General features: G+C 57.7%; 54 protein-coding genes, 1 pseudogene, 1 riboswitch and 1 other annotated feature. Of the genes and pseudogenes, 44 read left to right on the plus strand and 11 right to left on the minus strand.

Annotated elements, in window-relative coordinates:
• The first annotated feature begins 44 nt into the window (after window positions 1-44).
• The 12 genes from Q0K43_RS01100 (at window position 45) to hisE (ending at window position 11,636) form a co-directional block, all read left to right on the plus strand.
• Window positions 45-4,205: a PolC-type DNA polymerase III gene (locus Q0K43_RS01100; protein WP_297288724.1), complete on the plus strand. Its 4,161-nt coding sequence runs from the start codon at window positions 45-47 to the stop codon at window positions 4,203-4,205.
• A 125-nt stretch (window positions 4,206-4,330) separates the two neighbouring features.
• Entirely contained in the window at window positions 4,331-4,843 is a 513-nt protein-coding gene (locus Q0K43_RS01105) for a ferritin (protein ID WP_297288725.1), read from the plus strand.
• A gap of 119 nt (window positions 4,844-4,962) precedes the next feature.
• The gene (gene hisZ / locus Q0K43_RS01110) at window positions 4,963-6,132 is read left to right on the plus strand and encodes an ATP phosphoribosyltransferase regulatory subunit (protein WP_297288726.1); all 1,170 of its coding nucleotides are present in this window, start codon (window positions 4,963-4,965) and stop codon (window positions 6,130-6,132) included.
• A complete protein-coding gene (hisG, locus tag Q0K43_RS01115) occupies window positions 6,129-6,770 on the plus strand; it encodes an ATP phosphoribosyltransferase (RefSeq protein WP_297288727.1) in 642 nt (213 codons plus the stop codon). The genes hisZ and hisG overlap by 4 nt, the downstream gene beginning before the upstream one ends.
• Complete coding sequence (gene hisD / locus Q0K43_RS01120) at window positions 6,767-8,041, plus strand: histidinol dehydrogenase (RefSeq protein ID WP_297288728.1); 1,275 nt, start codon at window positions 6,767-6,769, stop codon at window positions 8,039-8,041. Before hisG ends, hisD begins: the two co-directional genes overlap by 4 nt.
• A gap of 12 nt (window positions 8,042-8,053) precedes the next feature.
• Window positions 8,054-8,629 carry an imidazoleglycerol-phosphate dehydratase HisB gene (hisB, locus tag Q0K43_RS01125; RefSeq protein ID WP_297288729.1) on the plus strand — a complete coding sequence of 192 codons (576 nt, stop codon included), beginning with the start codon at window positions 8,054-8,056 and terminating at the stop codon, window positions 8,627-8,629.
• Window positions 8,629-9,237 (plus strand): imidazole glycerol phosphate synthase subunit HisH, encoded by a 609-nt coding sequence (gene hisH / locus Q0K43_RS01130; RefSeq protein WP_297288730.1) that lies wholly within the window; start codon window positions 8,629-8,631, stop codon window positions 9,235-9,237. Before hisB ends, hisH begins: the two co-directional genes overlap by 1 nt.
• Entirely contained in the window at window positions 9,234-9,956 is a 723-nt protein-coding gene (hisA, locus tag Q0K43_RS01135; RefSeq protein ID WP_297288731.1) for a 1-(5-phosphoribosyl)-5-[(5-phosphoribosylamino)methylideneamino]imidazole-4-carboxamide isomerase, read from the plus strand. The genes hisH and hisA overlap by 4 nt, the downstream gene beginning before the upstream one ends.
• Window positions 9,950-10,705 (plus strand): imidazole glycerol phosphate synthase subunit HisF, encoded by a 756-nt coding sequence (gene hisF, locus Q0K43_RS01140; RefSeq protein ID WP_297288732.1) that lies wholly within the window; start codon window positions 9,950-9,952, stop codon window positions 10,703-10,705. Before hisA ends, hisF begins: the two co-directional genes overlap by 7 nt.
• 22 nt (window positions 10,706-10,727) lie before the next feature.
• Window positions 10,728-10,970, plus strand: coding sequence for a hypothetical protein (locus Q0K43_RS01145; RefSeq protein ID WP_297288733.1), 243 nt, complete (start codon window positions 10,728-10,730; stop codon window positions 10,968-10,970).
• A gap of 10 nt (window positions 10,971-10,980) precedes the next feature.
• Entirely contained in the window at window positions 10,981-11,310 is a 330-nt protein-coding gene (gene hisI, locus Q0K43_RS01150; protein ID WP_297288734.1) for a phosphoribosyl-AMP cyclohydrolase, read from the plus strand.
• Window positions 11,307-11,636: a phosphoribosyl-ATP diphosphatase gene (gene hisE, locus Q0K43_RS01155; protein WP_297288735.1), complete on the plus strand. Its 330-nt coding sequence runs from the start codon at window positions 11,307-11,309 to the stop codon at window positions 11,634-11,636. The genes hisI and hisE overlap by 4 nt, the downstream gene beginning before the upstream one ends.
• A gap of 66 nt (window positions 11,637-11,702) precedes the next feature.
• Here hisE and Q0K43_RS01160 read toward each other — a convergent pair whose 3' ends face one another.
• Window positions 11,703-11,927, minus strand: a complete 225-nt coding sequence (locus tag Q0K43_RS01160) for a helix-turn-helix domain-containing protein (RefSeq protein ID WP_297288736.1) — start codon at window positions 11,925-11,927, stop codon at window positions 11,703-11,705.
• A gap of 105 nt (window positions 11,928-12,032) precedes the next feature.
• On the opposite strand from Q0K43_RS01160, the gene Q0K43_RS01165 reads away from it, so the two are divergent.
• On the plus strand, window positions 12,033-12,281 hold the full coding sequence (locus Q0K43_RS01165; protein WP_297288737.1) for a hypothetical protein: 249 nt from the start codon (window positions 12,033-12,035) through the stop codon (window positions 12,279-12,281).
• 49 nt (window positions 12,282-12,330) lie between these two features.
• Here the strand turns inward: Q0K43_RS01165 and Q0K43_RS01170 are convergent, their stop codons facing one another.
• Genes Q0K43_RS01170 through Q0K43_RS01180 form a run of 3 tightly spaced genes read right to left on the minus strand, consistent with a single transcriptional unit; the run spans window position 12,331 to window position 14,483 of the window.
• The gene (locus Q0K43_RS01170) at window positions 12,331-12,864 is read right to left on the minus strand and encodes a peptidoglycan-binding domain-containing protein (RefSeq protein WP_297288738.1); all 534 of its coding nucleotides are present in this window, start codon (window positions 12,862-12,864) and stop codon (window positions 12,331-12,333) included.
• A 14-nt stretch (window positions 12,865-12,878) separates the two neighbouring features.
• Complete coding sequence (locus tag Q0K43_RS01175; RefSeq protein WP_297288739.1) at window positions 12,879-14,081, minus strand: peptidoglycan-binding protein; 1,203 nt, start codon at window positions 14,079-14,081, stop codon at window positions 12,879-12,881.
• A 12-nt stretch (window positions 14,082-14,093) separates the two neighbouring features.
• On the minus strand, window positions 14,094-14,483 hold the full coding sequence (locus Q0K43_RS01180) for a spore cortex-lytic protein (RefSeq protein ID WP_297288740.1): 390 nt from the start codon (window positions 14,481-14,483) through the stop codon (window positions 14,094-14,096).
• A 128-nt stretch (window positions 14,484-14,611) separates the two neighbouring features.
• Here Q0K43_RS01180 and Q0K43_RS01185 point away from each other — a divergent pair, with 128 nt between their 5' ends.
• Complete coding sequence (locus Q0K43_RS01185; RefSeq protein ID WP_297288741.1) at window positions 14,612-15,244, plus strand: redox-sensing transcriptional repressor Rex; 633 nt, start codon at window positions 14,612-14,614, stop codon at window positions 15,242-15,244.
• The gene (locus tag Q0K43_RS01190; protein WP_297288742.1) at window positions 15,241-16,353 is read left to right on the plus strand and encodes a hypothetical protein; all 1,113 of its coding nucleotides are present in this window, start codon (window positions 15,241-15,243) and stop codon (window positions 16,351-16,353) included. The genes Q0K43_RS01185 and Q0K43_RS01190 overlap by 4 nt, the downstream gene beginning before the upstream one ends.
• A gap of 43 nt (window positions 16,354-16,396) precedes the next feature.
• Here the strand turns inward: Q0K43_RS01190 and Q0K43_RS01195 are convergent, their stop codons facing one another.
• Window positions 16,397-18,250 (minus strand): heavy metal translocating P-type ATPase, encoded by a 1,854-nt coding sequence (locus tag Q0K43_RS01195; RefSeq protein ID WP_297288743.1) that lies wholly within the window; start codon window positions 18,248-18,250, stop codon window positions 16,397-16,399.
• Window positions 18,251-18,263: 13 nt separating this feature from the next.
• Window positions 18,264-18,626: an ArsR/SmtB family transcription factor gene (locus Q0K43_RS01200; protein WP_297288744.1), complete on the minus strand. Its 363-nt coding sequence runs from the start codon at window positions 18,624-18,626 to the stop codon at window positions 18,264-18,266.
• A 151-nt stretch (window positions 18,627-18,777) separates the two neighbouring features.
• On the opposite strand from Q0K43_RS01200, the gene Q0K43_RS01205 reads away from it, so the two are divergent.
• From Q0K43_RS01205 to Q0K43_RS01320, 24 genes are all read left to right on the plus strand, one after another.
• On the plus strand, window positions 18,778-19,239 hold the full coding sequence (locus tag Q0K43_RS01205; protein WP_297288745.1) for a pyridoxamine 5'-phosphate oxidase family protein: 462 nt from the start codon (window positions 18,778-18,780) through the stop codon (window positions 19,237-19,239).
• A 154-nt stretch (window positions 19,240-19,393) separates the two neighbouring features.
• Window positions 19,394-20,305, plus strand: coding sequence for a stage III sporulation protein AA (spoIIIAA, locus tag Q0K43_RS01210; RefSeq protein ID WP_297288746.1), 912 nt, complete (start codon window positions 19,394-19,396; stop codon window positions 20,303-20,305).
• Complete coding sequence (locus Q0K43_RS01215; RefSeq protein WP_297288747.1) at window positions 20,302-20,814, plus strand: stage III sporulation protein AB; 513 nt, start codon at window positions 20,302-20,304, stop codon at window positions 20,812-20,814. Before spoIIIAA ends, Q0K43_RS01215 begins: the two co-directional genes overlap by 4 nt.
• Window positions 20,815-20,827: 13 nt before the next feature.
• On the plus strand, window positions 20,828-21,022 hold the full coding sequence (gene spoIIIAC / locus Q0K43_RS01220; protein ID WP_297288748.1) for a stage III sporulation protein AC: 195 nt from the start codon (window positions 20,828-20,830) through the stop codon (window positions 21,020-21,022).
• A gap of 11 nt (window positions 21,023-21,033) precedes the next feature.
• Window positions 21,034-21,411 (plus strand): SpoIIIAC/SpoIIIAD family protein, encoded by a 378-nt coding sequence (locus Q0K43_RS01225; protein WP_297288749.1) that lies wholly within the window; start codon window positions 21,034-21,036, stop codon window positions 21,409-21,411.
• A 22-nt stretch (window positions 21,412-21,433) separates the two neighbouring features.
• Window positions 21,434-22,531 carry a stage III sporulation protein AE gene (locus Q0K43_RS01230; protein WP_297288750.1) on the plus strand — a complete coding sequence of 366 codons (1,098 nt, stop codon included), beginning with the start codon at window positions 21,434-21,436 and terminating at the stop codon, window positions 22,529-22,531.
• A gap of 4 nt (window positions 22,532-22,535) precedes the next feature.
• On the plus strand, window positions 22,536-23,027 hold the full coding sequence (locus tag Q0K43_RS01235; protein WP_297288751.1) for a stage III sporulation protein AF: 492 nt from the start codon (window positions 22,536-22,538) through the stop codon (window positions 23,025-23,027).
• Entirely contained in the window at window positions 23,024-23,566 is a 543-nt protein-coding gene (locus tag Q0K43_RS01240) for a stage III sporulation protein AG (protein WP_297288752.1), read from the plus strand. Before Q0K43_RS01235 ends, Q0K43_RS01240 begins: the two co-directional genes overlap by 4 nt.
• 12 nt (window positions 23,567-23,578) lie before the next feature.
• The gene (locus Q0K43_RS01245) at window positions 23,579-24,163 is read left to right on the plus strand and encodes a SpoIIIAH-like family protein (protein WP_297288753.1); all 585 of its coding nucleotides are present in this window, start codon (window positions 23,579-23,581) and stop codon (window positions 24,161-24,163) included.
• Window positions 24,164-24,250: 87 nt separating this feature from the next.
• Entirely contained in the window at window positions 24,251-24,631 is a 381-nt protein-coding gene (locus tag Q0K43_RS01250) for an Asp23/Gls24 family envelope stress response protein (RefSeq protein ID WP_297288754.1), read from the plus strand.
• 189 nt (window positions 24,632-24,820) lie between these two features.
• Window positions 24,821-25,309, plus strand: a complete 489-nt coding sequence (gene nusB / locus Q0K43_RS01255) for a transcription antitermination factor NusB (protein WP_297288755.1) — start codon at window positions 24,821-24,823, stop codon at window positions 25,307-25,309.
• Window positions 25,309-26,241, plus strand: coding sequence for a DNA-binding protein (locus tag Q0K43_RS01260; RefSeq protein ID WP_297288774.1), 933 nt, complete (start codon window positions 25,309-25,311; stop codon window positions 26,239-26,241). Before nusB ends, Q0K43_RS01260 begins: the two co-directional genes overlap by 1 nt.
• The gene (gene xseA, locus Q0K43_RS01265; protein WP_297288756.1) at window positions 26,238-27,425 is read left to right on the plus strand and encodes an exodeoxyribonuclease VII large subunit; all 1,188 of its coding nucleotides are present in this window, start codon (window positions 26,238-26,240) and stop codon (window positions 27,423-27,425) included. The genes Q0K43_RS01260 and xseA overlap by 4 nt, the downstream gene beginning before the upstream one ends.
• A gap of 31 nt (window positions 27,426-27,456) precedes the next feature.
• Window positions 27,457-27,693: an exodeoxyribonuclease VII small subunit gene (xseB, locus tag Q0K43_RS01270; RefSeq protein ID WP_297288757.1), complete on the plus strand. Its 237-nt coding sequence runs from the start codon at window positions 27,457-27,459 to the stop codon at window positions 27,691-27,693.
• Window positions 27,690-28,571 carry a polyprenyl synthetase family protein gene (locus tag Q0K43_RS01275; protein ID WP_297288758.1) on the plus strand — a complete coding sequence of 294 codons (882 nt, stop codon included), beginning with the start codon at window positions 27,690-27,692 and terminating at the stop codon, window positions 28,569-28,571. The genes xseB and Q0K43_RS01275 overlap by 4 nt, the downstream gene beginning before the upstream one ends.
• A 7-nt stretch (window positions 28,572-28,578) precedes the next feature.
• Complete coding sequence (locus tag Q0K43_RS01280; RefSeq protein WP_297288759.1) at window positions 28,579-29,040, plus strand: divergent PAP2 family protein; 462 nt, start codon at window positions 28,579-28,581, stop codon at window positions 29,038-29,040.
• Window positions 29,041-29,085: 45 nt separating this feature from the next.
• Window positions 29,086-30,930 carry a 1-deoxy-D-xylulose-5-phosphate synthase gene (gene dxs, locus Q0K43_RS01285; RefSeq protein WP_297288775.1) on the plus strand — a complete coding sequence of 615 codons (1,845 nt, stop codon included), beginning with the start codon at window positions 29,086-29,088 and terminating at the stop codon, window positions 30,928-30,930.
• Window positions 30,917-31,738, plus strand: coding sequence for a TlyA family RNA methyltransferase (locus tag Q0K43_RS01290; RefSeq protein WP_297288760.1), 822 nt, complete (start codon window positions 30,917-30,919; stop codon window positions 31,736-31,738). The genes dxs and Q0K43_RS01290 overlap by 14 nt, the downstream gene beginning before the upstream one ends.
• Complete coding sequence (locus tag Q0K43_RS01295; protein WP_297288761.1) at window positions 31,735-32,598, plus strand: NAD(+)/NADH kinase; 864 nt, start codon at window positions 31,735-31,737, stop codon at window positions 32,596-32,598. Before Q0K43_RS01290 ends, Q0K43_RS01295 begins: the two co-directional genes overlap by 4 nt.
• Window positions 32,599-32,601: 3 nt before the next feature.
• A complete protein-coding gene (locus tag Q0K43_RS01300; RefSeq protein WP_297288762.1) occupies window positions 32,602-33,054 on the plus strand; it encodes an arginine repressor in 453 nt (150 codons plus the stop codon).
• Between the two features lie 39 nt (window positions 33,055-33,093).
• Window positions 33,094-34,806 carry a DNA repair protein RecN gene (gene recN, locus Q0K43_RS01305; protein ID WP_297288763.1) on the plus strand — a complete coding sequence of 571 codons (1,713 nt, stop codon included), beginning with the start codon at window positions 33,094-33,096 and terminating at the stop codon, window positions 34,804-34,806.
• A 66-nt stretch (window positions 34,807-34,872) separates the two neighbouring features.
• Window positions 34,873-35,118: a binding site (T-box leader), on the plus strand.
• A gap of 50 nt (window positions 35,119-35,168) precedes the next feature.
• The gene (gene tyrS, locus Q0K43_RS01310) at window positions 35,169-36,398 is read left to right on the plus strand and encodes a tyrosine--tRNA ligase (RefSeq protein WP_297288764.1); all 1,230 of its coding nucleotides are present in this window, start codon (window positions 35,169-35,171) and stop codon (window positions 36,396-36,398) included.
• A gap of 151 nt (window positions 36,399-36,549) precedes the next feature.
• Window positions 36,550-37,737, plus strand: a complete 1,188-nt coding sequence (locus Q0K43_RS01315) for an AI-2E family transporter (RefSeq protein ID WP_297288765.1) — start codon at window positions 36,550-36,552, stop codon at window positions 37,735-37,737.
• A gap of 134 nt (window positions 37,738-37,871) precedes the next feature.
• Window positions 37,872-40,133 carry a DUF6273 domain-containing protein gene (locus Q0K43_RS01320; RefSeq protein WP_297288766.1) on the plus strand — a complete coding sequence of 754 codons (2,262 nt, stop codon included), beginning with the start codon at window positions 37,872-37,874 and terminating at the stop codon, window positions 40,131-40,133.
• A 43-nt stretch (window positions 40,134-40,176) separates the two neighbouring features.
• Here the strand turns inward: Q0K43_RS01320 and dapB are convergent, their stop codons facing one another.
• Genes dapB through asd form a run of 3 tightly spaced genes read right to left on the minus strand, consistent with a single transcriptional unit; the run spans window position 40,177 to window position 42,953 of the window.
• Window positions 40,177-40,944 (minus strand): 4-hydroxy-tetrahydrodipicolinate reductase, encoded by a 768-nt coding sequence (gene dapB / locus Q0K43_RS01325; protein ID WP_297288767.1) that lies wholly within the window; start codon window positions 40,942-40,944, stop codon window positions 40,177-40,179.
• Window positions 40,945-40,967: 23 nt separating this feature from the next.
• Window positions 40,968-41,861, minus strand: a complete 894-nt coding sequence (gene dapA, locus Q0K43_RS01330; protein ID WP_297288768.1) for a 4-hydroxy-tetrahydrodipicolinate synthase — start codon at window positions 41,859-41,861, stop codon at window positions 40,968-40,970.
• Window positions 41,862-41,867: 6 nt separating this feature from the next.
• Window positions 41,868-42,953, minus strand: a complete 1,086-nt coding sequence (gene asd / locus Q0K43_RS01335) for an aspartate-semialdehyde dehydrogenase (protein ID WP_297288769.1) — start codon at window positions 42,951-42,953, stop codon at window positions 41,868-41,870.
• 153 nt (window positions 42,954-43,106) lie between these two features.
• Window positions 43,107-43,279, minus strand: a riboswitch (Lysine riboswitch).
• 110 nt (window positions 43,280-43,389) lie between these two features.
• On the opposite strand from asd, the gene Q0K43_RS01340 reads away from it, so the two are divergent.
• Complete coding sequence (locus tag Q0K43_RS01340; RefSeq protein WP_297288770.1) at window positions 43,390-45,075, plus strand: SpoIID/LytB domain-containing protein; 1,686 nt, start codon at window positions 43,390-43,392, stop codon at window positions 45,073-45,075.
• The gene (gene queA, locus Q0K43_RS01345) at window positions 45,072-46,097 is read left to right on the plus strand and encodes a tRNA preQ1(34) S-adenosylmethionine ribosyltransferase-isomerase QueA (RefSeq protein ID WP_297288776.1); all 1,026 of its coding nucleotides are present in this window, start codon (window positions 45,072-45,074) and stop codon (window positions 46,095-46,097) included. Before Q0K43_RS01340 ends, queA begins: the two co-directional genes overlap by 4 nt.
• A gap of 40 nt (window positions 46,098-46,137) precedes the next feature.
• Here queA and Q0K43_RS01350 read toward each other — a convergent pair whose 3' ends face one another.
• Entirely contained in the window at window positions 46,138-47,211 is a 1,074-nt protein-coding gene (locus tag Q0K43_RS01350) for a tetratricopeptide repeat-containing glycosyltransferase (RefSeq protein ID WP_297288771.1), read from the minus strand.
• Window positions 47,212-47,608: 397 nt separating this feature from the next.
• On the minus strand, window positions 47,609-48,469 hold the full coding sequence (locus Q0K43_RS01355) for a DUF2971 domain-containing protein (protein WP_294532759.1): 861 nt from the start codon (window positions 48,467-48,469) through the stop codon (window positions 47,609-47,611).
• Between the two features lie 534 nt (window positions 48,470-49,003).
• Between Q0K43_RS01355 and Q0K43_RS01360 the strand changes: the two are divergent.
• The 3 genes and pseudogenes from Q0K43_RS01360 (at window position 49,004) to Q0K43_RS01370 (ending at window position 54,363) form a co-directional block, all read left to right on the plus strand.
• Window positions 49,004-50,472, plus strand: a pseudogene (locus tag Q0K43_RS01360) (ParB/RepB/Spo0J family partition protein).
• Window positions 50,473-50,534: 62 nt separating this feature from the next.
• Window positions 50,535-53,732: an S-layer homology domain-containing protein gene (locus tag Q0K43_RS01365; protein WP_297288772.1), complete on the plus strand. Its 3,198-nt coding sequence runs from the start codon at window positions 50,535-50,537 to the stop codon at window positions 53,730-53,732.
• A 289-nt stretch (window positions 53,733-54,021) separates the two neighbouring features.
• A complete protein-coding gene (locus Q0K43_RS01370) occupies window positions 54,022-54,363 on the plus strand; it encodes a hypothetical protein (protein WP_297288773.1) in 342 nt (113 codons plus the stop codon).
• Window positions 54,364-54,411: the final 48 nt, after the last annotated feature.

Genomic DNA, 54,411 nt, shown 5'->3' on the forward strand with positions numbered 1-54,411 from the left:
GCTGTTTACCCTGATCGACCAACTGTAAAGCAGGAGCGTGTCCTATGCCTGAAGCACAAAAGATCCCATTTTTAAAATTGTTTTCCGCCTGGCGGCCTGGTCCGGAGCTGACCGCGATGACGAAGGACTATCTGGTGATCCGGGCGGTTATTGATAAGCATACCCGGTCCATCAAGGCCCAGGTAGAGTGTGCCGCGCCTCCGGCAGAGGAGCTGCGCCGTCAGATCGAGCGCAGCATCGCTCTGGCCTACCGGGTGGAGCAGGTGGTACTGGAGGTCACGGCGCAGCCGGTTGACACGCCAGTTCCTGCGCCGGCGCCGGAAGTCGCGGAGTCTGCGCCTGCGGTGCAGCCTGAGACACCGCCGGCGGCGGAGGATGAGGCTACTGCCGCTTTCCGGCGCACCGAGGAGATCCGCCGTCAGGCCCTGTCCAAGCTGAAAGTCGTACGCCCGGCAGGGAAGAGCCAGGCCAAAGAGACGACGGACAAGCTGATTTTCGGCCGCCACCCCATCAAGAAGGAACCTGTCCCAATGGGCAGCCTGGATCTGGACATGGGTTCCGTTATCGTGGAGGGCGACGTGTTCGCCATCGACCACCGGGAACTGAAGAAGCGGAAGGCCTGGGTGGTGTCCTTTGATGTGACCGACTACACCGGAGCGGTACGGGTGAACAAATTCTTCAATGGGGATGAAGGCAAGGCTTTGGTGGAGGGTGTAAAGAAGGGGCAGCACCTTTACATCCAGGGCAAGCTGAACATTGACCGGTTCACCGGCGATATGGTGCTGGAGCCCTATGCCGTCATGGAGGGCAAGCGCATCTCCCGAGAAGATAATGCGCCTGAGAAGCGGGTGGAACTCCATCTCCATACCAATATGTCGGCAATGGATGCTCTCACCGCCGTAGGATCAAAAATGGATTCCCCCATTGGTGTGGACAAGAACGTGGTGAAGCGGGCGGAGCGGTGGGGCCACCGGGCCATCGCCATCACCGACCACGGCGTGGCCCATTCCTTCCCCAACGCCTGGCACTCCGCCAAGAAGATCAAGATCCTCTATGGTGTGGAGGCATACTTCATTAACGACGTGGATGACCGTGTGGTGGTCCACGGTGACAAGGATCAGGACTTTGCGCAGGATATCGTCTGCTTTGATATCGAGACCACCGGCCTGGACAAGCGCACCGAGGCTATCACCGAGATCGGCGCCGTGGTGCTGCGGAACGGGGAAGTGGTGGAGCAGTTCTCCACCTTTGCCGACCCCGGCAGGCCCCTGACCCGGGAGATCACCCAGCTCACCGGTATCACGGATGAGATGCTGAAGGGGGCCCCCTCCCAGGAGGAGGCGGTCAACGCCTTCCTGGACTTTGTGGGGGACCGTCCTCTGGCCGCTCACAATGCCGAGTTCGACATGGGCTTCATCGGAGAGGCCTGCCGCCGCATGGGGCGGCCCTTCGAGAATACCTCTCTGGACAGCCTGATCCTGGCCCAAAACCTGCTGCCCGACCTGGGCAAGTACAAGCTGGATATTGTGGCGGCCCATCTGAACCTGCCCGCGTTCAACCACCACCGGGCCTACGACGATGCGGCCACGGTGGGTTATATGCTGGTGCCCTTCTTCCGAATGCTGGCCGACCTGGGGGTTCACACCCTCCAACAGATCAACCCGGCCATGTCCAAGCTGCGCTCCGGCGGCAAGGCCAAACGGCAGCCCAAGCACCTGATCGTACTGGCGAAAAATCAGCTGGGCCTGCGGAACCTCTATCAGCTGATCTCCGCCTCCTACCTGGATCACTTTAAGCGGTACCCCATCATGCCCAAGAGTCTCATCAACCAGCACCGGGAGGGGCTTATCATCGGCTCGGCCTGCGAGGCGGGAGAGCTGTTCCAGGCCATCGTCAAGCGGAAGGAGTGGAATGAACTCAAGCGCATTGCCTCCTGGTACGATTTCCTGGAGATCCAGCCCCTGTGCAACAACGCCTTTATGCTCCGCAAGGGCATGGTGAAGAGCCAGGAGGAGCTGCGGGACTTTAACCGTACCGTGGTGGCCCTGGGCGAAGCACTGGACAAGCCGGTGTGCGCCACCGGCGACGTCCACTTTTTGGACCCGGAGGACGAGATCTACCGCCACATCCTGCTGGCCTCCAAGGGCTTTGACGACGCCGACTCGCCCCTGCCCCTCTATTTCAAGACCACCCAGGAGATGCTGGATGAGTTTTCCTACCTGGGCAAGGACAAGGCCTATGAGGTGGTGGTGCGCAACACCAATCTGGTGGCCGACTGGTGCGAGGACGTGGTGCCGCTGCCCAAAGGCCTGTTTGCCCCCAAGATCGAGAACTCCGCCGAGGAGCTGACCCGGCTGGTATGGGATAAGGCGAAAGCCCTTTACGGCGAAGAACCGCCCCAGATCGTGGTGGACCGGATCAACGCCGAGCTGGGGGACATTATCAAGTGCAAATACGACGTGATCTATATGTCGGCCCAGAAGCTGGTGCAGGACTCCCTGGACCACGGCTATCTGGTTGGCTCCCGTGGTTCGGTGGGTTCCTCTCTGGTGGCTTTCATGTCGGGCATCACCGAGGTAAACTCCCTGCCGCCCCACTACCGCTGTCCCAAGTGCAAGCACTCCGACTTTGACGCGGCCAAGGAGGGGGGCTGGGGCTGCGGCGCTGATATGCCGGACGCCAACTGTCCGGTGTGCGGCACTCCCTATGACAAGGACGGCTTCAACATTCCCTTTGAGACCTTCCTGGGCTTCGGCGGCGACAAGGTGCCCGATATCGACCTGAACTTCTCCGGCGAGTACCAGTCCAGCGCCCACCGCTATACCTTTGAGCTGTTTGGTCAGACACATGTGTTCCGGGCGGGCACCATCGGTACGGTAAAAGATAAGATTGCCTTTGGCTATGTGAAGCACTACCTGGACGACCACGGTCTTCACGGTACCCGGGCGGAGGAGAACCGGCTGTCATTAGGGTGCAGCGGGGTCAAGCGTACCACCGGCCAGCACCCCGGCGGCATGGTGGTCATCCCGCAGAACCGGGAAATCTACGACTTCTGCCCGGTACAGCATCCTGCCGACGACCCGGACAGCGACATCATTACCACCCATTTTGAATACCATTCTATGGAGTCCAACCTGCTGAAGTTGGATATGCTGGGCCACGATGATCCCACCATGATCCGTATGCTCCAGGATCTGACGGGGGTGGACCCTCAGAAGATCCCTCTGGACGACAAGGACACCATGAGCATCTTCACCTCCTCCAAGGTGCTGGGCTTTGAGGACGACCCCATCCTGGGCCCCACCGGGGCCGTGGCCATTCCTGAGTTCAACACCAAGTTTACCCGGGGAATGCTCATGGACACCCAGCCCCACCAGTTTGATATCCTGCTGCGCCTGTCCGGCTTCTCCCACGGCACCGACGTGTGGCTGGGCAATGCCCGGGACCTGATCGTGGATCAGGGTATCCCTGTTGGCCAGGCCATCGGCTGCCGCGACGATATCATGATCTTCCTCATCTCCTGCGGCATGCCGGAGAAGCGTTCTTTCAAGATCATGGAGGCGGTGCGAAAGGGCAAGGGCCTGCCTGAAGGGGCGGAAGAGGAGATGAAGGCCGCCGGTGTGCCCGACTGGTACATCGGTTCCTGTAAGAAGATCAAGTATCTGTTCCCCAAGGCCCATGCCGTGGCCTATGTTATGATGGCCTTCCGTATTGCCTGGTTCAAGGTCCACCACCCCCTGGCCTTCTACGCCGCCTTCTTCTCCATCCGGGCTAAGGCCTTCGACGCCACCTGTATGTGCATGGGCATGGATGTGTGCAAGGCCAAGATGAAGGAGATCGAGAGCAAGGAAAAGCCAACCCCGGTGGAGGAGGACATTCTGGTTACCCTGGAAGTAGTGTATGAGTTCTATCTCCGGGGCTTTACCTTTGAGCATATGGATCTGTATCGCTCCCACGCCGTCAACTTCCTGCCCGATATGGAGAAGGGGACCTTGCTGCCACCTTTTACCTCCATCCCCGGCCTGGGTGAGACGGCGGCCCTGTCCATTATGGAGCAGCGGCAGGGCAAGCGGTTCATCTCCATCGAGGAATTCTCCGCCGCCTGCCCCAAGGTGTCCAAGACCCACATTGAGCAACTCAAAGCGGTGGGCGCCCTGGACGGTATGCCCGATACCAGTCAGATTACACTGTTTGACGGCTTCTAAGGGAGGGCATACCGTCCTCCCGCCGCTTTTTAGAAATGATATATTGTCTCCTTTTGTGGACTTGTATTTTGCCTAGGAAAATGATACCATAAACCCATCCTATTACATAAATGAGGTGTGTGACCATGTTGGATCAAAAGGTTGCTGAGCTGCTGAATGTACAGGTGAATAAGGAATTCTATTCCGCCTACCTCTATCTGGACTTTTCCATCTACTATGACGAGATCGGACTGGACGGCTTCTCCAACTGGTACAAGGTACAGGCCCAGGAGGAGCGGGATCACGCCATGCTCTTCCTCCAATACCTGCAGAACAACGGCTGCAAGGTCACTCTGGACACCATCCAGAAGCCGGATAAGGAACTCAAGGATAAGCTGGAGGTGCTGGAGTTCGGCCTGGAGCATGAGCGCTATGTTACCGGTCTGATCTACAACATTTATGAGGCTGCTCAGGCCGCCAAGGATTTCCGCACCACGCAGTTCCTAGACTGGTTTGTCAAGGAGCAGGGCGAGGAGGAAAAGAACGCCGAGGACATGATCAAAAAGATGAAGCTCTTTGGAGATGACGCCAAGGGCTTGTATATGCTTAACAGTGAAATGGCTGCCCGGGTCTACAGTGCCCCCAGTCTGGTTCTTTAAGCGATTGAAGCGGGCAGCCCCCTGGGGGCTGCCCGTATTTTATTCGGTTCGCACTTGACAAAATTGGGATGCTATAGTATATTAGCGTGGTAAAGCAATAAAGCAAAGGGCGTGATCCAATGAAATTCAACAGTAACACCCCCGAGGGTACCCGGGACCGGCTGTTTGCTGAGTGCCAGGAGAGGCGGCAGGTTCAGGCCAAGCTGACCCGCCTGTTCCGCCAGCGGGGCTTTCTGGAGGTCTCCACCCCAGAGACGGAGTTTTACGACCTGTTTGTCCGGTCGGGCAGCGCCATCCCCCAGGAGCGTATGATTAAGGTGGGGGATCCCAGCGGCAGGTTCTGCGTCATGCGGCCCGATTCCACCACACCCATCGCTCGGGTGGCGGCTACCAAGCTGAAGGCAGTTGCCATGCCCCAGCGGTTGTACTACGATCAGACGGTGTATCGCGCCAATCCGGCTCACAACGGCGGCAGCCGGGAGATCCCGCAGTGCGGAGTGGAACTCATCGGTGCGAAAGGAAAGAAAGCGGACGTGGAGATCATCGTCACCGCCATCGACGCACTGCGCAGCTGCGGGGCGCCCAAATTCCATGTGGAACTGGGCCATGCCGGGTATTTCCGGGAACTGGCCGGCAGACTGGAGCTGGAGGATTCCGCCGTGGAGGAGATCCGGGCTCTGATCGAGGGGAAAAACTTCGCGGCTTTGAAAGATTTCCTGGAACCCTGGAAGGGTGATTCGGCTTGTGCCGCACTGGAACAGCTCAGCCGTCTGTTTGGCGGGCCTGAAGTATTGACGCAGGCGGAGAAGCTGGCGGGCAAGACCCCGGCGGTAGATTACCTTTCAGAGTTGTACGATGAGCTGTCCGCTGCGGGGTATGGGGCCTATGTCCGTTTTGACCTGGGCATGGTACACCAGATCGACTATTATACCGGCGTGGTATTCCGGGGCTATGTGGAGGGCGCGGGTGACGCCGTCCTCTCCGGCGGTCGGTACGACAACCTGGTAGGGGTCTTTGGCCGGGAGGCCCAGGCCACCGGTTTCGCGGTGGACGTGGATGCGGTGGCCCGCACTTTACCCGATCTGGCGCCGCCGGTGCTGCGCACCATTGTACATTACGAGCCTGGCTATTTGGCCCAGGCCCTGGAGGCGGTAGATGGGCGGCCTGCCGGAACCAGCGAGCTATCCCCCTGCCGGACGCTGGAGTCCACCCTGAATCTGGCCCGGGATAAAGGAGCGGAGACCGTACTGGTCTTTGACAAGGACGGAGAAAGGACGGTGGAGGTATGAGTGAGCGGTTGAGGATCGCCATTACCAAAGGCCGTCTGCTGGATCAAAGTATGGAACTCTTTGAAGGGGCCGGGCTGGATTGTTCCCCCATCCGGAATCCGGGGCGGAGGCTGGTCCACTGTGTCCCCAACTATCCTCTGGACGCGGTGCTTGCCAAGGCGCCCGATGTCATCACCTATGTGGAGCATGGGGTGTGCGACCTGGGTATCGTAGGCAAGGATACCATTTTGGAAAAAGGCGGCAGCTTCTATGAGGTGCTGGATCTGGGCTTTGGAAAGTGTCGGTTTGCACTGGCAGTCCGGCAGGGCAGCGATTTCTACGGCACTTATAAGACCCGCCGCATTGCCTCCAAGTATCCGGAGGTGACACGAACCTTCTTTGCCCAGAAGGGTATGGATGTGGACATTATCAAGATCGAGGGCAGCGTGGAGCTGGCGCCCATCCTGGATCTGGCCGACGCCATCGTGGACATTGTGGAGACGGGGGCTACCTTGAAAGCCAACGGCCTGGTGCCTATCGAAGATGTGGCGCCGGTGTCAGCCCGACTGATCGTAAACACCGCCAGCATGAAACTGTACAAAAGTCAAATCGAAGATTTTATTGCCCGTTGTGAGGGAGAATTGGAGAAGCGGACATGATTCAGATCGTAAAAGCAGATGGCACCGCCGAAAAAGCGGTCATGGCCGCCATGAAGGCCCGGGCAGCCCAGGCCAACCAGGCGATTGACGCGGCGGCAGCCGAGATCATGGAGACCGTCCGGGAAAAGGGCTTTGCGGCGGTGCGGGAGTATTCCCTCCGCTTTGACAAAGCTGAACCCAGGGAGATCGCCCGTGCGGAACTTCAGGCGGCCTATGACCGCTGCCCGGCGGACCTGATTTCTGCATTGGAGCGGGCGGCAGCCAACATCCGGGATTACAACGAGAAACTGCTCATTCGCTCCCAGGAGTGGATCTCCCCCGACGGAGGCGTGGTGGGCCGGGTGATCCGGGGACTGACCCGGGTGGGTATCTATGTTCCTGGCGGTACGGCGGCCTATCCCAGCAGCGTGCTGATGAATGCGGTACCCGCCAAGGTAGCAGGGGTGGAAGAGATTATCATGGTGACTCCTCCCACCGAGAACCTGAACGACGCAGTGCTGGCCGCTGCCCAGATTGCCGGGGTGGACCGGGTGATCGCTGTGGGCGGCGCTCAGGCGGTGGCCGCCCTGACCTACGGGGCGGGCTTCATTCCCCGGGTGGATAAGCTGGTTGGCCCCGGCAACGCCTTTGTGGCCTCAGCCAAGCGGCAGGCCTACGGGAAGCTGGATATCGACATGGTAGCCGGCCCTTCCGAGGTGCTGGTCATTGCCGACGGCAAAGCCAATCCCAAATTTGTGGCCGCCGACCTGCTGAGCCAGGCGGAGCACGACAAGCTGGCTTCCGCCGTACTGCTCACCGATTCTATGGAAGTGGCCCAGGCGGTAGATGAGGAGATCATCCGCCAGACCGGGTACCTCAGCCGCTCTGAGATCATGGAGTGTTCCCTGCGGGACTTCGGCTGTGCCATCGTGTGCAGCAGTCTCAATGACTGCGCCGCTCTGGCCAACGAGATCGCCCCGGAACACCTGGAGATCGTCACGGAGGACCCCCGAGCCCTGCTGCCAGCCATCAAGAACGCCGGGGCAGTGTTCCTGGGCGCCTGGTCTCCGGAACCTCTGGGGGACTACCTGGCCGGACCGGACCATGTGCTGCCTACCAGCGGCACCGCCCGGTTCTTCTCACCCCTCAGCGTGGACAGTTTCTTAAAGACCATGAGTATCATCCAGTACGATCAGGCCAGCCTGGCCCCCATCCAGAGCCAGATCATCACCCTGGCCGAGAGCGAAAAGCTCACCGCTCACGCCAATTCCATCCGTGTGCGGTTTGAGTAAAGGAGAATGACGATGAGAACAGCACAACTGACCCGAACCACGAAAGAGACAGACATCCGCCTTGCCCTTTCTCTGGAGGGCGGCCCGGTGGAGATCCATACCGGCATTGGCTTTTTCGATCATATGCTTACCGCATTTGCTTTTTATGGCGGGCTGGGTTTGCAAATTGATGCAAAGGGCGACCTGGAAGTGGACGGCCACCACACGGTGGAGGACGTGGGTATCGTGCTGGGCCAGGCCATACGGCAGGCGCTGGGGGATCGGAAGGGCATCCGCCGGTTTGCCTCCGCCTTTATTCCTATGGACGAGGCGTTGTGCTTTACAGCCCTGGATTTCTCCAACCGCCCCTTCCTGGCCTTTGATGCTGAGATGCCCCAGCCCATGATTGGGACCTATGATTCCTGCCTCACCGAAGAATTCATGCGGGCATTTGCAGTGAACAGTGGCTTAACTTTACATATGAAGTGCCACTATGGAAAGAACGCCCACCACATCACCGAGGCTCTGTTCAAGTCCCTGGGTGTGGCGGTCAAAGAGGCCGTTCAGATCACCGGCGCCGGGGTCACTTCCACCAAGGGGGTGCTGTGATGGGCTATACCGCCGTTGTGGATTACGGTGTGGGGAACCTGAAAAGCGTTACCAATGCGATGAACTATTTGGGGCTGCGGACCTGCATCACCAGCGAGGCAAAAGAGCTGGAATGTGCGGATGCCATTATTCTGCCTGGTGTAGGGGCCTTTCCAGACGCAGCGGAGAAATTGCGTGCCACCGGTTTGGAGCAGACGCTCATGGCACAGGCGGAGCGAAAACCTATCCTGGGCATCTGCCTGGGAATGCAGATGCTCTTTGACCGGGGCGAAGAGGTGCGGGAGTGTAAAGGACTTGGCCTTGTATCGGGCTGTGTCCGTAAGATTAAGACCAACCTCAAGCTGCCCCACATTGGCTGGAACAGCCTGCGTTATCCCAACCCGTCACCCCTGTTTGCGGGAGTGGAGGAGGGGAGCTATGTCTATTTCGTCCACTCTTTCTGCGGTGTGGCCACTGACCAGAGTACCGTCATTGGGGCCACCGACTACGGTACCCCGGTGGTGGCGGCGGTGCAGAAGGGCAACGTGTACGGCTGCCAGTTCCACCCGGAGAAGAGCGGCGAGGTGGGCCTGCAGATCCTGAAAAACTTCGGAGGGCTGAACAGATGATCTTATTTCCCGCCATTGACTTGAAAGATGGTAAGGCTGTCCGCCTTTACAAAGGAGATTTCGCAACGGCTCACCAGGTGTCGGACGATCCTCTTGCCACCGCAAAGGCCTTTTATGACGCCGGGGCCCGCCATATCCATATGGTGGACCTGGACGGAGCCCGCAGTGGAGCCCGGCAGAACGGCGCCATCGTGCGGGCGGTGGCCCAGAACTCCGGCCTGAAGGTGGAGCTGGGGGGCGGTATCCGCTCTATGGCCGACCTGGAGGAGGTCTTTGCCCTGGGAGTTTGGCGGTGCGTGATCGGTTCTGCCGCCGTTAGCCATCCGGAGTTTGTAAAAGAGGCGGTTGCCAAGTATGGCGAGCGTATCGCTGTGGGCATTGATACAATGGACGGTATTGTCAAGACCGCCGGGTGGGAGCAGTCCTCCGGACTTAACTACCTGGACTTTGCCAAGACCATGGAAGCAATGGGTGTAAGGACCATTATCTTTACAGATATCGCCACCGACGGGATGCTGTCCGGCCCTTCCTTTGACCGGCTGGTCGTGCTGCAAGAGGCGGTAAGCTGTCAGATCGTGGCCTCCGGCGGGGTATCCTCCAATGATGATCTGTCCAGCCTGAACAACATGGGCCTGTACGGGGCCATCATCGGCAAGGCTTACTATGCCGGAACGGTGGATCTGGCGCAAGCGGTAAAGGAGGCGGGGGAGCAGTGTTAGCCAAACGGATCATTCCCTGCCTGGACGTGCGGGACGGCCGGGTGGTGAAGGGGGTCAACTTCGTCAACATCCGGGACGCCGGCGACCCGGTGCAGCTGGCCAAATATTACTCCGATCAGGGCGCCGACGAGATCGTCTTTCTGGATATCACCGCCACCAGCGACGCACGGGACACCGTGGCTGACGTGGTGGAACGCACCGCCGCCCAGGTTTTTGTGCCTCTGACGGTTGGGGGCGGTATCCGCACCCTGGAGGACTTCCAGCGGCTGCTGCGGGCGGGGGCGGATAAGATTTCGGTCAACTCCGCCGCCGTGGCTCGGCCGGAGCTGATCTCTGAGGCGGCGGAGCGGTTCGGTTCCCAGTGCGTGGTGCTGGCGGTGGATGCCCGGTCCCGGGGAGACGGCACTTGGGAGGTGGTGGTGGCCGGAGGACGCAAGCCCACCGGCATGGACCTCATTGAATGGGTGAAACGGGGAGAGGCCCTGGGGGCGGGAGAGATCCTGCTCACCTCTATGGATGCCGACGGTACCAAGGCGGGCTTCGACCTCAGCATGACGAAAGCGGTTACTGATGCAGTGTCCATCCCGGTCATTGCCTCCGGCGGCTGCGGCAGCCTGGCCCATTTTGCGGAAGTTTTTGAAAAGACGGGGTGCGACGCGGTTCTGGCGGCCTCTCTGTTCCACTTTGGGGAGTTGACAGTACCCCAGGTAAAGGCGTATCTTACAACCAGACAGATCCCGGTGCGATAATTCACACAAGGGGGAAGATGGTATGCTGGATAACATTTTTGATCTGGTGTCCGATCTGATCGGAGAAAACAATGTCAATCAGTTGACTGGAAGACGACTGCCGGGTGGGAACCAGATGCGGAAACCGGCCAAACAGAGACCGGCGGCCAACCGGCCTGTGCCTCGTGCATCGGTGGAACAGACCAAGCTGACCGCCCGCCGGGACCGGCGTGGCGGCGAAGATCCCTGGGACTGGAAAGAGGAGAAGCCGCCCTGGGAATTTTGAGGTGAATGTCATGTTTGATCTGGATCAGTTGTTCCAGAAGTCCGATTTGATCCCCGTCATCATTCAGGACGCGGAGACCAAAGACATTTTGATGCTGGGCTTTACCAACAAGGAGGCGGTGGAGCTGACCTTAAAGACCAAAACCGCCTGGTTCTGGTCACGCAGCCGTCAGAAGCTGTGGAACAAGGGGGAAAGCTCCGGCCATTTCCTCCATGTGAGGAAGGTGGTCACTGACTGCGATACCGATACCCTGCTCTATCTCTGCACGCCGGAGGGACCCACCTGCCACACCGGGGAGAGGAGCTGCTTTTTCAACACGATTTGGGAGGAAGAGTCATGAGCGATACCATTTTGCAGGATCTGTACCAGGTGGTGCTGGGCCGCAAGAGCGATCCCCAGGAGGGGTCATACACCTGCTATCTGTTTGATAAGGGCCTGGACAAGATCCTGAAGAAAGTGGGGGAGGAATGCTCCGAGACCATCATTGCCGCAAAGAACGGCAAGCAGGAGGAAACGGTAGGGGAGATCTCCGATCTGATCTACCACCTGATGGTACTTATGGCCGCACAGGACATCCCCCTGGACGCAGTGCTGGCCGAACTGGAGCGCCGCAGCCACAAGATCGGAAACCTGAAGCAGATGAAAGTGGTGGATCACGAGACATAACGGGAAGATTACAGGTGGTCACAGGTTGCCCCTATAAAGAGAACCGGGTCCCGAAGGACCCGGCTCTTATTTTGTGCGTTCATAGGGACTGCTGATGTTGGTGCGGCCAAGGATATAGTCGGTGGAGGTGTGATAGAAGTCGGCCAGCGCAATCAGATGAACAACCGGAATGGTCTGGAATCCCCGTTCATAGCGGGAGTACACTGTCTGGCTAATGCCAAGCACCTCGGCAATGTCCTTTTGGTACAGATCCCTGTCCTCCCGCAGATCACGCAGCCGCTGAAAATACATGGCTTAGCCTCCTTGTAATAGTACTTATGAATACTATTGACAATACAACAGGTTCTGAGTAGAATGTTTAATACAGTACTTATAAGTACTATATAGGAGGGCATAATGGAACTATATCAGGAAATACTGGCTCACATCTTACAGAACATGACCATGTGTATATCCTTTCCAGAACTAAAATGCGACATTGGCGCACTGATAGAACGGGAATGTTATCAGGCCTTACAAAAAATCCAGGCAATCCTGAAGGACGATTGCCTGGATGCTGCTAAATGTTTTCAAAAAATTGAAGAAATCGTGTGTGTATTTGAGAATTTAGGTAGTGGTTGCGGTATCAGACACGATTTTGGATGAAAGATATGGCATTGATTTTTTGGAGGGGCACATATGGTACGCCCCTCCCCTATTTCTGCCCATAGGTGACGAACAGCGTATACAGCCGGCTGATGGTGTTCCAGCTGTCCTGGTCCAGTACACCAGTCTGAGGCCGTCCGTCCAGCTGCTGGACCCAACGGATGTTGTGTTCGGTAGCGGCGTCGTTGTAGCCGGTGACCTGTCCGGACTGAATGCCGTCCAGCAGCCGTGCCAGACCGCGAAACATGGATTGCACGATATAGAGATGAACGCTGCCCTGGCCGGGTTGGACGGAAAAGTCGCAGTTGGGATAACCACGGCAGGGAAGCGGTCCTGCCAGCCGGGCTGTAGCCTGGAGATAGAGTGCGGTGATGGCCTCCCAGGTTGCCTGGTCCACCCGGCCGGTCACTGGAGGGAAGAACTCTCTCTGGAAGAGCATAACAGCTTCCAGGGTGCGCTCACCAAAGATGCCGTCCGGCGTCAGCCGAGGTAGAAAGTCGTACAGGAAGGACAACTCCCGCAGCATGGTTTGGAGACTGCGGACCGGCTGGCCGATGAGGCGGATCTGTTGCGGTATGATCATAGGGATACTCCTCTCTAATCGGCAGAGCCCAGGGTCAGGGGCTGGCCGGGATATTGAGTCAGACCGGTTGCCTGACTCTCAGGCAAGTCAGGGCGGAACTGCTCCGGGATTACGTTGGTATAGGTCTCCACTGTTTCCACAATGCCCGCATACATCCGATAAAGAACGGCCCAGGTTTGGGGACCCATGATGCCGTCCTGAGGCAGGCCGCTCATACGCTGTACGGCAATGACTGCGTTTTTGGTGGCAGGGCCGTAGATGCCGTCGATGGCCACCGAAGGGATGTTGCTGTAAAATTCCGCCACGACAGACAGAATGTACTGTATCACCTTGACCGGCTCCCCCCGGTTTCCCTCCCGCAGCACACTGGGGAAGGGCTGGCTGCCGCTGCCAGGGTAGTAGGTCTGGCCCTGGCTGATAAGTTCCGCCAGATCCAGCACCCCCACATAGAGGAATACCATCTTGTACCAGGTAGAGTTGCCCACAATACCGTCGGGCGTCAAGTCAAAGATCTCCTGGAATTTTTTGACCGCCGCCTCGGTGGCCGGACCGTAGACGCCGTCCACCGGATAGACTTTTGGAATGGCGGGATAGTCCCGGGAGATACGGTTGAGCATGACCTGAATGCGCTGGACCGCCTCGCCGGTGTCGCCGCGGCGGATGGGGTAGCCGGGATAGGAGTATCGGATGCCTTTTACCGGGGCGTTGGTGACCAACTCGATGTTGTCGCCGTAGTAGGAGCGGAGGATGGTCATGTAGTCTGCACCGTCCTCTGCCAGCGCCTGGCTGCCCCATTGGGACAAGCCGTCGCAGGTAACGGTGGTACCATTGCAGAATTTGGCAGCCAAGGGTTCCACAAAGCCGATGCGCCGTATGTAGGAGTTGAACATCTCATCCACCAGCTGGCTGATGTTTTCAAAGATGTTGCGCCCCTTGATGAACTTCTGATCATAGGCGGTGGAGGAGGTAATGTTAAAGGGGTAGCCCCGGCTGGGGTAGAACTCGGTATAGACCCGGTTGAGCGCGAAAGAGATGATGGCCAGGATGTTGGCCTGGAGCGCAGCTTTCTCCCAGGTGGGATAGATCTCGCTGGAGGCCACGTTTTTTACATACTCCGGAAAGGAGACGGTGACGTTTTCCGCGTTGGACCCGGGGGCGCCCAGATGGACGGTAATATACTGGGGCACATAGGGGGTAATGGGCAAAGTTTCCGGCATAATATCCCTCCTTTACAAGTTTTGGGGCGGGATGTTTACAGGATTTTCTGGAAGAAGGGCAGCCGTCTGTTCGGGCAGCGGGATCAGTTCCAGTTCCTGCAGCGTTTGAGTATTGGGGAAGATCTGGATATTTTCCACCACGAGAAGCTCATAGCCGGGGGCTTCCACCCAGATATCACATACGGCGAAAGGCTCGACAGTACCGGGAGATTCGCTGGCAGAGGGGTCGGGCGTCCCTACCCGAACGGGGGCGGTACGGCCATTGGCGTCGGTGACTCGAAGGGCCAGTAAGGCATGACGGCCTTCAGTGCCGCGCTGGGTAAAGGCTACCGTAGCGCCTATTACGGGAATCTGAGCCCGCGAAGTAAATACCCGGGTCAGAATGGTTCCTGTAGCAGCCAAGTTGCATTCCTCCTTTTCTATCCACTCTATGCCGCAAGCAGAGGAATTGTCCCGCAGGCGTTGACAGGGGGGCCAGTTTTGAGTAAACTGAATAAGAAAGATTTCCTCTGGAACGAGTGTGATGGAGCATGAGAAAGCAAAAGGTGTCCAGTGCGGTGATCCGGCGTCTGCCGCGCTATTACCGTCATTTGACAGATCTGCACCTGGCCGGGGTGGAGCGCATCTCATCCAGCGCCTTGGGCCGGTCTATGGGGCTGACTGCTTCCCAGATCCGGCAGGACTTGTCCTGCTTTGGTGAATTTGGCCAGCAGGGCTACGGCTATAACATAGAGAAATTGCGGGGAGAAGTTGCCGATATTTTGGGCATGAACCGTGGGCATACCGCAGTCATTCTGGGCGCGGGCAATCTGGGCCGCGCCCTGATGGAGAACTTTCATTTTGAGCGTTCCGGCGTGACTCTTGCCGCCGCCTTTGATGTGGCGCCTGAGATCGTGGGGCAGACTCGTTCCGGCATACCGGTTTATCATGTGGACCAGTTGGAGGAGTATCTGGCGGAGCATCCAGCCAGCATAGGGGTGCTGACTGTACCCCGCAGTGCGGCCAATACCACTGCGGGCCGCCTGGTCCGCGCAGGGGTACGGGGTATCTGGAATTTTACCAACAGCGAATTGACGGTGGAGGCGCCAGGCGTGGTCATTGAAGACGTCCACTTTGCCGACAGCCTTCTTGCCCTCAGTTATATGATTTCGGAGGATACATGAAAAAAGCAGCGGCAGTTTTGCTTGCCGGAGTGATCCTGGTGAGCTGTGGGGCGGTGGTGGCCGCCGATCCATCTTTGGTGTCCAGGAGTTATCTGGACGACACCTTTACCAATCAGGCCCTGGAGCAGGCAGAGCAGCGGGTGGAGGAACAGATGGCCTCCGCCTACAATCAGGCTCTGAATGAACTTAGCAGCAAACATTCGGGCTACCTGGCCCAGGCGGGCGGCACGTCCGGAATGAATGATCTGCGGTTCAAGAAGGGGGACGTGCTTACCCTCACGCCCGGTTCGGGGATCATGCTGCTGGCAGGCAGCGCCACCGCCTCGGGCGGCGTGCTGGTGGATGTAACAGCCGGCGGTACGGTTGCTTCAGGCGGCGCCCTGACGGCGCGTCATCGCTGCCTGGCCGGGGAGAGCGCCGCAGTAGCGGTAACTGTGACCTCGGACACTGCGGTGGTTTGTGTGGAGGGGAGTTATACGCTTTCCGCCAGCGGGAATGTGGATTATAATGCTATGGCGGACGGGCTTACCCAGATGGGACTTTTGAAGGGGACAGGCGCTACCTACGGTTCCGGCTATGAGTTGGAGCGTCAGCCGGTCCGGGTGGAAGGACTGGTCATGTTTATCCGTCTGTTGGGGGAGGAGCAGGCCGCTCTGTCCAGCACGGCGGTCAATCCCTTTGCCGACAGCCCCAGTTGGGCAGACCGCTATTTGGCGTACGCCTATGAAAAGGGGTATACCACCGGTATCGGCCAGAATGGAGCTGGGCAGATGATATTTGCTCCTAACAATACCATTACGGTAGGGGAGTATATGACGTTTGTACTGCGGGCTCTGGGCTACTCTGAGGCTGGAACCACTCCCGACTTCACCTGGCAGACGGCCATGGAGGCCGGGGTACGTCTGGGCGTGATTCGTCAGAGCGAACGTACCATGTTGGAGGCAGGTGGCTTCCTCAGGGCTCAGGTGGTGTATCTGTCCTGCTGTGCCCTCTCTGCTCCCGCTAAGAGCGGCGGCATCCTGCTGGACAAGACCGCGTCCGGCGGAGATATGGACAAAGCGGCCATGCAGACTGTGTTGAACACGGTATCTGCCTTGCGCCTGAATTAAACATGAGGAACCGCCGGTCGGTTGACCGGCGGTTCCTCATGTTTTAGAATTTTCTTGGTTCCCTCATAGCTCGCATAGCGTTTAGGATTGCGATCAAAGACACGCCTACATCAGCAAACGCCGCCTGCCACAGGTTGGCATGGCCCAGGGCGCTAAGGGTCAGCACCAGCAATTTGACTGCCAGGGCAAAAACGATATTCTGCCGTACAATGACCAGCGTACGCCGGGCAATGGCGATTGCATGGGCCAGCTTGGAAGGCTTGTCGTCCATCAATACGATATCCGCGGCCTCAATGGCGGCATCGGAGCCCAGGCCGCCCATTGCAATGCCGACGTCGGCACGGGCGAGGACAGGGGCATCGTTGATGCCGTCACCAACAAAAGCAAGCGACCCTTTGGGAGATACTTCTGCAAGCAGAGCCTCTACCCGTTCCACTTTATGGTTGGGAAGCAGTTGGGCATGGACCTCGTCTATCCCCAACTGGGCGGCAACTGCCTCTCCCACCGGTTGGGCATCGCCGGTGAGCATGACCGTTTTGCGGACACCAGCAGCTTTTAAAGCGGAAATAGCTTCCTTTGCATCTGGTTTTATCTGGTCGGAAATAACGATATGCCCCAAATAGTTGCCATCGGCAGCCACATGAACTGTGGTACCAACATGGTGGCAGGGATGCCAGGCCACGCCGATTTCCTCCATCAGTTTCTCGTTGCCGACACATACCAGTTTACCGTCTATCATTGCCCGGACGCCCCGTCCGGGCAATTCTTCTGCCTGCGTCACACGACTGCGATCAGGAAGCTGATCCCAAGCCTCCATCAGCGAATGTGCGATGGGATGATCCGAGACGGATTCTGCCAGTGCCGCCAGTTCCAGCAGATGTGCCTGGTCACAGTGATCAGGGTGAATGGCAGTGACGTTAAAAACGCCTTGTGTCAGCGTACCGGTTTTGTCGAACACGATGATCTCTGCCTTTGCCAGCACTTCCAGATAATTTCCGCCTTTCACCAGGATGCCGTCCCGGGAGGCACCGCCGATACCGCCGAAAAAGGACAGCGGCACGGAAATCACCAGCGCACAGGGACAGGATACCACCAGGAAATTGAGGGCCCGCTGGATGGAGTCCAGCCAACCAACAGGGGTGAATAGCGGAGGCAGGACGGCCAGTGCAACGGCAGCCAGCACGACGACAGGCGTATAATACCGGGCAAACCGGGTGATAAAATGTTCCGCTTTGGACTTCCTGCTGCTGGCGTTCTCCACCAGGTCCAAAATTCTGGATGCGGTGGATGAGGCATAGTTTTTTGTGACCTGTACCTTCAGCAACCCGGAGAGATTGACGCAACCGGAAACCACGTCGTCGCCGGGCTGAACCTGTCGGGGAAGCGATTCGCCGGTAAGAGCGGCGGTATCCAGGGCAGAAGTACCTTCCAATACCACACCATCCAGCGGGACGCGCTCTCCAGCTTTTATGACGATACTATCTCCAACTGCGACTTGCTCCGGGGATACCTGATGCAGCTGGCCGTCCGTGTCAACGTTGGCATAGTCAGGACGGATATCCATCAGTTGGGCAATGGATCGCCGGGAACGATCCACCGCGCAGTCCTGACACAGTTCGCCGATCTGATAGAAGAGCAGGACAAACACCGCCTCCGGATACTCTCCAATCATGAGTGCGCCCACAGTAGCCAGAGCCATCAGAAAGTTTTCGTCAAAGATTTCGCCGTGGACAATGTTGCGTACAGCCCGCCACAGCACGTCATACCCGATGATGAGGTAAGGAATGAGATAGGCCGCCAGCCGAAACGGAGCCGCAATAGGGAAAATAAAGGCAGCTACAAAAAGAACGGCAGTGACCAGAATGCGGATCAACGTTTGTTTTTGTTCCCGCTCCATGGTATTGTCCTCCTTATTCCATAATGTGATCCATACCCTGGCCCAGAATGGTGCGTACATGGCCGTCTGCCAGTGAGTAGAATACGGTTTTACCCTCCCGGCGATATTTAACCAGTTTGCTTTGCTTCAATGAACGCAGTTGATGAGAGATCGCCGACTGCGTCATGCCCAGCAGCTTGGCAATATCGCATACGCACATCTCCGACTCAAAAAGTACATACAAAATCTTGATGCGGGTGGAGTCCCCGAAGATCTTAAACAGCTCCGCCAGATCATAGAGGATCTCATCCTCCGGCATGGCGCGCTCCACCTGCTCCACGATCTCCTGATGAACGTGGCTGTAATCGCACCGCTCTACACCATTGCTGTCGGTCATGAATACCACCCTTTCTATAACATATGAATTATTGTTCATATATTATTATATACATAGAGCGCAGGATGTCAAGCGCAAAAACTTTTTTCTTGCCCCAGTGAGGCGTGGGAGGTATGATAAAGAAAAGGCCTCTTTGAGGCGGAAGGGAAGGATGGACATGCAGCGGGAGGACGGACGGATGGTGGGCCTGCGGGCTTTGGAGGTATGCCAGTATATGGTGCTGGCGGTGATGGATGAGAAGGGTTTGCCTTATTGTATGCCGTTAAACGGGGTTTTGGTGGGTGAGTCGGTTTACTTTCACAGCGCACAGCGGGGAGAGAAGTTGGCCTGCCTGCGCCTGCACCCGCAGGTATGCCTCACTGCCGTGGGTAACCAGCGGGTGGTACAGCAGGCGTATGAGACGGAGTTTACCAGCGCGGTGGCTCGGGGGATGGCGCATGAGGTGACGGACCTGGAAGAGCAGAAGGTGGCCTTGCGGGCGATCTGCCGCAAATATGCGCCGGACTATCCGGACCGGGTGGAGGAGGTCATTGAGAAGCACCTGCCCCGAACTGCCGTATGGCGGATTGACTTGGATACAGTCAGTGGACGGGAGCGGTTGTGCAGCCAGTAGGAGAGGCGTTCCGGGGTTCTGGGAGAGTTGAATCAAATCTTTTTGGGTTAGTTTGTGCGTCTGCCGTGGATACGGCAGGCGCACTTTTTTATGGTCATAAAGAAGGACGGGCCCTCATAGGTATGTTGCAGATACCAAAGAAGGATGTGACGACATGAGGGAACAAGGGGACGTGATGCGGTATTTACAGGCGGCTGCTCTGCTGCCGCCTCACCTGCGCCGCCGTGCCCAACAGGTGGACAAGGCTTATCAGGCGGTGGCGGAGGAGTTGCGTCTGCGGGCAGGACGCCCCATGACGGTGGTATGCCCGCAGGGGGAGCGACTGGTACCGGATGACGAGCCGGTACAGGCTGGAGATCTGAACCTAGTGGTGGAAATTGCCACCAGGGCATCCGCTCATACCGCTATGGAGCAGGTGCGCAGCGGTTACTTTACCGTATCTGGGGGACACCGCATCGGCATCTGCGGCAGCGCGGTAGTGAAAGACGGTGCAATTTTTAATCTGCGGCATCTGTCCTCACTGGCCATCCGTATTGCGCGGGAGGTGCTGGGGGCATCCGCCTCGGTGGCGGACAAGCTGTGGGAGGGAGATACCTTCCAGAGTACGCTGATCCTGTCACCACCGGGAGGTGGTAAGACTACCCTGCTGCGGGATTTGATCCGCCGTCTGTCCAACGGGACAGACCATCCTGCCTTGCGGGTAGGCGTGGCGGATGAGCGGGGAGAACTGGCCGCCATGTATCACGGTTTGCCGCAATTTGATGTGGGGCGGCAAACTGATGTAGTGGATGGTTGCCCCAAGGCGGCAGGGTTAATGATGCTGCTGCGGGGAATGAATCCCCAGGTACTGGCTGCTGATGAAATCACTGCCCCAGAGGACTGTGCCGCCTTGCTACTGGCGGCCAACTGCGGAGTGAGCCTGCTATGCACTGCCCATGCCGCAGGCCTGGACGATCTGAAGACAAGACCCATGTACCGCCCGCTGTTGGAAAACTGTTGTTTTAAAAGACTGGTGGTACTCACCCGGAGGGAAACCGGGCGGGACTGCCAGGTGACCAGGCTGTGATCCGGTTGATAGGGGCTCTGCTGACGGCGGGGGGCGGGGCCTTCCTGGGATTTGCCGCTGCCGGGCGGCTGAACCGTCGGGTCAATGTGCTTCGGCAGCTGGCCGGAGCAATGGAACAGATGGATCGCGAGATTGCTTTTCGGCTCACCCCCATGCCGGAGCTGATGGAGCGGTTGGCCAAAGAATACCCGTCGCCGGTGGGAGAACTGTTTGACCGCTGCCGCCGGGGTATGGAGGAATTGGGGGAGCATTCTTTGGCTGAGATCTGGAGATCGGCCCTGTCAGAGACGGCTCTGGATCTGGATGGCCGGGCGGCTGTCGTGTTGGATGAGCTGGGTGAAGTGCTGGGCCGATTTGAAGAGTCCGGTCTGCGCACCGCCTTGGAACATGCGGGAACAGAGTTGGCCAGAGAAGCTGAACTGGCCCGTGAGGATGGAGAAAAGCGGGGCAGGATGTACCGGGTATTGGGCTTTGCTTCCGGCGGACTGCTGGTGATCTTGCTGCTGTGAAGGAGCGAAGAAAATGGATGTGGATCTGATCTTTAAAATTGCCGCTATCGGAATTTTGGTGTCGGTTCTCAATCAGGTACTCTCCCGGTCTGGCCGGGATGAGCAGGCTACCATGACCACCCTGGCCGGGTTGGTAGTGGTCCTTATGATGGTAGTCCAGCAGATCAGCGGCCTGTTTACGCTGGTCAAGGATCTGTTTGGGCTGTAGCCGTGGAGACCATGCTGAAGGTTGGGGCGGTTGCAGTTATTGCCGCCCTGTGCGCGGTGATGATAAAGGGTACCGCCCGGCAGCTGGCTTTGGTCCTCTCTCTTGCCGCCGGGGCAATCATTCTGGGGCTTGCCCTGGGTGCGGTGGAAGATGTGGTGGCCATGGCCGAGGATTTACAGGACATGGCGGGCCTCTCTCCGGCGGTGGTGGCCCCCGTCATTAAGACGGTAGGTATTGCCATCCTGACTCATATTGCCGTCCAGGTATGTAAGGACGCGGGAGAGGGCGGGATTGCAGCCGTAACGGAGACCGCCGGCTCGGCCCTGGCCCTGTGTACCGCCCTGCCCCTGCTTCGGGCTGTCCTGGATACGATAGCGGCACTGCTGTAATGGAGAAAAGGGGAGACTACCAATGAGAAGATGGCTCGCAGTCTTTGCGGGAATGCTCCTGCTGCTGGCCTGGATAAGCGCCGCCTCGGCCAGTGAAGGAGTTCTGGACGCCCAGGCCGAGGCCCTCGATCTGGATGGACTGGAGAATGCTGGGGCAGAGTGGGTCCCCAACGCGGATCTGGCTGCGGGGCTGGACCTGGACGGCAGCATTGACCAGATCCTGGATACCGGCAGTGCCGAGATCGGTGGTGTGATCCGCAAGGCGCTGCGCAGCGGCGCTCTGCTGCTGGCTGTGGTGCTTTTTTGCTCTCTGGCGGAAGGAATGGGCGCAGGCCGGGGACCTATGGATGTGGTGGCGCTGGTAGGCGCCCTGGCGGTGACGGCGGTAGCCGCGGTGGACGCCAATTCTCTCATTGGCATGGGCAGGGAGGCCATTGACCACATGGAGGCTTTTTCCAAGCTGCTGCTGCCGGCGGTCACGGCGGCGGCCTCCGCTGCCGGATCACCAGGAGGCGCTGTAGCCAGGCAGCTGGCAACCATGTTGTTTTCCGATGTACTCATCACCTTGATCAATCGTGTGCTGCTGCCCCTGGTATACACTTACATCGCTGCCTGCGTGGCCTGGGCGGCGGTAGGCAACGAGGGCCTCAAGCGGATGGCCGCAACACTGAAATGGGCGGTGACCACGGTACTGACAGGGGTGCTGATTCTCTTTGTCACTTACTTGACCATTAGCGGAGTGATTGCGGGCACCACGGACGCTATGACCGTCAAGGCTGCCAAATTTACCATGTCCAGCATGGTACCTGTGGTGGGCGGCATCCTGTCTGATGCGGCGGAGACCGTACTGGCGGGCGCCGGAGTACTAAAGAATACGGTAGGTGTGTTCGGCATGTTGGTGGTGATTGGCATCTGCCTGGTGCCTTTCCTGCAACTGGGATTCCATTATTTGACTTATAAGGTGTCCTCGGCTCTGAGCGCCTCCCTGTCAGGCAGTCGGGTGGCTGCCCTCATAGATCAGATTGGGGGCGCCTTTGGGCTCATTCTGGGCATGACCGGCTCATGCGCACTGCTGCTGATGATCTCCATGGTTTCCGCCGTGTCTGTAGCTGGGGGGTAAAGGGATGGTAGAGTTATTGGGAAAATGGTTGATGGGAGTGACCTGTGCAGCCATGATTCTTGCCCTGGCGGAAGGACTTTCACCGGCAGGCGGACCTAAGCGAGCGGCTAGGTTGGCGGGCGGTTTGCTCCTGCTGCTGGCGGTAGTTAAACCATTGTTGGAACTGGATGGTTCTGCCCTTACCCGGGCCATGACGGAATACCGGATGGATGCGGAGTGGTCCGCCCGGGAGATGGAGGAGGAGAATAAAACCCTGATGATGGACATCATAGAAGCTCAGTCTGCCGCATATATTCAGGACAAGGCGGCAGCGTTGGGCATTGACTGCCAAGTGCAGGTTGAAGCTGACGAGGCGGCGGAGTACCCTGTCCCCAAGATCGTTACCATCACCGGCAATCTGACCAGGGAGGAGAAAGAGAAACTCACCAAACAAATTGAGACCGATTTTGCGATCCCGGCGGATCGGCAGTATTACGAAAGCGGGGGGACGGAATGAAACAGCGGGAGCCAGAGGCGGAGAAAATTATAATCCCATGGAAAGAACGTATCCACGCGTTGTTCCGGCGATATAAATACGCGCTGCTGGTAGTGGCAGCGGGAATCGCTATGATGGTACTGCCCGCTCTCACCGCATCGGAGCAGCAGGAGCCGCAGCAGCAGAGCGTCCAGGAGGTGGAATTTGAAACGAAGGAACTGGAGGGCCGGTTGGAGGAGGCGCTGGCCCAGATGGACGGGGTGGGTGAGGTTCAGGTGGTACTCACCCTGCGCAGCGGTCCCAGCCAGGTGCTGGCCCAGGATGTCAAGCATTCGGTACGGGAGGAGCAGAGCGAGTCCTCCCAGTCTACGGTGGTGATTTCCCGAGGATCAGGAAATCAGGAGCCGGTGGTCATCCAACAGCTTTCGCCCCAGTTTCAAGGGGCGCTTGTGATATGCTCTGGTGGTAACGACCCTTCGGTGCGTCTGCGGGTTGTGGAGGCGGTTGGTGCGCTTACCGGTTTGGGGGCCGATAAGATCTCAGTATCAAAAGGAAAGTGAGGCAGTATCAGTATGAATGTTTGGAAACGCAATGCGGTGGTGGCCGCAGTAGTACTTTTCGTGTGCGGAGCGGTGTATCTAAACTGGTCCTATCAGAAGGGAAAGACCGAAGAGGCAGGCAAGACGCTGGGAGAAGCGGAACTGGTATCCATGCAATCGGCGGACCCGCTGCTCAAGACCAGCCCGGCTCCGTCGACCGACCTGTCCGCGTCGCCGGCACCCAGTTCCAGCGGAAAAACGACCGGTTATTTTGATACGGCCCGGCTCAACCGTCAGCAGGCCCGGGACAGCGCCCTGTCCATCCTTCAGGAGGCTGCCGCCGATACCAACGCCACTGAGACCATGAAGGCCGAGACCGGTCAGGCCATCCAGACGCTGGCCGACTACACGGTGTCCGAGGCCCAGATCGAGAACCTGGTTACCGCGAAGGGATATGCCGATTGCGTAGCCTTTATCAGCGACGGCAGCATCAGCGTGGTGGTATCCGCAACAGAAGAGGGGCTTACTGACGCCGATGTAGCCCGCATTACCGAGATCGTCACCAATGAGACTGGCCTGGAGGCCAGCGATATCACCATCATCCAGGCGCAGCCCTAAGCCCGCTGGCCGCCATCAAAAATCAGTTGTATTTTTTCTGATTTGTGGTAAAATGGATCCATAGTACACAAAAGGAGCGTGACCGGTATGGGCGATGGAAAGGAATATATCTCCCGGCCTGACGAGCTGGGTAACATCCATATTTCGGAGGATGTCCTGGCTGTGATCGCGGCGGCGGCCGCCACCGAAGTGGAGGGCGTGGGCAGTCTGTCCACCAACCTGAGCAGCGATATCGCGGAACTGTTGGGCGGAAAGAAGAATCTGTCCAAAGGCATCCGCATCACCGTGGTAGGGGAGAGCATCCGGGTGGATGTATCCCTGCTGGTCAAATATGGCTACACCATCATTGATGTGGCCAAAGAGGTACAGAGCGCGGTTCATAATGCCATTGAAAACACCAGCGGCCTGACGTTGGAGCATGTCAATGTCCATGTGGCCGGAATTACGTTTGACAAGGATCACAAATAAGCGGTCGGAAACCGGGGCAGAGAACCTGCCCCGGTTTTTTTGTGGGCATTTGCCGGTTTGTCCTGGAAAGAGAACGTGGGAATTGGAGGGGATATTTGAATTAACTCTTTCCTTTTTGTATATACCTGATGTATAATCATAGTAACTATGAATATCACCGGCGCAGAACGCCGTAATGGAGGAACCACAATGACCAGAACTGCCGCCCGAGAGATTGCCGTCCACCTGACCTTCGAGTTGGGCTTTACCGGGCAGACCGCCCGTGAACTGTTGGACGAGGCTCTGAACCGAAAGATGTTTGCGCTCATTGGGGAAGAGGAGCCTTTGTATGCTGAGTTTCCCAATGAGGCCCAGCGCGCCTATATCACAAGGCTGGTAGAGGGCGTATATGAGCATGGCCCTGAACTGGACGAATATATTTCTAAATATGCAATTGGGTGGAAGTTCTCCCGGCTGAATCGGGTGGCGGTCGCCATTATGCGGGTGGCCATGTATGAAATCCTGTATATGCAGGACATTCCCAATGCCGCCGCCATCAATGAGGCGCTGGAGTTGGTGAAGCATTACGAGGAGCCGGAAGTGGTCTCCTTTGTCAACGGGATTCTGGGTTCTTTCGTGCGTGGGGAACACATCCCTGACCCGGTGGGGCTGAAGGAACAGCCGGAGGCCCAGGTGTGATGCGCGCTCTTGGCATCGACACCAGTAACTACACCACATCTGCCGCTGTCTTTGACGGGGCGGAAGGGGAAAATGTCGGTCGTTTGCTGGAAGTACGTCCCGGCGAACTGGGCCTGCGGCAGAGCGATGCACTGTTTCAGCACGTCAAGGCTCTGCCCGGACGCATCCAACAGTTGAAGCAGGAAGATTGGCTGACAGATATTGTTGCCGTAGGCGCCTCCACTCGTCCCAGGGCAGTGGAGGGGTCTTATATGCCCTGCTTTCTGGCAGGGGAAAGTCAAGGGCGTACCTTGGCTGCTGCTTTGAACGTGCCTTTTTTTGCTTGTTCACACCAACAGGGCCACATAGCCGCCGCCGCATGGTCGGCAGGACGAATGGATTTGCTGGATCGGCCCATTCTGACCTGGCATTTGTCCGGCGGCACCACTGAACTGCTCTATGTGGAGCCGGAGGGCGTAAACGTCAAGGCGACTCTGCTGGGCGGTACCAGCGATATCTCTGCCGGGCAGCTTATTGACCGTACCGGCGTATTGCTGGGGTTGGATTTTCCGGCGGGTAAGGCGATGGACGAGTTGGCCCAGAGGGGGAAAGATCAAAAATTTAATGTAAAGCTGAGCGGCTTTACATTCTCTCTCTCCGGCATGGAAAACAAGGTCAAGGCCATGGCGGAGCAGGGGACGGAACAGGCGGATATTGCCCGCTTTGCCCTGCTGACAGTGGCCGATGTGGTACGCCGGGCGACTCTGTCGGCCCTGGAGCAATATCCTGGAGTGCCGGTACTGTGTTCCGGCGGAGTGGCCTCTAACACCCTACTGCGGAGGGTTATGGAGCCTCTGGGCGCAGTGTTTGCCCAGCCCCGGTTTTCCACCGACAACGCCATGGGTGTTGCCATCCTCGCCTGGCGCGCTGCAAAGGCGGGTGACCTGGCATGAGCCAAATTTATACGGTTTCTCAGGTCAATCAATATATTAAATCCCTGCTGGATCGAGACCGGGAACTGACCGCGCTCTATGTCCGGGGCGAGATCTCCAATTATAAGGCCTATCCCTCCGGCCACCACTATTTTTCCTTGAAGGATGGGGAAGGCGCCATTCGCTGCGTTATGTTCAAGCGGGAGGCCATGTCCCTTCGGTTTCGGCCGGAAAACGGTATGAAGGTCATTGCCTTCGGTCGGGTGGCGGTATTTCCCCGAGACGGGCAATATCAGCTGTACTGCACCGCTCTGACCCCGGAGGGGGTGGGGGATCTGCATCTGGCCTTTGAGCAGCTGAAACAGAAGCTGTATGCCGAGGGACTCTTTGATCCCGCCCACAAAAAGCCCATCCCCAAATTCCCCAAGAGGATCGCCCTGATCACCTCTTCCGCCGGCGCGGCGGTGCGGGATATGCTGCGTATTCTGGGGGCCCGGTGGCCTATGGCGGAGGTCTTTCTTCTGCCGGTGCGGGTTCAGGGGGCGGAGGCCCCCGGTGAGATCTGTGCCGCCGTCGCCTGGGCCAACCAGCATCAGGTGGCCGACCTCATCATCACCGGTCGGGGCGGCGGGTCCATGGAGGATCTGTGGGCCTTCAACGACGAAAACGTGGCCCGCACCATCTATCACTCGGCAATTCCGGTGATCTCTGCGGTAGGTCATGAGCCTGACGTGACTATAGCTGACTTTGTGGCAGATCTGCGGGCAGCCACCCCCTCCAATGCCGCCGAGCTGGCGGTGCCGGATCAGAACGAGGTGGCAGTGTGGCTGCGGCAGATGGAGGGGCGGTTGGCCCAGGCAATGGGCCGCAAGCTGGAGTCCGCCCGGAAGGATCTGGACCGGGCCGCTCGGTGCCGGGCCCTTCAGGACCCCATGAACTATGTGGATGATAAGCGGATGGTGCTGGATTATCAGCGGGAGAAGCTGGCGGCTGGACTGAATGCCTCCCTTAACCGGGAGCGGCAGCGTTTTGGGCAGCTGGCTTCCAAACTGGACGCCCTCAGCCCCCTGAAGGTGCTGGGTCGGGGGTACGCCATTCCTCAAAAGACAGACGGCGGCGTTGTCCGGTCTGTGTCCGACGTGGCCCCTGGCGACGGGCTGAAGCTGCGGGTGGCCGATGGGGAGATATCCTGTCAAGTGATTTAACTTGACGATATGTGGAAAGGACTTATACAACATGGCGGAAGAGAAAAAGACCTTTGAGCAGGCCATGGGCCGGCTGGAGTTGATTGTGAAGCGGCTGGAACAGGGGGACGCCTCTCTGGAGGAGGCGCTTGCTCTCTTTGAGGAAGGGACCCGGCTGCTGGGAGGATGTTCCGCCCAGTTGGACAGCGCCGAACAGAAAGTGCGAAAATTGTTGGCCGGGCCGGAGGGCCAGCCGGTGGAAGAGCCGTTTGAGGAGGGGCAGGTATGACGGAGCGGGAAGGACTGAACCGGCACAGAAGCATGGTGGAAGACTGGCTGCACGGCTGCTTTCAGGGACGTGCGCCCCGTGGCGATCTGTATGATGCCATGTATTACAGCCTGCTGGCCGGCGGCAAACGTATCCGGCCTGTCTTGCTGCTGGAGACCTGCCGCCTGTGCGGAGGCGATCCGGCGCAGGTACTGCCTTTTGCCGGGGCCATCGAGATGATCCATACCTATTCGTTGATCCACGACGACCTGCCCTGTATGGACGATGACGACCTGCGCCGGGGCCGGCCTACCAATCACAAGGTCTACGGTGAAGCTACCGCGGTGCTGGCCGGGGATGCGTTGCTGACGGCGGCCTTTGAGTGGATGCTGGACCCGTCTGTATCGTTGCCGCCACAGCAGGTGCTGGCGGCGGCGGGGGTATTGGCCCGGGCTGCCGGCGCTCAGGGTATGGTGGGCGGCCAGGTACTGGACATGGCGGGCGAGGGCCATGCCATGGGCCTTACCGAGGTGGAGGAGCTTCAGCGGCTCAAGACGGGTGCGCTGATCCGGGCCGCCGCTGAAATGGGTTGCGTGCTGGCTGGCGGCAGTGAGGAGCAGCGGAAGGCAGTATGCCGCTATGCGGAGCGGATAGGGCTTGCCTTCCAGATCCAGGACGACATTCTGGATGTTGTGGGGGACGAGGCCACTCTGGGCAAGCCGGTGGGTTCCGACGCCAAGAGTGAGAAGAATACCTTTGTAACATTGAAAGGGCTGGAAGAATGCCGCCGGCTGGTGGAAGAACTCACGGAAGAGGCGGTGGACGCCCTTTCTATCTTTGGAGCGGAAGGGAACGACCTTTGTTGGTTGGCGCGCTCCTTGGCAAGCCGGGAAAAGTGAGGAACATATGGGAAACGTAGTCGACTTTTTCACTGGCAACCTGATTCTGAACCTGGCCATCCTGGCTTGGGCCATTGCCCAGGGCCTGAAAATTATCATTACCTTTTGGACCAAGAAAAAACTGGACTGGCATTACCTGGTGGCCAGCGGCGGAATGCCCAGTTCTCACTCCGCTTTTGTATGTGCCTGCGCCGCTGCGGTGGGCTATATGTATGGCTGGGGTTCGCCCCTGTTCAGCATTGCAGCGGTGGTGGCAATTGTAGTGATGTATGATGCCGCCAACGTCCGTAAGGCTGCGGGAGAACAGGCCAAGATTCTCAACTATATCATGGACCACTGGACGGAAATGAAACCGGCCCTCTTTGGCAAAGAGTTGAAGGAACTGCTGGGCCACACGCCGTTTCAGGTGATTATGGGTGGCCTGCTGGGTGTTGCGGTTGGTCTGGTGGGCGCCTGGCTGTGGAGTTGAGTCCTGCTATTTGATCCTTCACCGGGAGGTGTTACCATTCTTAGTCTGGAGCAATGTTCCAACGATCTCAGCAGCCTGACTGACAGCGAGGCTGTGGCCCTGTGCGGTCTGCTGCGGGCCCGCATTCTGGATGTGGTCTCTCATACCGGGGGCCATCTGGCGTCCAGTCTGGGTGCGGTGGAGCTGATCGTTGCCATTCATCGAGTCTTTGATACCGGCCTGGACCGCCTGGTATTTGACGTGGGTCATCAGTGTTATGCCCACAAGATCCTCACCGGCCGAAACGCAGCAATGGAGACACTGCGCAGCTTCGGCGGATTGGCGGGTTATCCAAAGCCAACAGAGAGCAAGACGGATGCCTTTGTTGCCGGCCATGCGTCCAACTCGGTTTCTGTAGCTCTTGGCATGGCAAGGGTAAGGACTTTACAGAAGAAAAATTATAGTGTTTTGGCGCTTCTGGGGGATGGCGCTCTGACTGGCGGCCTGGCCTATGAGGGCCTGTCTGATGCCGGCGACAGCGGGGAACCACTGATTGTGATTCTGAATGATAATGGTATGTCAATTACCAAGAGTGTGGGTGGCGTGGCAGATCATCTGGCCCGGCAGCGACTCAAGCCTCAGTATCTGCGTTTTAAGCGGGGATACCGAAAAGTTATGGGGGCCACCCCTGTGGGGCGCGGAATCTATAAAGTGACCCACAAAGTCAAAACCGCCATCAAAGAGACCCTGCTGCCGTGCAGCCTCTTTGAGGATATGGGTTTTACCTACCTGGGTCCGGTGGATGGCCACGATGTAAAACGGCTGACCCGGCTTCTGAAATACGCCCGGGATCTGAAGGGGCCCGTGCTGCTCCATGTCAGAACTGTAAAGGGGAAGGGCTATTCACCGGCAGAGCGTAATCCCGACCAATTTCATGGTGTGGGCCGCTTTTGTGTGGAGACGGGCGAGGTATTGAAGGGCAGCGGGACAAACTTCTCCTCTGTTTTTGGACAGGCACTGTGCCGCCTGGCCCAGCAGGATCCCAAACTGTGTGCGGTCACTGCCGCCATGCAGGGAGGGACAGGTTTGGACGGTTTTGCCGCACGTTTTCCGGATCGGTTCTTTGATGTGGGGATTGCCGAGGGCCATGCGGTGGCTATGGCTGCCGGTATGGCAAAGCAGGGGATGACCCCGGTATTTGCGGTCTACTCTACGTTTCTCCAGAGAGCCTACGATATGCTGATCCATGACGTAGCGCTCCAGGGGCTTCATGTGGTCTTTGCCATTGACCGGGCTGGTCTGGTGGGGGAAGATGGAGAAACCCATCACGGCGTTTTTGATGTGGCCTTTTTGGATACAGTACCCGGTATGACGGTATTGTGCCCCTCCAGTTATGCTGAATTGGAGACCATGCTTCATCGGGCTGTTTATGAAGTGGATGGGCCGGTGGCTGTGCGCTATCCGCGGGGCGGCCAGGGCGATTATCAGGATGATTCCGGCCCAGCGGAGGCAGTTGTGCTGCGTACTGGACAGGATATTACCTTAATAGGATATGGCATTACAATCAACGCGCTGTTGGAGTGCGCGGAGCGGTTGGCCCGGGAAGGTATTCAAGCTGAGGTGATCAAACTTAATACCATTACTCCGTTGGATGCAGAACTGGCGGCGGCATCTGTCAGAAAAACAGAACGGCTGTTGGTGGCGGAAGAGGTTGCTTCAGGCAATTGTGTAGGGCAGCGTCTGGCTGCTGATCTGTTGGAGCGAGGGATCTCTGCCCGATTGGCCTTTGTGAATACCGGCTCCGGTTTTGTTCCTCATGGATCGGTATCCCAGCTCCGAACTCTGTGTGGGCTGGACGGAATATCGCTGTATCAAAAGGCGCTGGAGGTCTGCGGGCATGGCCATCATTAAAAAGAGACTGGATGTACTGCTGGTGGAGCGGGGACTGGTGGAGAGCCGCCAGCGTGCCCAGGCATTCATCATGAGCGGACAGGTCTTTGTGAAAGAACAGAAGGTTGACAAAGCGGGAGCCCAGATCCCGGAGGACGCTCCGATTGAAGTGCGGGGGCAGACCCTGGCCTATGTGAGCCGTGGCGGTCTGAAACTGGAGAAAGCCATGAAGACTTTTGAGGGCCTCCATTTAACCGGTGCGGTATGCGGAGATATCGGGGCCTCAACCGGGGGCTTTACCGATTGCATGCTGCAAAACGGGGCATCAAAGGTATATGCCGTGGACGTGGGTTACGGACAGCTGGCCTGGTCACTGCGCAGCGACGAGCGGGTGATTTGTTTGGAGCGAACCAACGCCCGGTATCTGACCCACCAGCAGATTCCCGATGAACTGGATTTTGCCAGTGTGGATGTATCCTTCATCTCCCTGAAGCTGATCCTGCCTGCCCTCCGGGGCCTGCTCAAACCGGACGGTGAGGCGGTGTGCCTGGTCAAGCCCCAGTTTGAGGCGGGGCGGGAAAAAGTGGGCAAGAAGGGCGTGGTGCGGGATCCTGCTGTCCACCAGGAAGTAATCCAACAGTTTCTGCGAAATGCAGAGGAAGCAGATTTTACTGTAAAGGACATGACCTTTTCACCAATCAGAGGACCCGAGGGCAACATAGAATACCTGGGATACCTGTTGGCTGGCCGGGGCAAGGGTGCCTGGACCGGCGATCCGGCAAACCTGGTAGCGGCATCCCACGGAGCCCTGGAAGGAGCCGGACAATGAAAGTAGTATTGAGTCCCAACCCCTATCGGGATCGGGGATTGAAGGCCGCTCAGGCGGCAGAGAAAATTTTAAAAGCTGCTGGGGTGGAGACCGCCGTTTGTCTGCCCTTTTCCGTAGAGGGGGGGAACATAGAGTTCCCCAAGCACATCCACTTCAAGCAGACCGATGAAGAATTGAAAGACGCTGATATTCTGGTGTGCTTTGGCGGGGATGGTACCATTCTCCATGCGGCCAAGGATGCCAACCAGTTTAACGTACCTATTCTGGGCGTCAATCTAGGCAGCGTAGGTTTTATGGCGGAGTTGGAATTGGGAGAGCTGTCCATGCTATCCAAGTTGTCCGCCGGAAAGTACGATGTGGAATGCCGAATGATGCTGGATGTAACGGTACGGCGTGACGGCAAGGTAATTTATTCAGATATTGCGCTCAACGATGCCGCCCTCACCAAGGGCGCCGTGGCCCGGGTGGTGGATCTTGAAGTGCTGGGGGATAAGACCACTATTACCAAAATGTCCGCCGATGGAGTGGTCATCAGTACGCCTACCGGTTCCACCGCCTATTCCATGTCGGCGGGGGGGCCTATTGTGGAACCTACAGCAGAGAATATCATTGTTACCCCCATCTGCCCCCATGCCTTGTCTGCCCGGTCCTTTGTGCTGGGCCATGAGCGGACGGTGTCCATCAAGTTGGGACGGATGGCCCGTAAGACCGCCTTTTTGTCAGTAGACGGCGGCAAGGCATTCAAGCTGAACGGCGGCGATGTGGTGGAGACAAAGATGTCCAAGTCCAAGACCAAGCTGGTACGAGTGACCGGCCGGACGTTTTATGAGATTTTAAACCATAAATTGGGAGGTGCATAAGCCATGAAGGCAAAGCGGCAGCAGGAGATTTTGCGGATCATTGCAGAGCAAGATGTAGATACTCAGGACCAGCTTCTTACAGAACTGCGGGCCAGGGGGGTACAATCCACCCAAGCCACCATTTCCCGGGACATCAAGGAACTCCATTTAATCAAAGAACTGACGGGCTATGGTACCTATCGCTATGCCGTTTCTGAACGAAAAGCCTCCCTGAATATTGCTGGCCGGCTGCGTACCATTTTCAAGGAGGGTGTCACCTCCTTTGACGTGGCACAGAACATTGTGGTACTCAAGACCATGCCCGGTCTTGCTTCAGCGGCCTGTGCCGCTATTGACGGCATGGATATTTCCAGCCTGGTGGGCAGTTTGGCAGGGGACGACACCGCTATCCTCATTATGCGCACCAACGAGGATGCAGCGGAATTTTGCAATGAGATCCATGCCATGCTGAAATAAGGGCGGGGCAAGTTTGCGATTTTTGAGGCAAAATATTAGGTGGGTGAGTGGGATATGCTTTCTCTGCTCCACATTGAGAATATTGCGGTGATCCAAACTGCGGATATCCAGTTTGACCGAGGCTTTAACGCGCTGACCGGCGAGACCGGTGCGGGTAAGTCTATTGTGGTGGACGCCATCGGCGCCATTATCGGGGAACGAACCAGCCGGGACCTGATCCGTACCGGTGCAAAATCTGCTCTGGTCAATGCGATATTTACCGGTCTGCCCGACCTGGACTGGTTCCGGGAGAACGGTATTGGACCGGATGAGGAAGGCAACCTGCTCATTCAGCGGGAGATTCAGCCAGATGGCAAGAACGTATGCCGCATCAATGGTCGGCTTATTACCGTTTCCCAGCTGCGCCAGCTGGGCCGCTTACTGCTCAATATCCACGGCCAGCATGATGGTCAGCAGCTGTTGGACGAGCGGTGCCACCTGGATTACCTGGACGGCTTTGGCGCCACAGGAGAACAACTGGGGCAATTCCGGACTACCTATGACACATTAGCAGCCCTCAGGAGGGAGATTGCCGCCCTTCAGATGGACGAGTCGGAGAAAGCCCGGCGTATTGACAGCCTGGAATTCCAGATCGGCGAATTAGAGCGGGCTGAGCTGCGGGCCGGAGAAGAGGAGGAACTGACAGAGCGCCGGACTCTGCTGCGCAATGCCGGTAAGTTGGTGGAATCGGTGGAGGGTGCCTATCTGGCCATGTCCGGCGATGACGAGCGGGAAGGCGCCGCCGCGCTGCTTGGGGAGGCGGAACAGTCCCTCCATACGGCGGGTCGCATCAGCGGGCAGGCAGCGGAACTGCTGGAGAAACTGACCGAAGTGCGCTGTGCAGCAGACGATATAGCTGAGCAGATCCGGGATTTGCGGGACAGCTTTGACTTTGAACCGGGAGAACTGGACCAGATCGAGAGCCGTCTGGACGTACTCCACCGGCTAAAAAAGAAATATGGCGGTTCGGTGGAGGAGATGCTGGACTATCTGGATCGCTGCAAAAAGGAGTTGGATCAGATCCAGTTTTCCACCGACACCATCGCCCGGTTGGAGAAGGATCAGGCCAAGGCTTTGGCTGCGGCCCAAAAGGCAGCCCAAGTTCTCAGCCAGGCCCGGAAGAAGGCTGCCAAGGCTCTGGAACAGAGGATTCAACACGAATTGGCTCAACTTGATATGCCAAAAGTACGGTTTCAAGTAGATTTTTCCCCCAAACAAGGGGAATTTGCCATGGATGAGACCGGTATGGATGAAGTACAGTTCCTTATGTCCGCCAACGTGGGCGAGGACCTGAAACCCATCCAGAAGATCGCCTCCGGCGGCGAGTTGGCCCGCATCATGCTGGCCCTAAAAAACGTGCTGGCGGAGAATGACCAGGTGGGCACCATGGTCTTTGACGAGGTAGATACCGGTGTGTCCGGCCGGGCCGCCCAGAAGGTGGCAGAGAAGCTGGCCGATGTGGCCCGCACCAAGCAGGTGCTGTGCGTCACTCATCTGCCTCAGCTGGCCGCCATGGCAGATGTCCACTTTTCGGTAGAGAAAGGGGAACGGGAGGGCCGTACCTACACCCAGGTGGAACGGCTCAGCCGGGATCGCCGGTGCGAAGAGCTGGCCCGGCTCACCTCGGGAGAACATATTACAGACGCTACCCTCCATGCCGCCGGGGAACTGCTTGACGGTGCGGAGGCCTACAGGCGACTGCACAAAAATTAGCTTTTGTTAAGTAAACGTTTTGTGCTTGACAAACGGAGAAAGAGAGATTATAATCCACATCAATATGAAACTGCAATGACAGGGAGAAGTACCATCTGTTGCCCCGCCAAGAGAACCCCCGTTTTGGTGAGAGGGGGAGGGGGCAGGCTGGGAAATACACCCTGGAGCAGCCGCCTGAACCGGGGATGACCCCTAGTAGGGCCGTGTCGGGTGCGCCCGTTACCGCGCCGTCGTGTGTTGGCACGACATGAGGCCGTTTTTGTGAGAAAACGGTGAACCAGAGGTGGTACCGCGTGACCTAACGCCCTCTGTCCGAAAGGACAGAGGGTTTTTTGCTGAGATTACAGAAAAGGAGAAGAGACATGACTTGTTATGAGGAATTAAAAGCCCGGGGCCTGGTGGCCCAGGTCACCAATGAGGAGGAGATCTCCAAGATGATCAACGAGGGCAAGGCGGTCTTTTATATCGGCTTTGACCCCACCGCCGACTCCCTCCATGTGGGCCACTTTATGGCCCTGTGCCTGATGAAGCGGCTCCAGATGGCGGGCAACCGGCCCATCGCCCTCATTGGCGGCGGCACCGGCTACATCGGTGATCCCTCCGGCCGCACCGACATGCGCAATATGATGACCCCCGAAACCATCCAGCACAACTGCGACTGCTTCAAGAAGCAGATGGAGCGGTTCATTGAGTTTGGCGAGGGCAAGGCCCAGATGGTGAACAATGCCGAGTGGCTCCTCAAGCTCAACTACATTGAGCTGCTGCGTGAGGTGGGCGCCTGCTTCTCGGTGAACAATATGCTGCGGGCCGAGTGCTACAAGCAGCGGATGGAGAAGGGCCTCAGTTTCCTGGAGTTCAACTATATGATCATGCAGTCCTACGACTTCTACCACCTGTTCCAGCACTACGGCTGCAACATGCAGTTCGGCGGCGACGACCAGTGGTCCAACATGCTGGGAGGCACCGAACTGATTCGCCGCAAGCTGGGCAAGGATGCCCATGCCATGACCATTACCCTGCTGCTCAACTCCGAGGGCAAAAAGATGGGCAAGACCGCCTCGGGTGCCGTGTGGCTGGACCCCAACAAGACCAGTCCCTACGACTTCTACCAGTACTGGCGCAACGTAGGGGATCAGGATGTACTCAAGTGCCTGCGAATGCTCACCTTCCTGCCCCTGGAGCAGATCGACGAGATGGACAGGTGGGAGGGTGCTCAGCTCAACACCGCCAAGGAGATTCTGGCCTTTGAGCTGACCAAGCTGGTCCACGGCGAGGAGGAAGCCCAAAAGGCCCAGGACGCTGCCAAGGCCCTGTTTGTAGGGGGCGGCGATATGAGCAACGTGCCTTCCACCACACTGGAGGCCGCCTCGCTCACTGATGGCAGTATCGGTATTCTGGACCTGATGCTCAAGTGCGGCCTGGTCCCCTCCAAGAAGGAGGCCCGCCGACTCATTGAGCAGGGAGGGGTGGAACTGGACGGTCAGAAAGTCACCGACGTGAATGCCTCCGTGTCCGCCGCACAGCTTTCCGGCGACGGCGTTATGATCAAGAAGGGCAAGAAAGTGTTCCACCGGGCCTCTCTCCAGGGCTGAGATACCAAGGGGCTGCCGTGCTTTCAGCGGTAGCCCCTTTCGCCTGCTTTTTTTCACGGCTCGGTTGCAGATGAGAGACGGCCATGGTACAATAAAAATTACTGAAGTGTCAGCAGGCGCTGTGTATGGCGATGCAAAGGAGGAAGCAGCCGTGTCCGACAGAGAGGATCGGGAGAAAAAGAAAAAATGGTACATTTTAGATGGCAACCACATTCAGCTGCTGATTGTTCTGCTGATTGCCATTTTGTTTTATGTAGGCCTGAACCATTTTGATGTGGTAGCTGTTCGGGTGGATCGGTTCATGGGCGTGTTGTCCCCTTTCATCGTGGGCTTCGCCATTGCCTATCTATTGAACACACCTATGTGCTTTTTTGAGCGCAAACTCTTTCCTAACCATCGCTTCAAGCGGGTCTTGTCCATACTGCTGGTCTATGTGCTTGCTTTTGCCGTAGTAGCCGTTCTGCTGGGGTTGATCGTACCCCAGGTGGTTCAAAGCATAAAAGATCTGGCCGGCAACATGCAGACGTATATGACCAGCCTGGACGAAATGATTCAGAACCTGACGGAGCAGTTTGATCTGGACGCCGACGCTATCAACGATATGTTTGGCAATTTCCAGAATATGATGAGCAATCTCAGTTCCAAAGCGGCCGAGGTACTGCCCCAGTTGCTGGATGTTGGCTTTGCCATTGGCAGCGGCGTGATTGCCGGTATTACCGCTTTGATTTCTTCCATCTATATGCTGGCAGGAAAGGATCGGCTGGTGCCCCAGTTGAAAAAGCTGCTTTATGCCACGGTGTCCAAGCGTCGCTCTGACCGGCTGCTGGAGATTTGCGGCCATGCCAACCGGGTTTTTGTGGGCTTTATCAACGGTAAAATCATTGATTCCGCTATTATTGGAGTACTCTGTTTTATCCTGTGTGCCATTTTCCGTATCCCATACCCCATGCTGGTCAGCGTTACCGTGGGTGTTACCAATGTGATTCCCTTCTTTGGCCCCATTATCGGCGCCATTCCCTGTCTGTTCATCCTGGTGATCGTGGATCCCTGGGCTGCCCTGCGATTCTTTGCGCTGGTCATTGGATTGCAGCAGTTTGACGGCAACATCCTGGGGCCCAAGATCCTGGGCGACAGCACCGGCCTGTCCGCCATCTGGGTCCTGATCTCCATTGTCACCTGCGGCGGCCTGTTCGGTTTCCCCGGCATGATTTTGGGTGTACCCACCTTTGCGGTGCTTTACGCTCTCATGCGGGAATGGGTCAACAAACGTCTGAAGACCAAACGGATCGACGGAAATGGCACGCCGCTGGAGGAACCCTCAGACCCATCCAAACAATAATGCCGATTGGCAGGGCCGCCCATCTGGGCGGCCCTGCTTTCTCTTGCAAGGTGGGTGTGGTTATAGTAGAATACAGAAAAGGCTTTGTCTGTACTCCCACAGAGGGGTAAATTGCTGATAGAGGGAGGGACCCCATGAAGTGTCATGATGCCGGATCTTCATCCGGTGCAGCCGGGATCTGGCTGCGCTATCAGGCTTTTTTTCTGGCGGGTATTGCCGCGATCCTGATGAGCATCGTGCTGTTTTCCGGTGGAGGGATCGGGCTGTCCAACAATGGCGATTTTGGCCGGGTCATGGGGAGCAACAGCCTGGAGTTTGCTCAGGAGCCGGAGCTGTTTGTCTATGAAGACACCTACCGTATGAAACTCCAGGGGGATTCACCGGGGGAGCAACTGTGGAATCTGCTGTTTTCCACCGAGAAGATCGAGGCGTATCCCTCCATTCACATGGTTTTTGTCCGGGCGTCGCTGGTGGGCAACCTGGCGGTCAATCTGGTGACGGGACAAAGCATGGATACCTATCATATTCAGGTGCTTGGCGTCATCTATCTGCTGTGCTATGCCGGTCTGCTTCTGCTTCTGTTCTCCTCCTTTCGATTACCCAATCTGGGGTGCGATCTGCTGGTCAAGGGCGCCATCATTTTTATCCTGTGTGACGAGGGCTATGTGGCCTATTTTAATTCGCTGTACAGCGAGCCGGTACAGATGCTGGGGCTGCTGGCTATGGTGGTGTTCGCCCTGCGGATTTTTGTGAAACGTGGGCGTGCGGGCTGGAATATCGGCTGGTATTTTCTCTCCTGCGTGGTGTACGGCTGGAGCAAGTTTATCAATATCCCTGTGGCCGCGTTGTGTGCCGTAGGGATGGGAGCGGTACTCCTGCTCCGAATGGAGAAAAAATACCGCTTGCGGCTGTGCGCTGGGGCCGGAGCATGCGTCGTAATACTGGGGGCAGTCTACGTCTCCCTGCCCGGCTGGATGGACTATGAGACCAATTATAATTCCGTGTTTTACGGGGTGCTTAAGGATACCGAGCCGGATGAGGCCAGGCAGTATGTGTCTGATCTGGGTTTGCCTGAGTATATGGCGGAGTACGCGGATACTACCTACTATATACCTCGGGCGGCCTCCGCCAGGGGCAGCGCCCAGTTCCAGCAGGATTTTTCCAAGCTGTCCAAGGTGGATCTGCTGTTTTTTTATCTGTCCCATCCGGGTTATTTTTTAAAAAGACTGGATGTGGCCATGGCCCATACCGGCTTTATCAGGCCCTATTATCTGTCCAATCTGGATGAGTCCAGTCCCAGACTCTCTTTTGCCCACCGTTTTGACGGCTGGAGCAGGCTACGGACACAGCTGCCTGTGAACACCTGGGGGGCTGCCGGGGCAATTACAGCCATGAACTGCCTGGTGCTGTGGCGGACCACCGCGGTGGGAACAGGCGGACGAAAGGACAAGCTGTCCCGTGGCCTGCTGCTCTTAACGGTGGTAGGGGCCATGACCTACCAGTTTATCATGCCAATCATATCCAACGGCGAGGGCGACCTGGCTAAACATATGTTTGCTTATGTACAGCTTGTGGATTTGTTGGTGGTGTTAATTCTGGTGTGGGTGGGCTACCGCTTGTCGGTATGGAAAAAGCTTCACTGTCCGGCTGTGGCGCTGGCGGGCGGGACCGCGGCGGTATGTTTTCTGCTGCTTCTGCCTGCCGGGCTTCTGTTTCTGCGTACCCGCCTCCCCTGGAACAGTCTTGAAACGGGTGCCTATGTGCAGATGGGGAGCTGGGAAGGGGAGCCCCTGCTGTGGCAGGTGGCACAGCAACAGGAGGATGGAAGCTGGCTCCTTCTGGCCGCCGACGCTGTGGACACCAGGGCGTTTGACGAGGACAGCGGCTATGGCAGCAATCTGTGGAGCGATTCTGACCTGAGGACATGGCTCAACGGGACCTTCTTCACCGGCGCATTTACCCGGGAAGAGCAGGCCCTTTTGCAGCCGGTGGAACACCGGGTCCTGCTCTCGGGTGTTCAGAAGGATAAGGCGGATTCCGGGTACAATGACTTTTTTGCCTTCCACGTTCCGAAGTACAGTGACCGGGGCATGGACGATGCGCTGGCAATGTCCTGTACCGACGCTGTGCGTCTGCCTGATATTGGACTGTTGGCGGAGTTGTCCCGGCAGGGGCTTTGCTACGGTCCGCCCTGCTGGATGGAGACGCCCTATTATAACAATGACTCGATGGTTCGTGTGATGGGTTCGGACGGTTATTTTTATATGCGGGATGCATCGGAGACTTGGGGGGTGCGCCCGGTAATCCGTCTGCCGGCAGACGTTTCCTATCGGGGTTCCGGTACACCGGCAGATCCGTTTCAGATTGAGTATGACGCCATGTCCCAGACACATTGATAAACAACAGGGACCCTCCGGCACAGCCGGAGGGTCCCTGTTGTCATAAGATTCGTTTGGCTACCAGATCCTGCATGGAGTAGAGTCCGGGGACGCCCGTCGCGCTGAGAAATCTAGCGGCCTCTGTGGCGCCCGAGGCAAAGACATCCCGGCTCATGGCGGAATGGCTCAGAGTGATGACCTCATTCTCACCGGCAAAAATCACATCGTGATCTCCCACGATGCCGCCGCCGCGGACGGAACAGATGCCGATCTCCTCCTTGTCTCTGGCCTTGCGGACGCTGTGGCGGTCGCACACATAATCGGGCTGGTAGGGGAGGGCGTCGGCCGCCGCATCGGCAAGCATGAGGGCGGTACCGCTGGGTGCGTCAACCTTCTTGTTGTGGTGGCGCTCCACGATCTCGATGTCGTAGCCCGTCCCCAGAGCTGCCGTAGCCTGGCGCACCAATGCCAGCAGCACATTCACCCCCAGGGACATGTTGGCAGAGCGGAAGATGGGAATGAGTTGGGCGGCCTGCTCGATGCTTGCCAACTGCTCCTCTGAATAGCCGGTGGTGGCCAGCACTGCCGGGATATTCCGCTGGACACAGAAGTCCAGCAGAGCGGGCAGGGCGGCAGGGGAGGAGAAGTCAATGACAGCATCAGCTTGGCCTTGAAATTCCGACGGGGAGGAGAACACAGGAAAGTCCCGGTCACCGGCCCCCAGCAGATCGAAACCAGCAACAATCTCCAGATCGGGCTGGGCGGCGCAGAGATGCTCCACCGCACGGCCCATCCGGCCATTGCAGCCGGAGAGGATCAAACGCAGCATTTCCAACATCCTTTCCCGGTGACTTAGGCGGAGAGCAGGCCCACCTTGACCATAGACTGGCGCAGGGTCTCCAGAGGTCCGTCGCTCATATCGCACAGGGGCAGACGGAGGGAGCCGATGTCGTAGCCCGCCAGATTCATGGCAGCCTTGATGGGAATGGGATTGACCTCCAGGAAGAGGGCGTCGATGAAATCCATATAGCCCAGTTGAAGGGCTGAGGCTTCATCGAACTTGCCCTCCAGGCACAGGTGGGTCATCCGGATCATGACCTCTGGGGCGATGTTGGCCACCACCGAGATGACCCCCTTGGCCCCCAGGCTCATCATGGGAACCACCTGGTCGTCGTTGCCCGACCAGACGTAGAAATCGTCGCCGCAGATGGCCAGGGTGTGGGCCAGCAGGGAGAAGTTGCCGCTGGCCTCCTTGACGCCGTTGATGTTGGGATGCTGGGAGAGTACCTTGTAGGTCTCGGCGGTGAAGGACACGCCGGTGCGGGAGGGCACGTTGTAGAGGATGATGGGCAGATCCACCCGATCGGCAATGTATTCGTAGTGCTTGATGAGGCCGGTTTGGGACGCCTTGTTGTAGTAGGGAGTGACGTGCAGCAGGGCGTCTACCCCGGAGTCCTGGGCGTGCTGGGACAGGTACACGGCGGCGGAGGTGTCGTTGCTCCCCGCGCCGGCCACCACCTTGACCCGGCCGTTCACCCGCTTGGCGCAGTACTCCACGGCGGCGATATGCTCCCGGATGGTGAGGGTGGAGCATTCCCCGGTGGTGCCGCAGACGCAGATGGCGTCCAGGCCCCGCTCGATCTGCTCGTCGATGAGCTTTCCGAACTGGTCGTAGTTGATGGCGCCGCTGTGGTCAAAAGGGGTGATGATGGCGGAACAGGCTCCGGTAAAAACAGGCTCTCTCATATAGGGTTACCTCCTTGAAATGTAACCCTCCGCGCACAGAAGTTCGGCAAGAAGGACTGCGCCGCCCGCGGCGCCGCGAAGGGTATTGTGGGACAGGCAGACGAACTTGTAGTCGTACTGCGTGTCGGGACGCAGACGGCCGATGCAGACCGCCATGCCGCCCTCGGTCATCCGGTCCAGCCGGGTCTGGGGGCGGTCGGGCTCCTCAAAGTAGTGCAAAAACTGCTTGGGAGCGGAGGGCAGGGCCAGCTCCTGGGCACGGCCCTTGTAATTTGCCCAGATCTCTTTGATCTCCTCCATAGAGGGTTTGTTCTCAAAGCGTGTGAATACAGCGGCCATGTGACCGTTGGACGCGGGCACCCGCAGACACTGGGCGGTGATGGAAGGGGACTGGGCGTTGACAATAACCCCGTTTTCCACCTTACCCCACAGTTTCAGGGGCTCCTGCTCGCTCTTCTCCTCCTCGCCGCCGATATAGGGGATCACATTATCCACCATCTCGGGCCAGGTATCGAAGGTCTTGCCCGCGCCGGAAATGGCCTGATAGGTGCATACCAGCACCTGCTCCAGGCCGAAACCGCGCAGGGGGTGCAGGGCGGGCACATAGCTCTGGAGGGAGCAGTTGGACTTGACGGCAATGAACCCGCGCTCCACCCCCAGTCGCTTTCGCTGGGCCTCGATGACCTTGATATGCTCGGGGTTGATCTCCGGCACCACCATAGGCACGTCAGGCGTCCAGCGGTGGGCGGAGTTGTTGGAGACCACGGGACACTCGTGCTTGGCATAGGCCTCCTCCAACGCCTGGATCTCTTCCTTCTTCATATCCACGGCGGAAAAGACAAAATCCACCTGGGAGGCAATGGCCTCGATGTCGGCCTGGGCGTTCATGACCACCATCTTTTTAGCCTCTTCGGGCATGGGATTCTCCAGGGCCCAGCGGGAACCGATGGCCTCCTCATAGGTCTTGCCCGCCGAGCGGCTGCTGGCCGCGATGACAGTGAGCTGGAACCAGGGATGGTTCTCCAGCAGGGAAATGAAACGCTGGCCCACCATGCCAGTGCCGCCGATAACGCCTACTTTGTATTTTTCCATGACCGATACCTCCGTTGTTCAAATCCTATTCCAACACCGGCCTGTCTCAGACCGGAAACTGGCAAGAGATAGAAAAAGAAAATCAGCAGTTTACAGAACTGCTGATTTTGTACTATAATGACAGGGACAGTGTGTCCCCGCCAATATCAGACAAAAGCAGACAGCACTCCGCCGCGTCCGCGGCGACAGTCACACGGATCTTATCCGGGCGACCAGGCAAGCGCCCAACCGGGAGCGTCCCTTCGGCGGCCTCCCCTTTCCCGCGGTTCACCGGGCCCGGCGCCCTCCCCGCGCTACTCTTGAAGAGCCGCGCCTCTATCCTGCAAATGTAATTTCGCTGTTTAGTTTGCAAAATTGTACCACACATTCTACCGGAGTGTCAACGAAAGCGAGATGTGATTTTAGACAAATGGGACATAAGACAGGACGAAAAATTATGCAGGTTGCCGCCTGTGCCCTGGCCATCCTCACGCTCAGTCTGCCCGTCCCCACCCGGGCGGCGGTGGAGGTGGACCCCACCATCAAAGTGGGACTCTTTTACGGCTCCAACGCCCTGCCTGGGGCAAACCTGCTTAACGACGTGGGCAGCGGCTACCGGCTGGGCTATTTTGACGACGACCGGGTCTTTCAGCAGCTGACCGCTACCAGCGAGACCGCCATCTCGGTGGTCAAGACCCAGAATGTCTATTACGGCACCGTGGGCAACTGGGCGGGCTACTACGACACCATTACCTCCAGCATTGCCGTGGGCTGCTGGCATTTGAAGCTGCCCGGCAGCTACAGCTCCTATGATGAGGCTGCCGCGGCGGCCTCGGCCTATTCCGGTGGCTTTGTGGCCTGGATCGACGGAACGTGGCAGGCCAGAGTAGGGGCTTGGCTGGACAAGACGTCCGCCCAAGCCGGCCAGGCCCAGCTGGGGTTGGCCGACGCCGAGATCGTAGGCACCTCCAGCTATGGCGTATCGGTGGTCAAGACGGGCACCAGCCAGATCCTCTTCCAGTTTGACGGGGGTTCCAGCCGATGCCTGGGTATTCAGCCCGGCCTGGACGACAGCGTCAAGACCGAGACCATCTTCCGGGGCAACACCTATTACGGCGGCTTCCAGTATCAGCGGGTGAGCGGCGGCAACCTGACGGTGAGCAACGTCATCGGCCTGGAGGACTATGTACAGGGGGTCATCGTCCGGGAGATGAGTTCCTCCTGGCCTCTGGAGGCCCTGAAGGCCCAGGCGGTGTGTGCCCGCACCTACGCCTACCGCAACTATATTGCCGGTAAGCACAAAAGCCAGGGCTTTGACCTGTGCAATACCATTGACTGTCAGGCGTACTACGGCATGGATGAGGTGACGGCTTCCAGCAGCAAGGCAGTGGAGCAGACCTACGGCGAATACGCCTGGTACAACGGTTCCCTCATCGAGGCGGTGTATTCCTCCCATGACGGCGGGGCCACTGAGAGCGCGGTCAACGTGTGGGGGAGCAACGTGGCCTACCTCATCGGCAAGTACGATCCCTATGAGGCGTCGGTGGCCAGCAAGGTCCCCAGTTACAACTGGACGGTGACCTATACCGCCCAGGAGCTTACCGACTTGCTCAACTCCAAGGGCTACACCAACTCGGGCATTGTGGATTTCCGGGTCACCAAGACCAGCCCCACCGGCAATGCCATCGAGATTACCTTTACCGACTCCTCCGGCAAGAGCTGGAGCAAGATCCGGGACGCCTGCCGGACCTTTTTGAATCTGCGGTCCATCCACTACACCGTGTCCAGCTCTTCCGGCAGCGGTTCGTCCGGCGGGGGAGGGAGCTATTCCGTGAATGGGGACGGTACCCTCAGCAGTCTGGACGGGGCCTATGCTATTGACGGCAGCGGCTCTACCTCCAAGCTGGGCAGCGACGTGTACATGATCGACGGCAGCGGCCAGGTGTCCCAGGCTGTCCCCTCCGGGGGGAGCGGCGGCGGCACTTCCACCGGCGGCGAGACCGTGTTCACCATCACCGGCTCCGGCTGGGGCCATAATGTGGGCATGAGCCAGTGGGGAGCATACGCCATGGCCCAGCAGGGCTATACTTACCTGGACATTCTTACCTTTTACTACACCGGAATCGAGGTGCGCCAACCATAAAGACGTCGGACTTTTACTTTGATCTGCCGGAGGAACTGATCGCCCAGACTCCGCTGGAAAAGCGGGATTCCTCCCGCCTGCTGGTGCTGGACAAGCACAGCGGTGAAACGAAACATATGCACTTTTTCGATCTGCCCTCCTTGCTGCGGCCGGGGAATTGCCTGGTACTCAACGACTCCCGGGTGCTGCCCGCCCGGCTCATCGGACACCGGGAGCCCGGTGGGGGAGCGGTGGAAGTGCTGCTGCTCATTGACCGGGGCAACAAGACCTGGGAGTGCCTGGTGCGGCCGGGCCGTAAGATGCGTCCGGGTACGAAGGTGTCCTTCGGCGAGGGCCAGCTCACCGCCGAGGTCACCGAGGTGCTGGAGGGGGGCAACCGGCTGGTCCGCTTCGACTACGAGGGCATTTTCCTGGAGAAGTTGGAGCAGCTGGGCAAGATGCCTCTGCCTCCTTACATTAAGGCCGAACTTCAGGACCCGGAGCGGTATCAGACCGTCTACTCCCGGGAGGTGGGCTCCGCCGCCGCCCCCACCGCCGGTCTCCACTTCACCAAGGAACTCTTGAAGCAGGTGGAGGACATGGGAGTGCGTCTGGCCTATGTGACCCTCCATGTGGGCCTGGGCACCTTCCGCCCGGTGAAGGAGGAGGACATCCTGGACCACGAGATGCACTCCGAGTATTGCATGATCTCCGCCCAGACTGCCGAGACCATCAATCGGACCAAAGCCGAGGGAGGCCGGGTGATCTGCGTGGGCACCACCTCCTGCCGCACCATTGAGAGCTGGGCGGCGGAGGACGGGACCCTGAAAGAGAGCGCCGGATGGACCAACATCTTCATCTATCCTGGCTACAAGTTCAAGACCCTGGACTGCCTGATCACCAACTTCCATCTGCCGGAATCCACCCTCATCATGCTGGTGTCTGCCCTGGCGGGCCGGGAGCATATCCTGGCCGCCTACAAGCAGGCGGTAGAGGAAAAATACCGCTTTTTCTCCTTCGGGGACGCCATGTTTATCTGTTGACGCACAAAGGCCTGCCGTGTTCAAAACGGCAGGCCTTTGTTCATATGCGGCTCAGTACCTCCACATTACCAGCCAGGCGCGGGTCGGTGGGGGAGAGGGCAAGTGCCTTTTTTGCCTCCTCCAAAGCCAGCATGTTCCGTCCGGTGCGGAAATAGGCCTGGCACCGCAGGTCGTGGGGCAGAGGCCCCCAGGACTCCGCTTCGCAGATGTAGGTGTCCGGCCGGACCGTGATGACCAGCGCCGTCCCGGTGAAGTAGAGTACCCCGTCCCAGTCCTCCTGCTGATAGCACAGGGTCGCCAAGTCTATCCACGGTTCCCGCAGATGGGGGGCCTCGGCGGCGGCACGGAAAAACCAGACTCTGGCCTGGGCCGGATTCCCTTTTTGTATGTAGGACTTGGCGATGTACCGCATGGAGGCCGCCCGCTCATCCTTCCAGGTAGCGGTGGGCATGGATAGGTGCCGCTTGAGGGTGGCAATGCAGTCGTCCCACCGACCATGGAAAAAATACTCCCGGCCCAGATAGTGGGCATTGCGGTCATCCTCCGGCTCCTCCTGTACCGACAGTTCCAGCAGGGAAAGATACTGACCGCGGGATTTGGAGGGGTCCGGATGGTGGTCCAACTGCACCCCCATCGCTGTTACCATGGGACCGGGCTGACCAGGGCCCTCCCAGCGCAGGATCTCATGGACCGGGTGGATCCATCGATAGCCCTGGCGGCGGTGGATCTTTTCGTACCAGAACACCACGCCCTCGGCTCCATCGGGCCGGAAGGACCAGGTGTAGCGGTACCGGGCCTGACCTGTGCCTGGAGTCCAGGCCGCCTCCAGAGCGGCCCGCCAGCCGGGATGAAATACCTCGTCCAGGTCGGTGCAGACACAGATATCCGCATCCTTATCCACCAACTCCAGCGAGCGATTGCGGGCTACATCGAATCGCCAGGGTGAGATAGTCTCCACTGTGACCTGAGCGCCCCGGGCCTGCAATCTGGAGACAGTATCGTCGGTGGAGCCGGTATCCAGTACTACAACCTGGTCGGCCTCGCTCATGGAATCCATCCAACGATCCACAAATGCCGATTCGTTTTTACTGATGGCATAGACTACGATCTTCATAGATGCAGTTCCTCCTTGCAGAGACAGGGAGGGGGGCAAATCGCCCCCCTCCCGCGGGATCAGGTACTCATCAGGCCGGCGGCCTTCAGATTCTGAATGATCTGGTTGATGGCATTGATAGCGTCGGTCAGGCTGGCACTGGTTTGCAGAGTGGTGACCGCGGCGGCGGCGTTGGTCTCACCGGCAGGGCCGGTAGGACCGGTTGGACCAGTCGGACCTGTAGCCCCCGTAGTGCCTGCGGTTCCGGCAGGGCCGGTAGGACCGGTCGGGGCGATGTTATTAGGAAAGTGGCTATCATCCTTGAAAATCAAGGGAATATTAAAAAATAAAATCTATCACATTACAACCAACGCCGTCCAGATTATCTCTGGGCGGCGTTGGTTTGATGTTCCATGGTTCATTTTTTCCGTATGATTCCATCAAAGTAGCTATTGGAAAAATCACACTCACAATCTATTCCTAATTCTTCAACACATTTCTCAACCATGTGTTTTGTTTCTTGCCCCATCCACGGTGAAAAAGTTATGGAAATTTTGGAAATATTATGAAAATGAATGGGTAATAAGAGATACTCAAAATAAGGGATTTCTATTAACTCCACATTGTCATTATCGGAAGTATAATCGGTATGACTAAAATCAGCAATTATGCGGATTTCATTTTGAAATTTCCAATGCTCAGATTTAATTGTTGCTAAAGTAGACCAGTTTAGTAAGTTGTTTGCAGGCAACTGATACCCAACATTTTCTAAACTATTCTTATAAACAACAGGTTTTGTTGAAATATGTACCCACACTTTTGGGTATTCCATCGTAGGATCTTGGTGCAAGCTCTGGCCAAACTCAACCGGCAAAAAACCTGGACGGCACCCTTTTACATATCTGCTTTGATCGATTAAAGCATCACTAAGACTTTTGGGTGAGCCGATGTGGGAAAGTTCAAATTGAATTTTAACTCCATATTTATCTCCAGCATACATATTCCATAGCGGTATGCTTTCATCTGTACTATAATCAAAACATGAAATATACGGAATGGCCTCATCGTTATCAATTAGTGGCTGCAAATACGATTGTTCTTTTATATCGTCGACATTTTTAATGCAGTTTACTTTTAATTCCTTATTTTTTAGTATGCACAAAAGTGCCTCAACATCTGTATACTGTGAAAAACATTTCCATGTTTTCGATTGTTCCAGTAATTTTCTTGCATCTTCATCATGTACTCCCACCACAGGTATTCTATTGCCAACCTTCATTGATACACCCCCTTTTAATAACTTTCATAACAATGTCTCAGTAAAACAAATTTCTTTATGGATAGCATACCATAAATTTGAACATAATTCTACTTCCCTAAATGCCTAAATGTAATAGCATATGTGATAGTGCCTAATAGACTACGGCATTATTTTCATAAGCGATTTTAATAGCAGAAAGAGGTGATGCACCCAAGTGCAGGCCAGCCATTAGGCTGGCTTTTGTCATGCCATTTCAAAGCAGGAAAGGCGTCTCTCATCGAGGGGCTACCGCTCCGTTGCCGGAGATCAAGCTGTCTCCCACGTCAAAAGTGTCAGGGCGCTGTTATTAGAAAATGGCTATGACCCTTGAAAATCAAGGGAATATTAAAAAATCTATCACATTACGCAACGCGCCGTCCGTGGAGACCACCGGGCGGCGTTTTTGCGTAGAGGTAGGTTTGAAGGAGGTGAGGAGCAGAAAAAATAGGCACAAAATTTTTGACTTTAATTTTGTGCAACACTCCAAAATTTATTTTTAAGAAGGAGGTAGCGATGGCAGACGAAAAAAAGACACCTGCGCCGGTGGAGTCGGTTTCCGGAAAATCTCCCGACGCAGGAAAACACGACCCAAATGCGCCTGCACAGGAAAAAACCGATACCCCGGAGAAACCGGAGGGCAGCCCTGTTGCAGAAACGCCCAAGCCGTCAGAGGAAAAGGTCCCGGAAGATAAATCCAAAACGGATGTATCAAACAAGGACGGGGCTGAGGTCGTTGTCCCTATCGAAAAAATCAGTGAATTGATTGCCCAGCGCAATCAGGCAGCGCGGGAGAAGGCCGAACAAAACATGCCCCCGGACAAAGCACCAGAGGGCAAGCAGATGGGACTGTTTGAAACAGCACCCACGCCCAAACGCGGTGGCCGTCCCACAAAAGCTGCAAAAGAGCCAAAGGATAAGCCGCCCCAGGAGAAAAAGCCCAGGGACAAAGTGTCCCAAGGCAAGCGGGGCAAAAATACCCCGGACAAGCCTGCCCCTGGCGGTGGCGGTGTTGGCGGTGCTCCTTCCATCCAAAACAATGCACCTTCTCCTGATGTGGCTGGATCGACGGCTGCCCCGCCCCGTCCGGTGGAGGATCAGAAGGTCGTTTATCTGAAATTGTCCGAGCTGCACCCGTTCCACACCTTCCGCCCTCACCCGTTCCAGGTAAAAGACGATGCGAAGATGAAAGAAACCGTTGCCTCGGTCAAGCAGATGGGCGTCATCACCCCTGCCACGGTGCGCCCGGAGAAAGATGGCAACGGCTATGAGATCATTGCCGGACATCGGCGCTGCCGAGCCAGTGAATTGGCCGGTCTGGAGGTACTTCCCTGCATTGTCCGTGAAATGACGGATCACGAGGCCATTCGAGAAATGCGGGACAGCAACAAGCAGCGCGATGGTATGCTCCCCACCGAGCTTGCCCGCCTGTTGGACCTGGAGATGGAGGACATCAAGCACCAGGGCGTTCCGCTCAAAAATGTGGCTGAGGGGGACATCGGAAAACGGTCTGCGGAGATCGTGGGTGAGGCCCACGGCATGAACTACAAAAAGGTCATGCGCTACATCCGGCTCAATTCCCTTGTACCGGAATTGCAGGCTATGGTGGACGGCCACGAGGACGAAAACGGGAAACGGGTTAAAGGGCTGGGCTTTATGCCCGCCGTGGAACTTTCCTATATTCGCCCCAAGAACCAGCAGCTTATCGCGGTGTCCATTGAAGGCGAGCAGGCATCCCCCTCTGTTGCCCAGGCCAAAAAACTCCGGGAACTGGACCAGCAGAATAAACTCACCGGGGATGTTATCGACGCAATTTTGAGCGAGGAAAAAAGGAGGTTGGTCAAGTGATTATCAGCACAGATGAACTGAGCAAGTATTTTGGCAAGGAGGTCACGCCCCGGCAAATGAAGGACCAGATCATGGCCCTGCTGGACGAGTGGAAGGAAAAGCAGCCGCCGGAGAAAAAGGCGGAACTGGAGAAGTAAGCCCTTGGGACAAAGTGTCCCAGGGGCTTTTTTGATTTCTGCGACAATTTAGGAGGTGCAAATTGAAAAACAATCATCATTCCCCCCGGAGGCTGACGGCCCTCCTTCTGGTCGTAGCCGTTATGCTCTCCCTCGTCCCCTCGGCCTTTGCTGCCCAGCAGAACAGCTACCATGACCCGGCGGAGCATTGGCAGGAGGCTCTGAACCGCACCAACGAGCTGGACGCAAACTCGGTGGTGACGGTGGAAACCTTTAATTGCTGCGTCTGTGACAAGGCCACCGCCTTTGAGGTGTTCCGTGTTCCCGAGTACACCCGCAACGGAGAAACGGCGCTGACCCGAAATGTCAAATATTCGGACGGCACCTGTCTGGACGGCAAGAGCAAGGGCGATCTTCTGGACGGCACCCCCGGCCAGGATGCCTACTATACCGGCTACCACTGGACGAAAGCCGTCTGCGAGGTCTGTGGCACGATTAACAGCAACATGGGCGCTACCAGTTACGCCTGCAACAAGAATGTGTATTGGCTCTATGACTGTGCGGCGGATTTCTTTGAGGGACTGCTGGAAACGCAGACCGTTGAGCAGGTGGACAGCACCTACCATCGCATTATCACCACCAGCGGCACCTACTGCGGATTCTGCTACGGCACCCGCAAGGAGACGTCCTCCACCCTGGAGCGGCACCACATGGAAACGGCCATCCGCCCGGAGCTGGCAAATGACCGCTTTGTGGCGATGTCCACCTGCGCTGATTGCGGCTATGCCGAAACCAGCTACACCGGCGCAAAAGCCGTGATTGCAGACTACTTCGGTGTGGTGGACGGACAGCCCCACACCGTCACTGTGTCCGATCTCTCCGAGGCAGGCGTCACCACCGCCATCCGTTATGGCAACAGCGCCGACGCCTGCACTCTGACCAGCGCCCCCAACTATACCGTGGCCGGGGACTATGCGGTGTACTATGAGATCACCTACACCTACAAGAACACCGACATGGTGGAGGACGGCGTGGCCTATGTCCATCTGCGGGACGAAAGCACCGAGGAAACCGACGGTGATGGCTCCTGCGGTGAGGACCACAACTGGACCCTGCTGGACAGCGTAGCCCCCACCTGCCTGACCCTGGGCTATGACCGCTACCTGTGTGTGGATTGCAGTGCAATCGAAAAGCGGGACTATGAGGCCGCCCTGGGCCATGCTTATCAAAGCATCGTCATCCGGGACGCCACCTGCGAGACTCCCGGCAAGGTGCTGGAGATCTGTGAGCGGTGCGGCACTATCCAGGAAAGCACAACCCCCAAGGGAGAGCATGAGTTCTCCGTTACCACCGTCCCGGCCACCTGTACCAGCCCCGGCTACACCCTGCGGGAGTGTGCTGTCTGCGGAGAGCGGCACATTGAGGACATCACGGCGGCATTGCCCCACAACTATATTGCCAAAGTAACCCCGGCCACCTGTGAGGGCGGCGGTAAGACACTCCATATTTGCGAGGGCTGCGGCAGCTCCTTTGTTACCGACTACACCGACCCCCTGGGCCATAGTTGGGACGGGGGCACCGAAGTCACCGGCTCCACCTGCACCGGCGAAGGTCTGATCGAGTATCGCTGTGTCCGCTGCGGCTATCACCGGCTGGAGGGTGATGCGGCAGCGGGCCATGTACCCGGCGAGGCGGCCACCTGCACCACGCCCCAGCTCTGTACCAAGTGCGGCGCTGTGATTGTCAACGCCCTGGGCCACGACTACCAGAAGGAAGTCACCGCCCCCACCTGCACGGAAATGGGCTACACCACCTATACCTGCTCCCGCTGCGGCGACACCTATAAGGGTGATTACACCGATGCTGCCGGACACAAGCCCGGTGACTGGATCATCGACCAGGAACCCACCACTGACAGCGAGGGCAGCAAGCACAAGGAGTGCGAGGTCTGCGGTGAAAAGCTGGAGGAGGAACCCATCGAGAAAATCTACAATCAGGCTACCACGGACAGCAAGGGTGAGGCCGTCGTGGGTGGCTATTTGGTGATCGTCACCGATACCGACACCAAAAATCCCGTTGCCGGTGCCACGGTCACACTCCACGAGAATGAGTCCCTGTCCATCCGGCTGCCCTCTGGCCGTCTGCTGGACTACGCCGACCAGGCCACCATCCAGGTGCAGCTTGTGAAGGACAAGTCCCCCGTGGCGGGCATGGGCGTTTCCGTCACTGACCGCAACGACAATTTCAGCAGCGGAAAAACCGATGCCGCCGGTCAGCTCACCGTCCCCGGCGGTTCTGATACCACCAACGAGGACGGCAAGGGTACCGTGGGCTGGGAGGATGCCGACGGGGACCGTTGGACCCTGACTGTCAAGGTGGAGGACTTTGAGACAAAGCGTCCCATACCTGACGCCGGGGTATCCATCGGAAAAACCGGCACCATCACCGTCACCCTGCCGGACGGCACCGACATGGACGAGGACAACCGGATCACCGTCACGGTCACCGACCAGGAGCGTGAGCCCCAGGAGGACCTGACCGTCACCGTTAAGGGCGACCTGGGCCAGAAGGAAACCGGGGAAACCGACGAGGACGGCAAGCTGACGGTTCCCGCTGTTGTGGAGTCCGAGTACCACGGAGCTTATGTGGTGGGCTACACCGACGGCACCTTTGGGCCGGACCGGGATATGACCCGGAGCGAGGCGGCCACCATCTTTGCGCGCCTGCTGGCCCAGCACAACGGGGAGCGTATCACCGCCCCCACAAAAACCACCTTCCCGGATGTACCTGTAAACGCATGGTACGCCGGGTATGTGTCCTATCTGGCCCGACACGGTATCGCTGTGGGCTACACCGACGGCCTGTTCCACGGGGACGAGCCCATCACCCGTGCAGAGTTCACGGCGATGGCGGTGCGGTTCTTTGATGCCTATGGTGACGGCAATCCCGCCATCATGGAGGAGTACGGCGGCTTTGGGGATGTGTCCCCCGGCCATTGGGCAGCGGGCTACATTGAGGACGCCGCCCGGTATGGCTGGGTGGTAGGCTATGGCGACGGTACCTTCCATGCCGATGATGCAATTACCCGCGCCGAGGTCGTTACCATCGTCAACCGTCTGCTGGGGCGTGAGGCTGACCAGGAGTATATTGCCGACCATCCCCGTGGGCTGGTGCTGTTCCCGGATGTGTCCAAGGGCTATTGGGCCTACTATGACATTCTGGAGGCGGCCAACAGCCATGAGGCGGATGTGTCCGCCGATCCCGAGGTCTGGCAAAAGTAACACCGCTCTGGGACATTTTGTCCCAAGGCTTGCACCCGATCCCCAGGTCAAAATGGTTCTGATGGTGTATATCCCCCGTCGCCGCCGTTATCCGTGCATGGACGGGGCCGAGCAGTCAAGGGGTGGAACACCCGCCGCTTTGCGGCGGTTTCCCTTTACGGCCCGCCCCGGCTGTGCGATTCCCAGCGGCGCGGCGGGGGTATATCCTCCAGAGCCGCCCCCTTGCCCATGACTGGGCAAGGGCGGGGGGAATGGGTTGACCAATTCTAATGAAATGGAGGTATTGCTATTGAAAAGGCCCCTTGCGTATATCACAGCTCAGTGGCACGGGACCACAGTGGAGAATGCGGAGCAGGCGGCCCGCTACTGCCGGACAGTTTATGAGGCGGGCTATGCACCTATCTGCCCCACCTTGTTTCTCCCGCTTTTCCTTCACAATCCGGTGCCCCAAGAGCACAAGGACGGGATCGACATGAGCCGTGACCTGCTCCGGCGCTGCCGGGTGCTGGTGGTCTGCGGCCATGTTGTGACCGAGGAAATGAAAAATGACATCGCCGTGGCCCAACGCCTGGGGATCACGGCCACCACCCTGGACGGCATCTTGTCTGTCAAGGGCCAGGGGCGGCGCTGATATGTCGGATTACTTTAAGGCGTACATCACCAATTTGGGAAAATACAA

It is taken from the genome of uncultured Flavonifractor sp., assembly GCF_944383115.1.
Lineage (GTDB): Bacteria > Bacillota > Clostridia > Oscillospirales > Oscillospiraceae > Flavonifractor.

What these genes read in the sequence shown, in the direction of transcription:
- Q0K43_RS01195 (WP_297288743.1), bottom strand. Translation starts at nt 18,250, where the DNA reads ATGGAGCGGGAACAAAAACAAACGTTGATCCGCATTCTGGTCACTGCC.
- spoIIIAA (WP_297288746.1), top strand. Translation starts at nt 19,394, where the DNA reads ATGAGGGAACAAGGGGACGTGATGCGGTATTTACAGGCGGCTGCTCTG.
- Q0K43_RS01230 (WP_297288750.1), top strand. Translation starts at nt 21,434, where the DNA reads ATGAGAAGATGGCTCGCAGTCTTTGCGGGAATGCTCCTGCTGCTGGCC.
- Q0K43_RS01290 (WP_297288760.1), top strand. Translation starts at nt 30,917, where the DNA reads ATGGCCATCATTAAAAAGAGACTGGATGTACTGCTGGTGGAGCGGGGA.
- hisZ (WP_297288726.1), top strand. Translation starts at nt 4,963, where the DNA reads ATGAAATTCAACAGTAACACCCCCGAGGGTACCCGGGACCGGCTGTTT.
- Q0K43_RS01145 (WP_297288733.1), top strand. Translation starts at nt 10,728, where the DNA reads ATGCTGGATAACATTTTTGATCTGGTGTCCGATCTGATCGGAGAAAAC.
- hisB (WP_297288729.1), top strand. Translation starts at nt 8,054, where the DNA reads ATGAGAACAGCACAACTGACCCGAACCACGAAAGAGACAGACATCCGC.
- Q0K43_RS01165 (WP_297288737.1), top strand. Translation starts at nt 12,033, where the DNA reads ATGGAACTATATCAGGAAATACTGGCTCACATCTTACAGAACATGACC.
- Q0K43_RS01355 (WP_294532759.1), bottom strand. Translation starts at nt 48,469, where the DNA reads ATGAAGGTTGGCAATAGAATACCTGTGGTGGGAGTACATGATGAAGAT.
- Q0K43_RS01175 (WP_297288739.1), bottom strand. Translation starts at nt 14,081, where the DNA reads ATGCCGGAAACTTTGCCCATTACCCCCTATGTGCCCCAGTATATTACC.
- Q0K43_RS01225 (WP_297288749.1), top strand. Translation starts at nt 21,034, where the DNA reads ATGCTGAAGGTTGGGGCGGTTGCAGTTATTGCCGCCCTGTGCGCGGTG.
- hisE (WP_297288735.1), top strand. Translation starts at nt 11,307, where the DNA reads ATGAGCGATACCATTTTGCAGGATCTGTACCAGGTGGTGCTGGGCCGC.
- tyrS (WP_297288764.1), top strand. Translation starts at nt 35,169, where the DNA reads ATGACTTGTTATGAGGAATTAAAAGCCCGGGGCCTGGTGGCCCAGGTC.
- Q0K43_RS01160 (WP_297288736.1), bottom strand. Translation starts at nt 11,927, where the DNA reads ATGTATTTTCAGCGGCTGCGTGATCTGCGGGAGGACAGGGATCTGTAC.
- Q0K43_RS01240 (WP_297288752.1), top strand. Translation starts at nt 23,024, where the DNA reads ATGAAACAGCGGGAGCCAGAGGCGGAGAAAATTATAATCCCATGGAAA.
- hisI (WP_297288734.1), top strand. Translation starts at nt 10,981, where the DNA reads ATGTTTGATCTGGATCAGTTGTTCCAGAAGTCCGATTTGATCCCCGTC.
- Q0K43_RS01200 (WP_297288744.1), bottom strand. Translation starts at nt 18,626, where the DNA reads ATGACCGACAGCAATGGTGTAGAGCGGTGCGATTACAGCCACGTTCAT.
- dapB (WP_297288767.1), bottom strand. Translation starts at nt 40,944, where the DNA reads ATGCTGCGTTTGATCCTCTCCGGCTGCAATGGCCGGATGGGCCGTGCG.
- hisG (WP_297288727.1), top strand. Translation starts at nt 6,129, where the DNA reads ATGAGTGAGCGGTTGAGGATCGCCATTACCAAAGGCCGTCTGCTGGAT.
- Q0K43_RS01350 (WP_297288771.1), bottom strand. Translation starts at nt 47,211, where the DNA reads ATGAAGATCGTAGTCTATGCCATCAGTAAAAACGAATCGGCATTTGTG.
- Q0K43_RS01190 (WP_297288742.1), top strand. Translation starts at nt 15,241, where the DNA reads ATGAAAAAAGCAGCGGCAGTTTTGCTTGCCGGAGTGATCCTGGTGAGC.
- Q0K43_RS01185 (WP_297288741.1), top strand. Translation starts at nt 14,612, where the DNA reads ATGAGAAAGCAAAAGGTGTCCAGTGCGGTGATCCGGCGTCTGCCGCGC.
- nusB (WP_297288755.1), top strand. Translation starts at nt 24,821, where the DNA reads ATGACCAGAACTGCCGCCCGAGAGATTGCCGTCCACCTGACCTTCGAG.
- Q0K43_RS01105 (WP_297288725.1), top strand. Translation starts at nt 4,331, where the DNA reads ATGTTGGATCAAAAGGTTGCTGAGCTGCTGAATGTACAGGTGAATAAG.
- Q0K43_RS01100 (WP_297288724.1), top strand. Translation starts at nt 45, where the DNA reads ATGCCTGAAGCACAAAAGATCCCATTTTTAAAATTGTTTTCCGCCTGG.
- hisD (WP_297288728.1), top strand. Translation starts at nt 6,767, where the DNA reads ATGATTCAGATCGTAAAAGCAGATGGCACCGCCGAAAAAGCGGTCATG.
- Q0K43_RS01275 (WP_297288758.1), top strand. Translation starts at nt 27,690, where the DNA reads ATGACGGAGCGGGAAGGACTGAACCGGCACAGAAGCATGGTGGAAGAC.
- xseA (WP_297288756.1), top strand. Translation starts at nt 26,238, where the DNA reads ATGAGCCAAATTTATACGGTTTCTCAGGTCAATCAATATATTAAATCC.
- hisH (WP_297288730.1), top strand. Translation starts at nt 8,629, where the DNA reads ATGGGCTATACCGCCGTTGTGGATTACGGTGTGGGGAACCTGAAAAGC.
- Q0K43_RS01300 (WP_297288762.1), top strand. Translation starts at nt 32,602, where the DNA reads ATGAAGGCAAAGCGGCAGCAGGAGATTTTGCGGATCATTGCAGAGCAA.
- Q0K43_RS01295 (WP_297288761.1), top strand. Translation starts at nt 31,735, where the DNA reads ATGAAAGTAGTATTGAGTCCCAACCCCTATCGGGATCGGGGATTGAAG.
- Q0K43_RS01245 (WP_297288753.1), top strand. Translation starts at nt 23,579, where the DNA reads ATGAATGTTTGGAAACGCAATGCGGTGGTGGCCGCAGTAGTACTTTTC.
- Q0K43_RS01260 (WP_297288774.1), top strand. Translation starts at nt 25,309, where the DNA reads ATGCGCGCTCTTGGCATCGACACCAGTAACTACACCACATCTGCCGCT.
- Q0K43_RS01235 (WP_297288751.1), top strand. Translation starts at nt 22,536, where the DNA reads ATGGTAGAGTTATTGGGAAAATGGTTGATGGGAGTGACCTGTGCAGCC.
- Q0K43_RS01170 (WP_297288738.1), bottom strand. Translation starts at nt 12,864, where the DNA reads ATGATCATACCGCAACAGATCCGCCTCATCGGCCAGCCGGTCCGCAGT.
- Q0K43_RS01250 (WP_297288754.1), top strand. Translation starts at nt 24,251, where the DNA reads ATGGGCGATGGAAAGGAATATATCTCCCGGCCTGACGAGCTGGGTAAC.
- Q0K43_RS01205 (WP_297288745.1), top strand. Translation starts at nt 18,778, where the DNA reads ATGGACATGCAGCGGGAGGACGGACGGATGGTGGGCCTGCGGGCTTTG.
- dapA (WP_297288768.1), bottom strand. Translation starts at nt 41,861, where the DNA reads ATGAGAGAGCCTGTTTTTACCGGAGCCTGTTCCGCCATCATCACCCCT.
- asd (WP_297288769.1), bottom strand. Translation starts at nt 42,953, where the DNA reads ATGGAAAAATACAAAGTAGGCGTTATCGGCGGCACTGGCATGGTGGGC.
- xseB (WP_297288757.1), top strand. Translation starts at nt 27,457, where the DNA reads ATGGCGGAAGAGAAAAAGACCTTTGAGCAGGCCATGGGCCGGCTGGAG.
- Q0K43_RS01280 (WP_297288759.1), top strand. Translation starts at nt 28,579, where the DNA reads ATGGGAAACGTAGTCGACTTTTTCACTGGCAACCTGATTCTGAACCTG.
- hisA (WP_297288731.1), top strand. Translation starts at nt 9,234, where the DNA reads ATGATCTTATTTCCCGCCATTGACTTGAAAGATGGTAAGGCTGTCCGC.
- spoIIIAC (WP_297288748.1), top strand. Translation starts at nt 20,828, where the DNA reads ATGGATGTGGATCTGATCTTTAAAATTGCCGCTATCGGAATTTTGGTG.
- Q0K43_RS01320 (WP_297288766.1), top strand. Translation starts at nt 37,872, where the DNA reads ATGAAGTGTCATGATGCCGGATCTTCATCCGGTGCAGCCGGGATCTGG.
- Q0K43_RS01340 (WP_297288770.1), top strand. Translation starts at nt 43,390, where the DNA reads ATGCAGGTTGCCGCCTGTGCCCTGGCCATCCTCACGCTCAGTCTGCCC.